We start from the raw sequence: 56,621 nt of genomic DNA, 5'->3' as shown, positions 1-56,621 counted from the left end.
ATGTTCATGAGCACCTCGTGGATGACCCGGTCATTGTGGACCCTGGAGTCTGGTCAAGGGTCAAGCCTTGCTGGAACCCAACTGAAGATTCATCGCGCGTGAAATTTGCAATTAGTTGCATGGTCGTCCTCGCGGGACGCCCGTAGCCTCAGGCCATCTTATGTACAGACCTGTTCTGCCCGGCCCCGTGTCGGCAGGCATTGTTCAAGGAGAATGGCCATGGACGCACCCCGCAACACGCTGCAGCCGGACCGCCGGCCGGACGCGCCGACCCTGATGGAAGTGGCGGTCGTTGAATTCCCCGGCAGTCTGCGCGCCGCCGCACCGGTGCTGTCCGAACTTGCCCAGCGCTGCAACCGCACAGTGGCCGCGGGGCGCCGCACCGGCGCACGGATGCTGGTGACGCGATGGACGATGTCCAGCCGGGGCATGCAGCGCGTTGCTGGCGCCGAACTGTTCGGTGATGCACTGCCGGCGATCATCGTCATCCCCGGCAGCGAATCGAGCTGGTCCATGGCACCGCCGGACGAACGCCTGCTGGCGTGGCTGCGCGAATGCCACGATGGCTGCAGCCTGCTCGCGGCCTGCGACGAGGGTGGCCTGCTGCTGGCCGCGGCGGGCATCCTGGCCGGCCGCCCGGTCAGCGTGCCCGATCCGGCCCGTTGCCAGGCGCTGCGCACGATGGTGCCCAGCTGGCAGCCGTGTGAACGGACCCTGGTCGACGATGGCGATCTGCTGACCGCCGCCGGACCGGACGCATGGAAGTATCTGAGCCTGCGCCTGATCGCACGGGTCTATGGGCAGAGTGTGATGAATACCGTCATCCAGCAGTTGCAGCTGATGATTCCACGCACGGAACTGGATGATCTGGAACGCTTCAGCCCCAACTTCGCCCACGGCGATCGCAGCATCCTCAAAGCACAGCGCTGGCTGCATGGCATCGCTGCCCGGGGTGTGGGGCTCGACGACATCTGCGTGCAGGCCGGGCTGGAACCGCGCACGCTGCAGCGTCGGTTCCTGAAAGCCACCGGGATGCGCCCGATCGAGTATTGCCAGCGCCTGCGCATCGCCAAGGCGCAGCTGCTGCTGCAGGCCGGCGGCGTCGTGGACCAGGTTGCATGGGCAGTGGGGTACTCGGACCAGAGCGCGTTCCGCCGGCTGTTCCTGCGTATTGTCGGGCTGACTCCGGCACGTTATCGCCGCCAGCTCGCTGCCCAGCAGCGTGAGCGGGCGCACTCACGCCCGGTCGCCCGGGTGCTTGAATCGATTCGTCCGGCTGCCTGAATCGCACGACTGTCGCGTGCTTGATCCCCTGTCGGCTTGCTGGGACCATGCCGGCGGGCCCGATGCAACAGCCGTCGCCACGTGGCAGATCACGGGCGGCGGCGGAGAAAAGCAATGATCAGCAGTGTAGGCCCGGTACCGCTTGCGGTCGTGTGGGTGTTGGTGGGTCTGGCCATCGCGATGCTGGTGGCCAGTGTGGTGCGTGCTCCAACAATCGAAGGCGTGCCGCGTCCGCGGTCGCTGGTGGTGGACATGCTGCTGCTGGGGCTGCTGGCCGGACGTGCGGCGTTCGTGATCTGGCACCTGGGCGACTATGCGCAGGATCCCTGGGGCGTGCTGCGCATTGGCGATGGCGGCTTCCTGGTGTGGCCGGCGATGGCGGCGGGGCTGGGATGGGGCGCCTGGCGCCTGCGCCGCTGGCCGTCGCTCCGGCGGCCGGTCGTGGCCGCCGCCCTGGCCGGCGTGCTGAGCTGGGCGGTACTGTCGGCGGGTGCTGGCTGGCTGCAGCAATCGCGGGTAACGCTGCCGGCGATCAGCCTGACTTCGCTGCAGGGTGAGCCGATCGCATTGGCCGACACGCAGGGCACCCCGGTGGTGGTCAATCTCTGGGCGAGCTGGTGTGGCCCCTGCCGGCGCGAGATGCCGGTGCTGGCTCGCGCGCAGCAGCGCCACCCGGACATCCGCTTCCTGTTTGTCAACCAGGGTGAAACCCGCGAAGAGGTCGAGGGTTTCATCGCCGCCGAGCAGCTGACGCTGGACAACGTGCTGCTTGACGAGGCTGCGCTCACCGCCGAGCGGCTGCAGGTGCATGCCTATCCGACTACCCTGTTCTTCGACGGCCAGGGCCGGCTGCAGCAGATTCATCTGGGCGAACTCAGTGCCGCCGGCCTGCAATCCAAGCTCGACAGCCTGTAAGGGTGGTCGCGTTGTCATGTTCCTTGAATCCAGGAGTCACCATGAAGTTGAAGTCCTCGCGCCCATTGGGCACCGTGCTGGCGGTCTCGCTGTTGATGGCCCTGGCCGGGTGCAGCCAGGCGCAGACGCCCAGCGCCGCTGATGCCGCGCCGGCCAAGGGCGGTGCCGATCGCCCGGCGGTGCTGAAAGGCATCGAGAAGCACGGCTTCGAGGTGATCGGCGAGTTCGACGCGCCCGGTGGCCTGCGCGGCTTTGCCGGCGTGGTCGGTGGGCAGCAGGCCGCGGCGGCCTACGTCACCGCGGACGGAAAGCACGTCGTGGTCGGCAGCCTGTTCGATGCCAACGGCGAGGATGTGGGGGCGGCACCATTGGAAAAGCTGGTGGCCAAGCCGATGTCCGAGCGCAGCTGGAAGAAGCTGGATGAAAGCGCGTGGGTCCGTGATGGCCGCGCCGATGCGCCGCGCGTGGTCTACACCTTCAGCGATGCGAACTGCCCGTATTGCCATCGTTTCTGGGAAGCGGCGCGGCCGTGGGTGGACGCCGGCAAGGTGCAGTTGCGCCACGTGATGGTCGGCGTGATCCGTGAGGACAGCCCGGCCAAGGCGGCCGCGATCCTCACCGCGCCCAACCCCAGCGCCGCGTTGCTGGAGAACGAACGGCTGTTCGATCGCGGCGGAATCAAGCCGGCGGCTTCGCTGACCGCGGAGGTCGCCAACAAGCTCGATGCCAATCAGGTACTGATGATCGAACTGGGCTTCCAGGGTACGCCGGGTATTCTGTTCGAGGATGCCCAAGGCATGGTGCAGCGCCGTTCCGGCATGCCCCAGGGCGATGACATGACCGTGGTGCTCGGCCCGCGCTGAGCCGAACCGGGTATCACTGCACACCGCGCCGGGCTCTGCCCGGCGCGCTTGGTTTGGGCGTCGTGCGGCCTGGCCCGGATGCGTTGACGCATTCGGCTTGATTTGGATCAAGGCTGAAAACGGGGCGGTCGCTAAGCTGCCCCGATGCGCTATTTCATGGATTGCCCCACACGCACCGGACGCGCGACTGCCCAGTCAGAAAACTGCCTGACAACATTCACGGCATTCTCACTTTGCGATTGTTACTCAGGGCGCTGGCTGACACGCACATGCGTGGCTGTCATCAGGGATGAGGGGATCCCGTGCGAGCGTACCCACGCACGCGATGCGTCCGCCGGCTTGACCGCCACCGGACCACGCGCATGCGGAGGTCGCGCGCATTGCAGTGCCGGGCCGCGTGCCGGTTGCCTGCGGCGTCATGGACGCCTGCCGGAATCGACACGTGGAACTGTGTACGGTTCAAGGAGGACGTGATGCGTTTGTCTGTATTGACGGTCGCATGCGCGGCAGCACTGGCTGCGGCGCCCGTGTACGCGCAGGATTCGGCCGCCGCGTTGCGGCAGGATATCCAGACGCTGCGGCAGACGCTGGAGCAGATGGAGAAACGACTGCAGGCGATCGAGTCCGGGCAGCCTCCACCTGCCTCGCCGGCCATCACGGCGGCGACTGCGTCCGGTACGGGCGTCACGCCCGCCCCCTTGCCAGCGCCCCTGACGGCCCAGGCCCAGGTGCCGGGCATGGGTCAGGCGATTCTGCCGCAACGCGATTCCGTCGCCGATCCCTCCAGCGCCGCCTCCCGCCCGGACAGCGCCGCCGGCCCGACCGATCCCGAGCTGAAAGGCTTCTTCGCGATCCCCAATACCGATACGCTGATCCGCATCGGCGGCTACGCCAAGCTCGATGCGATCGCCGATTCGCGCGCAGCCGGTGACCAGGAACAGTTCGTCACCTCGTCGATTCCGGTCGGCAGTGCGCACCGGGATGTCTCCAGCTTCACGCTGCATGCCAAGCAGACCCGCTTCAGCTTCGAAGCGCGGCGCCCGACCACGCATGGCAACCTGCGCTTCTATCTGGAAAACGATTTTTTCGGCAGCAGCGACAGTTATCAGTTCCGCCTGCGCCACGCCTACGGGCAACTGGGCAATACCTACGCCGGTTATGGCTATTCCACGTTCATGGATGCCGACAGCCTGCCCGACACCCTGGATTTCGCCGGGCCGGGTGGGGCGGGGTACCTGCTCGTGGCCGGCATCCACCACAGCTTCGCAATGGGCAAGGGGAACACCCTGACCGTGGCGGCCGAGGATCCGGATACCCAGTTGAGCAACCCCGCCGAGGGGATCATGCCGGTGGACCAGCTGCCGGACGTCACCGTAACCGCGCGCATGGAGCGTGACTGGGGCCATCTGCAGCTGGGTGCGGTCGCACGCAGCCTGGGGTACGACGGCGATGCCGGCGATGGCCGGCGCTTTGCGGGTGGCCTGCAGCTCAGCGGCTCGGCCGCGGTGGGCGAACAGGACCTGCTGTTGTTCGGCGCGCTCGGCGGCAAGGGCCTGGCCCGTTATACGGCCGACCTGACCGGTTCGGGCATGGACGCGGTGGTGAGCGCAGACGGGCGGCTGCAGGCGTTGTCGCTGTATGGCGGCTTCGTTGGTTACACCCATTACTGGTCGCCGCTGTGGCGCTCGAACCTGATCTACGGCCAGCTCACCAGTGGACGCAACGATGCGCTGGCCGCCGATGCGTTCCGCCAGAGCCGCTACGGCGTCTTCAACCTGCTCTGGAGCCCGGCCCCGTCCTGGACGATGGGCATGGAGCTGCTCTACGGGCAGCTGGAACAGCAGAGTGGACAACGCGGCGACACGATGCGGCTGCAGGGCAGCCTGCAATACAACTTCATCAAGTAACTCCCAACGCCCGGCATGACCGGGTCCCTGCCTGGCAAAGGAGCAAGCGTCATGGCAAAAGCGAAGAAAATCGGGGTGGTCGGTGCCACCTTCCTGGTGGCCGGCAACATGATGGGGTCGGGGGTGTTCCTGTTGCCCTCCAGCCTGGCCAAGATCGGCACGGCCTCGATCTGGGGTTGGCTGATCACCACCGCCGGCGCGCTGCTGCTGGCCTTCGTGTTTGCCAAGCTCGGCAAGCTGGCGCCCAAGGCCGGTGGTCCCTATGCCTACGCCAGGGACTGGTTCGGCCCTTACATGGGTTTCCAGACCAACACCATCTACTGGTTCGCCAACTGGATCGGCAACGTTGCCATCCCGATCGCGGCAGTCGGCTACTTCAGCTACTTCTTCCCGATCCTGTCCGAGCCGTTGCCGCGCTGCATCGCGGTGCTGGCGCTGGTCTGGGCGTTGAGCTTCGCCAACGTGGTCGGCCCCTCGTTCGTGAGCAAGCTGCAGACGGTGACCACCAGCTTTGCGCTGGTGCCGATCCTGGGCATCGCGATCTTCGGCTGGTTCTTCTTCGACCCGACCATCTTCAAGGGGGCCTACAACGTCTCCGGCGAGTCCAACTTCGGCGCGATCTCCAGTGCCGCGGCGTTGACCCTGTGGGCCTTCATCGGCGTGGAATCGGCCTCGGTGACTGCCGGCGTGGTCGAGAACCCGGAGAAGAACGTGGCCCGCGCGACGCTGGGTGGCGTGTTCCTGGCTGCGATCGCCTACATCGCCAGCTCCTCGGTGATCATGGGCATGGTGCCCAATGGCGACCTGCAGGTCTCCGATGCGCCGTTCGCGCTGGCCGCGGCCAATGCGGTCGGTGGCTGGGGCGGGGCGCTGGTGAGCCTGTGCGCCTTCGTGGGCGCGGCCGGCTCGCTCGGTGGCTGGATCCTGCTGACCGCGCAGAGTGCCAAGGCGGCCTCCGATGACGGCCTGTTCCCGAGCATCTTCAGCAAGACCAACAAGGACGACGTGCCGGTCAAGGGCGTGCTGATCGTGGCGGTGCTGATGACCCTGGCGGTGCTGGTCACCTCCACCTCCAAGACCGCCTCGGCCCAGTTCGATGTGATCACCTCGGCGGCGGTGGTGCTGACCCTGCTGCCGTACATCTACTCCTGCGTGGCCTGCTACTTCGTGGTCGAGCGCTCGCACACGCTGGTGCACACTGGCGCGTTCTGGCTGCTGACCAGCGTCACCGTCGTGTACTGCCTGTGGGCGATCTTCGGGTCGGCCGGCAACATCGTGCAGTACGCCTTCCTGTTTGTGCTCTTCATCACGGTGTTCTACCCGTTCTTCAGCGAGGAGCGCCGCCGCCAGCGCGGCCAGCTGCCCGCGCTCGACGCCGCCGTCCGCACGACGCTTTCGTGATATTGCCCCAGGAGAATCCCTGTGTACTTCAAGTCCCTTGATTACCCGATCATCGTCATCGACGACGACTACGAATCCCCGCGCATCGGCGGCATCCTGATCCGTGCGCTGGTGGACGAGCTGCGCAAGAATGACCAGCGCGTGCTGTGCGGCCTGACCCTGGCCGATGCCCAGGCCGGCGCGCGCACCTATGTGGCGGCCTCGGCGGTGCTGATCTCCATCGACGGCACCGAGGAGAACCCGGAGCAGTTCCAGCGCCTGCTGGGCTTCCTGCGCGAGCAGACCGCACGCCGCGCCAACCTGCCGGTGTTCCTGTACGGCGAGCGCCGCACCATCGAGAAGGTGCCGAGCAAGCTGCTCAAGTTCGTGCACGGCTACATCTTCCTGTTCGAAGACACCAAGAGCTTCATCTCGCGGCAGGTGATGCGGGCGGCCGAAGACTACATGGCCAATCTGCTGCCACCGTTCTTCAAGGCCCTGATCCACCACACCGCCGAGTCCAATTACTCCTGGCACACGCCTGGCCATGCCGGCGGCGTGGCGTTTACCAAATCACCGGTCGGCCGTGCGTTCCACCAGTTCTACGGCGAGAACACGCTGCGCAGCGACCTGTCGATCTCGGTGCCGGAGCTGGGCTCGCTGCTCGACCACACCGGCCCGATCAAGGATGCCGAGAACGAGGCGGCGCGCAACTTCGGCGCCGACCACACCTTCTTCGTCACCAATGGCACCTCGACCGCCAACAAGATCGTCTGGCACGGGACCGTGGGGCGGGGCGACGTGGTCTTTGTTGACCGCAACTGCCACAAGTCGCTGCTGCACGCGCTGATCATGACCGGCGGCGTCCCGGTGTACTTTACCCCCAGCCGCAACGCGCACGGCATCATCGGCCCGATCAGCCTGGACCAGTTCACGCCCGAGTCACTGCAGCAGGCCATCGCCGCCAACCCGCTGGCCAGCAAGGCCTACAAGGCCGGCTCCAAGCCGCGCATCGCGGTGGTCACCAATTCGACCTATGACGGGCTGTGCTACAACGCCGAAAAGATCGCCGAGGAAATCGGCAGCGCGGTCGATTTCCTGCATTTCGACGAAGCCTGGTATGCCTATGCCGCGTTCCATCCGTTCTATGAGAACCATTACGGCATGGCCAAGGGCAAGCCGCGCGAGCAGGATGCGATCATCTTCACCACGCACTCCACGCACAAGCTGCTGGCCGCGTTCTCGCAGGCCTCGATGATCCACGTGCGCAACGCCGCGACCCAGGCGCTGGATGCCGAACGCTTCAACGAAGCCTTCATGATGCACACCACCACCAGCCCGCATTACGGCGTGATCGCCGCGTGCGATGTGGCCTCCAAGATGATGGAAGGCGCCGCGGGCGAGTCGCTGGTGCAGGAGATGCACGACGAGGCGATTGCCTTCCGCCGCGCGATGCTGCACGTACGCGAGGATCTGGGGCGCGACGACTGGTGGTTCAGCGTGTGGCAGCCGGACAAGCTGGAACGTTCGCTGGCCAAGGGCGACGCACCGGCCCCGATGGTGGCCAAGCGCAGCGAGTGGTACCTGCAGCCGGATGCGCAATGGCACGGCTTCGATGGCCTGGTCGACGACTACGTGCTGATCGATCCGATCAAGGTGACCCTGCTCACGCCGGGACTCTCGATGGACGGCGAGATGGGCCAGCGCGGCATTCCGGCCGCAGTGCTGAGCAAGTTCCTGTGGACCCGCGGCATCACGGTGGAGAAGACCAACCTGTACTCGGTGCTGTTCCTGTTCTCGATGGGCATCACCAAGGGCAAGTGGAGCACCCTGGTCACCGAGCTGATGGCCTTCAAGGAGCTCTACGACAGCAATGCGCCGCTGACCCGCGCACTGCCGCAGCTGGCGGCCGAGTTCCCGATCGCCTACGCCGGGTGGGGCCTGCGTGACCTCTGCGATGCGCTGCACGCCTTCAACGGCGAGTTCGGCGTGGCCGAAGTGATGCGCGCCATGTACGTGGATCTGCCCGAGCCGGTGATGACGCCCGCCGAAGCCTATGACCATCTGGTCCGCGGCCAGATCGAACGGGTCGACATCGAACAGATCAGCGGCCGCATCGCCGGCACCATGCTGGTGCCTTACCCGCCGGGCATCCCGACCATCATGCCGGGCGAGCGATTCGGCGCCAGCGATGAGCCGATCATCCAGTCGTTGCGGATCGCCCGTGAGCAGAACGCGCGCTTCCCGGGCTTCGAGTCGGATGTGCACGGGCTTATCATCGACACCGACGGCGATGCGCCGAGCTACAAGGTGGAGGTGCTGAAGGTCTGACGCCTGCGCGCAGGACCCTCGGCCAGCGATGGATACAGCACGCGAGCAGCGGGTCCTCAAATTCTCCATCGGGGTGACGATGGCGGTCAGCGCCATCGGCTTCATCGGTGGCCTGCTGGTGGGATCGCAGGCCATCCTGTTCGATGGCGTCTACAGCCTGGTGGACGTGGCGCTGACCCTGGTGGCGCTGTCGGTACTGCGGCTGGTGGCGCGGGAAGAAAGCCCGCGCTTCCAGTATGGCTACTGGCACCTGGAGCCGATGGTGGAGGCGCTTGGCGGGGCGATCCTGTCGCTGGCCTGCATCTATGCGCTGGCCAACTCGGTGATCGGGCTGACCACGGGCGGGCATGAGGTCAAGGCCGGGCCTGCGCTGCTGTGGGCGGCCCTGCTGTGCGTGAGCAACCTGGCGATGGCGGCCTTCGTGCGCACCCGCGCGATGCAGCTGCACTCGGCGCTGCTGTGGCTGGACGTGCGGGCCTGGCTGCTCAGCGGCATGATGAGCCTGGCGGTGGTGCTGGCGTTTGCGATCGCGCTGTTGCTGCGCGATGGCGAGCATGCGCACTGGATACCCTATCTGGATCCGCTGGTGCTGGCCGCGATCAGCGTGGCGGTACTACCCGTACCGTTGCGCAGTGCATGGAAGGCCATGCGCGAAGTGCTGCAGGTGGCGCCGGATACGCTGGATGCGCGCGTGCAGGCGGTGATGAAGGACTTCGTCGCCGAACACGGCTATCTGGATTTCACCAGCCACGTGGCCAAGATGGGCCGTATGCGGTTCGTGGAGATCCACATCCTCACCCACCCGGAGACGGTGATCGGCAACATCGGCAATGTGGACCGGCTGCGTGATGAGATCGCCGAGCGCCTGGATGCGCGCGGCAGTGAGTTCTGGTTGACCATCGATTTCACTGCCGATCCGGCCTGGACCTGATCGATCCCTGACCGCGCGATCACGACCGCCCAGCACCGCAGTGGCGCGAAGACGGCCGGTGACGACCCTTGGGCGGGCCTGCACAGCGCTATACGAAACGTATATGATGTGTATATACCTTATGAGAGGGGTTGCCCATGGGCATCGTGAACATCGACGACGAACTGCACGACAACCTGCGCCGCGCCAGCGGCGTCTCGGGCCGCTCGATCAATGCCCAGGCCGGTTTCTGGATCAAGATCGGCATGCTGTGCGAAATGAATCCCGGCTCGACCTACCAGGAGATCGTCAACCGTGAACTGCGTGCTGCAGGGGTTGAACCCGGCGCACTGCGGGTGGCCGAAGCATGATCAAGACCGCTGAAGAACAGGCGCTGATGCGGGTATCGGGGCGCCTGCTGGCCCAGGTGTTCGAAGCGCTGGACACGCTGCCGCTGGAAGGCATGAGCACGCTGCAGGTGAACGACTGGGTCGAGCGCTTCATCGTCGATGAGCTGCAGGCGCGCCCGGCGAGCAAGGGCCAGTATGGCTTCGGCTACGTGCTCAATTCGTCCATCGACAACGTGGTCTGCCATGGAGTGCCGTCGGCCGATGACATCCTGCGCAGCGGCAGCATCGTCAATCTCGACATCACGCTGGAGAAGGGAGGTTACATCGCCGACTCCAGCAAGACCTATCTGATCGGCGAGGTCGATTACGCGGCCAAGCGGCTGGTGCGGGTGACCCGCGAGGCGATGTGGAAGGGGATCGGGGTGGTGCGCCCGGGCGCGACGCTGGGCGACATCGGTTTTGCGATCCAGCAGCATGCCAAGGCCCACGGCTACAGCGTGGTCCGCGAATTCTGCGGCCATGGCATCGGGCAGCAGATGCACGAAGAGCCGCAGGTGCTGCACTACGGCCGTCGCGGCGATGGGCTGGAACTGGAGCAGGGCATGACCTTCACCATCGAGCCGATGATCAACCAGGGCCGTGCCGCCATCGACATGAGCGACGACGGCTGGACCGTGACCACCCGTGACGGCAAGCTCTCGGCGCAGGCCGAGCACACCGTGCTGGTGACCGCCGACGGGGTGGAGGTGCTGACCCTGCGCACGGGCGAGCGGATGCCCGACTGAGGCGGGCATCCGTGGCTGCATCGTGCATCAGCCCGGCGGCGGTCGCACCACGGGTGCATGATCGGCCACGATGCCACCGACCCAATCGATGAAGGCACGCAGCGTGGCGCTGACGTGGCGGTTGGGTGGGAAGGCCAGATGCAGTGGCATCGGCGGCAGCTGCCAATCAGCGAACAGGCGCACCAGCTCGCCTTCGGCCACGTGGGCGGCCGCCATGTACTCGGGCAGCCACAGCACCCCCAGGCCGGCCACGCCGGCGGCGAGGTAGGCGTTGCCGTCGTCCACCGCCAACAGGTACTGGCCGTGGACGGTCAGGGACACATCGCAGCGCTGCAGGGTATAGGGCAGCACGCCACCGCCGCGCGCACGGCGGTAGCCGACGATGTGGTGCGCGCTGTTTTCAAGATCGGCCGGATGGGCAGGATGTCCCATCCGGGCCAGGTAGCCGGGCGCTGCATAGAGGCCGGCCTGCAGATCGCCGATATGGCGGGCGATCAGCGACTGATCGGCGATCTGCCCGCCGCGGATCACGCAGTCCACGCTCTCGTCTATCAGGTCCACGTTCCGGTCGCTCACACCCAGATCCAGCTGGATATCCGGGTAGCGCGCCTGAAACCCGGGCAGGGCAGGCACCAGGATCAGACGGGCGAACGGTGCAGGAACGTCGATGCGCAGGCGCCCGCGAGGCGCCGCCGCCGCGGTCGACAGGCTGGTTTCAGCGTCGTCGATGTCGGCCAGCAGGCGGATCACCCGCGCGTAATAGGCCGCGCCGTCGGCGGTGACCTTCACCTGCCGGGTGGTGCGGTTCAGCAGGCGCACCCGCAGCCGCGCTTCCAGTTGCTGCACCAGTTGCGTGACCGTGGTGCGGCTCATGTGCAGTGTCTCGGCCGCCTTGGTGAAGCTGCCCGTTTCCACGACCCGGGCAAAGGCCTGCATCGCATCGAACCGGTCCATCTGCTTTCCACGGAGAGGATGATTGTTTGGATTCTACAAACAATGTTGGGCAGCAGGCCGCGTTTATCCGGTGCCCCCTGCCGGTCTACCGTGGCCTTTCATTCTTGATGGGCCGGTATCGGCCCAAGGCAGAGGTGGTTCATGGCAACACGTGACGTCGTTTTCCCGCCGGGCCGCCAAGCGCTGTACGAGCGCAACCGCTATTCGCCGGCCGTACGCTCCAATGGCTTCCTGTTCGTGTCCGGCCAGGTCGGCAGCCGCGAGGATGGCTCGCCCGAACCCGACCTCGAGGCCCAGGTGCGGCGCGCGTTCGAGAACCTCAACGCCGTGCTCGGCGCCGCAGGCTGCACGTTCGAGGACGTGGTCGACGTCACCGTGTTCCTGGTCAATCCCGAAAAGATCTTCGAACGGGTCTGGGCGATCGTGCCCGATTACTGGGGCGAGGCCCCGTACCCGACGCTGACCGGCATCGGGGTGACCTGGCTGTACGGATTCGACGTGGAGATCAAGGTGATCGCGAAGCTGCCGTAGCACGCCTTCACGCGGTGACGGCTGCGCGTTGCCGATAGTGGGCCGTCATCCTGCTTCCTGTCGCGGATCCACATGCCCCTGATTCCCGAGCGCGTCCAGCGCTGGCCCCGGCCGTGGCGCGTGGCGCTGCTCTCGCTGCTGGCGCTGTATGCGCTGTACCTGCTGGCGGGCAACGTATTCCTCAATACGCCGCTGTTCGATGCGGTGACCAACCGCAAACCTGAAAAATTCACGATGCAGACCGGCCCGGCGGTGACCTTGATGCCGGGGCAGGCCGTGGTCTGGAACATCCGCATGCGCGGCCAGGCCAATCGTACCCAGTACGTGTTCCGTGCCGATCGGGCCAGTGCGTGGATCGACCTGCCGGCGCTGTTGCGCAAGGAAGTGCGTATTCCGCGGATCGACGCGACGGGCGTGGAAGCGGAGGTCGAACGGGTCGAGAACGCCATTCCGCCGCCGCCGCGCGGCGACCGTGGCTGGACGCTGCGTTTCGATGCGATCCACAGCGACACGATCCGCAGTGGGCGCTTCGGCAAGCTCCTGATCGTCGGCCAGGGGCACGGGAATGTCGGGTTCCTCAAGCAGCTCAAAGGTGGGCCTTCGGAGCTGTTCGACTCCACTGCCGGCTTCGATGACGCCCAGGTCAGCTTCGATGGCGTGAACGTGCTGGACGATGCCCATATCGCCGCACGGTTCCACTTCCCGCGGCATTACCGTGACGACGCGCCGGGCCTGCAGAAGCTCGGGATCACCTGGGCGCAGCTGCAGATCGACGCGCGCAGCCAGGGGCTGCGCATCGACACCGGCGGCCCGCACGTGAAGGTCGGCAGCGCGGTCTCCAATGCGCGCCTCACTGCCGATGTGACGTTGGAGCAGGGCGCGCTGCGTCCCGGCAGCCGTCTGGTCTGGCGGCTGCCACTGCACGCCGGCGTACACGCAGATGACCGCGGCCTGCTGTCGCTGCAGCTGGACGTGGCGCAGGACATGCGGGTGCAGGCGCGGCTGCCGCGTGACCCGGAGACGGGCAGTGAGCTCAACGCCGATCTCCGCGTGACCGGCCGGAAGATTCCGTTCCAGGCGCCGGCCGAGCTGCTGCCGCGGTTGTCCGGCAAGGTCCAGGGCGCATGGCAGTTCCAGTCGCTGAACTGGATCAGCGATCTGTTCGTGAAAAAGCCGTGGTTCCATCTCGACGGTGGCGGTCTGCTCAAGGCTGACATCATTCTTGCCGACGGCGAGCTCGCACCGGGCAGCACAGTGGATATTCCGCAGGTGGCGGCGGTGGCCGAAGTCGCCGGCGTCCGCATGCGGGGCGATGCCCAGGCGCAGGGCCGGATTGTCGAGGGCACGCCTGCGCAGGCCGAACTGAAGGTACAGATCCCGCGCTTCCAGGCCGCGCCGACCAATGCACCCAAGGCGCTGTTGTTCGATGGGCGGCAGCTTGCGCTGAACCTGCGCGGTGATGCGCGCCTGAAGCAGCTGAGCGACGGCATGCGGGCCCAGCTCCGCTTCACCGATGCACGGGTACCGGACCTGACCGCCTACAACCGTTACCTGGGCAATGACAACGTGCGCCTGCTCGGCGGGACCGGCCTGCTCAGTGGGGATGTCTCACTGGATGCCTCCGGGCGGGTCGGCAAGGGCAGTGCCGATCTGCGGGGCACCGGTGCCCGGCTGAGCGTCGCCGGTATTGCGATGCGCGGCGATGCGCAACTCCAGGCGCGTCTGCAGCGTGCGGATTTCGACAGCCGCCAGTTCGATCTCGGTGGCACCACCGTGGAGCTGCGCAACATCCATGTAGGCGATGAAAAGAGTGACGGCCGCTGGTGGGGCAAGGTCGCGATCCGCAGCGGCCACATCGATGCCGCCGCGCCGTTCCAGGTGGATGGGCTGGCCGACCTGCGCCTGCGCGATGCCGGGCCGTTGCTGGGCGTGTTCGCACAGCGCAGTGAGTACCCGCGCTGGGTACTCGGCATGCTGGATTCCGGCGAAGTGCAGGCCAGTGGCCAGCTGCGCTGGCGCAGTGGCGAACTGATCGTGGAGGACCTGCAGGCCGAGAATGAGCGGCTGTCCCTGCAGGCGCGGCTGGATCTGAGTCATGGCAAACGCCGGGGCGACCTGTACCTGCGCTGGGGTGTGCTGGGCGCCGGCATCGAGCTGCAGGGCGAGCAGCGAAAGTGGCACCTCGCCGGTGCGCGTGACTGGTATGCCGAGCAGCCTCGTCTGCTGCCGGCCACGCCGGCCGCAGCAAAGGCGAGCGACAGCAAGCGCTGAGGGCAGGCATCTGCTTCCCCCTTGCCGGGCCCGGCTTGCTATCCTCGCCGCGCCCACTGTCTGGTGACAGCGCGCACTTTGCCCGTCATCGACCCGTCATTCCATGAGCAACAGCACCCACCGCGTCCAAGGCCTCAACAACGATGAGGTGGCCGCCGACTGGCCCGCCATCACCGAACGCGAGGTCAGCTGGCTGCGCGAGCGCTTCGCATCGCTGGCCGGCGCTGGCCGGTTGCAGTGGCACAGCCCGCGGCCAATGTCCGCCGCCGCCATCGTCGAGACCGACGGGGAGCGGGTGTTCGTCAAGCGCCACCATGGCAGCGTCCGCACGGCAGCCAGCCTCGCCGAGGAGCATCGCTTCATCCAGCATCTGGCCGATCACGGCGTTCCGGTGGTCGAGGTGTTGCGTGACCGCGATGGCGCCACGGCAGTGGAGCACGAGGGTTGGACCTACGAGCTGCATCGCGTGGGCCAGGGCCAGGATCTGTACCGCGATGCACCTTCCTGGACGCCGCTGACCGATACCGCGCAGGCGCGCGAAGCCGGGCGGATGCTGGCCAAGCTGCACAGCGCGTCGGCCTGCTATCACGCGCCCCAGCGCAGCACCCATCTGCTGGTCGCACGGGATGATCTGATCCGTGCCGCCGACCCCATCGCCGCCATCCAGGCCGATCTTCCGGGTCGTCCCGGGTTGGCCGCCTATCTCGCGCGGCAGGACTGGCAGGGTGATCTGCGGCGGGCCGTTGCGCCGTGGCACGCCGGCCTGGTCGCGCGGCTGCAGGCCGAGCCGCGCCTGTGGGCACACAACGACTGGCATGTTTCCAATCTGCTCTGGCGCCAGCAAGGAGATGCCACCGTGGTCGATACCGTGCTTGATCTGGGTCTTGCCTCACCGACCAGTGCCTTGTTCGACCTTGCGACCGCCATCGAACGCAACGCCATTGCCTGGCTGGCGCTGGAAGGCGGCGAGGCGGCCGTGCGCGTGGATATCGCGCTGGCGCTGCTGGCCGGCTACCGCGAGATCGTGCCGCTGTCGGCCAAGCGCGTGCATCTGCTGGCTGATCTGCTGCCCATCGTGCAGCTCGATTTCGCGCTGTCGGAAGTGGAGTACTTCCAGGGCGTGACGCACTCGCCTGCCAATGCCGACGTGGCCTACCACACCTTCCTGCTGGGCCACGCTGACTGGTTCAGCAGCGCGGCCGGGCAGGGCCTGTTGAAGGCGCTGCACGCAGCCGCCTGAAGGGCGGGCTCGCAAATCCGTACCATTTGTAGTGAAATAGTCACAGAAGCGGGGGTGCCTGGCGAAACCAGGCTGAGAGAGTCCCTTGGAACCTGATCCGGTTTGCACCGGCGTAGGGAGCTTTGAGCAGCAGGCATACCGCCGTGATGGGTCGGTGCGCGTGCGCGCCTTCGCTTCGTCTCCTCCAGCTGATGACGAATCGAATGAACCGCTGCTTCCGCCCTACGTTGTTGTCCGCCGCCCTCTGCGCCGCGCTGCCCCTTCATGCCAATGAACTCGCCGAGGCGCCCGAGCGCTCGCCGACGGAACTGGCCGCCGTGCGCGTGCAGGCGCATCAGCCGGCAGCCACCGCCATGCAGACCGGCAGCTTCGGCGCCGGCGACTGGAAAAGCACGCCGGCCTCGGTGAACGTGCTCGATCGCGACCTGCTGGACAGCCGCCAGGTCCGGACGCTGTCCGAGCTGGCCAGCAATGATGCGTCGCTGGGCGACAGCTACGCGCCGGTTGGTTACTACCAGAACATCGCGATCCGCGGCTTCCCGCTGGATACCGGCACCGGCTACCGCTTCAACGGGCTGGCCATCACCGGTGAGCAGCGGCTGGCGCTGGAGAACATCCAGGCGGTGGAAATCCTCAAGGGCGAGGCCGGCCTCGCCGCCGGTGTGATGGCCCCGGGCGGCATCATCAACTACGTGGGCAAGCGCCCGGCCGAGGTCCGCACTGTCACCCTCGGCACCGACTCGGAAGGCTCGCGCTACACCGCCGTGGATCTGGGCCACTGGCTCTCGCCCCGTTTCGGCGTGCGCTTCAATGCCGCCTGGGAAGACAGCGATTCCTACATCGATCATGCCGACGGTCGCCGCAACTTCTATTCGCTGGCCACCGACTGGCTGATCGGCGAGCGCGGCAAACTGGAAGTGGATGCCAACTACCAGACCAGCGCGCAGCGCTCGGCCTCGGGCTATCAGCTGCTGGGGGCCACCGAGCTGCCGCGCGGCGTGGACCGCAAGCACCTGCTGGGGTATCAGGCCTGGCAGCGGCCGGTCGGCATCGACAGCACCAACCTGACCGCGCTGCATACCTTCGATTTCAGTCCGAACTGGCAGTCGCGCGTTTCCGCCAGCTATAGCCGCTCGGTGATCGACGACAATGTCGCCTTCGCCTACGGCTGTTACTACGCCGCCGGCTGTGCGGATGGCAGTGTGCCGGGCAACTACTTTGCGCCCAACGGCGATTACGACATCTACGATTACCGCAGCCCGGACGACACCCGCCGCAACCTGGAATTCCGTGGCGAGCTGCGTGGCAGTTTCGCCACCGGTGAGATCCGGCACGAGCTGAGTGTTGGCGCGGATCGGTTCGAGCGCACCGTGGACAAGCGCCGCAACGTCAACGAGTACGTCGGCACGGCCAACATCCATGATGCACAGGTGCCGCAGTTCGACCCGTCGCCGCTGATGCCGGGCCCGTCCGCGCGGCGCCTGGACAGCGCACAGACGGCGGTGTTCGCGCTGGACCGGATGAGCTTCGGCGATTGGCAGTGGTTGGCCGGTGGCCGCTTCGTGCGCCTGGACGAGCGTGCCTACGACAAGCGCGGCAATCCCGAGCGGCACAGCCGCCTGTCGCGCTTCCTGCCGCAGACCGCGCTGGTCTGGAAGGCGACCGATGAGATCAACGCCTATGTCAGTTACGTGCGCGGCATCTCGCTCGGTCAGGAAGCGCCGTTCTGGACCTCCAACGAAGGCACGTTCTTGCCTGCGGTGCTGTCGCGACAGACCGAAGTGGGCGTCAAGTACGTGCCCAGCGATACCCTGACGCTGGGGGCGGCGCTGTTCCGCACCTCCCAGCCGTTCCAGTACGCCAAGCCGGACGGCAGCGATGCGGGCTACACCTTCGTCCAGGAGGGGCAGCAGACCCATACCGGGCTGGAACTCACCGCACAGGGGCAGCTGACCGCGCGCCTGTCGCTGGCCGCCAGTGCGAGCGTCCTGCGGGCCCGCGCGCGCGATGCGGGCACGGCGGATTACGAGGGGCACCAGCTGATCAACGTGCCGAAGACGCGCGCGAGCGTGCATGCGGAGTACCAGCTGCCGTTCGTGACCGGCTTGGGGCTGACCGGCGGCTGGCGCTATGCCTCCTCCAACGTGGCCACCGCCGACGGCCGCGTCAGCGCACCGGCCTACAGCGTGTTCGACGCCGGGCTGCGCTTCAAACACCGCGTGGGTGAGCATCCGGTGACCTGGAACCTCTCGGTGGACAACCTGTTCAACCGTTTCTACTGGCGTGACACCGGCAGCAGCTCGGGCGACTACTACCTGTTCCCGGGCGCGCCCCGTCAGGCTCGGCTGTCGGTCACCTTCGCGCTATGAACCCGGCCATCCTGGAATGGTCGGCCGCCATCGTCAGCATGCTGGGCGTGTGGCTGATGACGCGCCGGGTCCCCCTTGCCTGGCCGGTGGGGCTGATCTCGGTCGCGCTGTATGCACTGGTCTTTGTCGAGGCCAGGCTGTACTCGGACACGCTGCTGCAGATCGTGTTCGGTGGTTTCCTGGTGTACGGCTGGGTGCGCTGGCGTGGCCAGGTCGAGGACGATGGGCGGGTCGCGATCGTGCCGTTGGCGCGGGTCGCCCTGTGGCGTGATCTGTCCATCGGCGTGGTGTTCGGCCTCGCCCTCGGCGCGGCGATGCATGTCTACACCAACGCTGCGCTGCCGTGGCTGGATGCGATGCTGGCCGCGCTGAGCCTGGTCGCCCAGTGGTGGCAGGCACGGCGGCATACGGCCGCGTGGTGGCTGTGGATCCTGGTCGACGTCGTCTACGTTGGCATGTACATGGTCAAGTCACTGCACGTGACGGCCGTGCTGTATCTGGTGTTCGTCGGCCTGGCCGTGATGGGGTTGCGAGCATGGACGGTGGCGCGCAACGATGCGCTGCTCCACAACGCAGAAGGGCGGCGCGGTTAAGTCCGCGCCGCCCTTCGTTGCTTCAGGTCTGCGCTCGACCCGGCGCGGTCAGAACCGCGCCGTGGCCCCCACGAAGAACGTACGTGCGCCGCCATCGTAGTTGTTGCCTTCCTCGATGGTGGAGACATCGCCGAGGTTGAGCACGCCCGCGCGCACGGTCAGGTGCTCGTTGACGTCGTAGCCGGTGACCAGATCCCAGGTGGTGTACGCCTTGGCGAAGGTGGCGCTGGTGGAGGACACCAGCTGTTCGCCGATGTGCTGCGCGCTCAGGTTGAGCGACCAGGCATCGGTGACCTGCCAGTCCAGCGAGGTGTTGGCGGTCAGCTTGGGCACCACCAGCAGGCTCGCACCGGTGGTGCGGTTCTTCGACTCCAGCATGCGCGTGGCATTGGTGATCCAGTTCAGTCGCTCATGCAGGGGCACGGTGACGCTGGCTTCGACGCCGCGGGTGCGGGCCTTCTGGATGTTCTGCGCGACCGTCCACCAGAACCCGTTGACGAAGCTGGTGGTCTGGCCCGGAATCTCGCGCAGCGGAACCTGCTGGATCTTGTCATCGAAATCGGTCAGGAAGTAGGTGGCCGAGGCAGACCAGCCGTTCTTGTCGAAGCCCACGCCCAGCTCGTAGTTGGTGCTGGTTTCCGGTTCCAGGTTCGGATTGCCGGCCATGTAGCAGCCGGTGGTGCCATCGGCGCTGACCGAGCGATTGGTCCAGCCTTCGGCGGTCAGGGCAGTGCAGCCGTTGCCACCGGACTGCGTCGCCGCGCCGGCCGTGCCCTGCTTCAGCGTCGGTGCACGGAAGCCCTGCGAGACACCGCCACGCACGGTCCAGTCATCGGACGGGTGCCAGACGCCGTAAACGCGTGGGCTGAGGTTGTCGTCGTAGTTGTCGGTGTTGTCCCAGCGCAGGCCCACGGTCAAGATGAAACGCTCGTGCAGCGTGATGTGGTCTTCAGCGAACAGCGCCCAGGAATCGGCTTCACTGACCGGGCTGATCCGGCCCGTGCCGGTCCAGGTCACCGGCACCGTCCCGATGGTATCGCCGTTCTTGAGCTCCTCGCGCTTCCACTGGCCGCCCACGTTCAAGCTCTGCTCGAACCCCCAATGGAAGCTGCGGGTGAACGCGGTATCGAACACCGTCTCCTTGGAGTGGTTGCCGACAGCGCTGCCCTTGTCTTCGTAATCGTTCTGCACCAGCGTCGTCTTGGACGTGGCGGCATCGCCGTAGCGACCATCGTGCATGACCACATAGCCGGTCTGCACCAGCTTGGACAGGCCCCAGGCGCCGACGTCACCAGCGCCGCTGTTTCGCTGCTCGCCGCGCGAGGCTTCGAAGCCCACGGTGTGGTCATCGTTGATGCGCCAGTTGAGCAGGGCATTGGCGTTCTCGGCCTTGTTGCCCGGCGTCTGCCGCCGCCCGGTGTCCGATTCCCGATTGGTCACGTTGGCACCGACGCGCAGGCCCAGATTCTCGGTCAGCGGGCCACTGAACAGCGCGCCCATCTGGGTGGTGTCACCGCGGGTCGGGGAATCCGGCTTGCTGTAGTTGTAGGTGACCGAGCCACCCCATTCGTTGGCGATCTTGCGGGTGATGATGTTGATCACGCCGCCCATCGCGTCCGAGCCGTACAGCGAGGACATCGGCCCGCGGACCACCTCGATGCGCTCGATCATGTCCGGCGAGAGCCAGTTCAGATCCTGCGGACCCAGGTCATCGCGGTAGTTCACGCCGGAGGAATTGCCCTGGCGGCGGCCATCGATGAGGATCAACGTGTACTGCTCGGGCAGGCCGCGCAGGCGGATCTTGGACTGCGCGCCGGACAGCGCATAGCCACCGGTCACGCCGGGAACGGTGCTCAGCAGCTGGCCGATGCTGCTGACCGGCTTGCGTTCGATCTCCTCGCGGGTGATCACGCTGATGCTGGCCGGGGCGTCCTTGATCCACTGCTGGGCGCCGGTGGCGGTGACCACGACCGTATCCATCTGGCGGGGCGAGGAGGCGGCGTCCGCCGAAGCATCGGCATGCGCCTGGGCGGTCAGCACCAGGCCAATGGCAACGGCCAGCGTGGCGGCGGGACGACGGGGAGAGGGGGAGGGGTGCGACATCGCGAAAATACTCCGTGGCTATGGGAGCCCGCTGGCGATGGCTGGGGACGTCCGTGTGGGGGTTTCAAGAAATCTTAACAATCGTATCACGAACCATTCGCATTTGAAATGTAGTGATACATCTCCACGGCATCGGATGTCGTTAGCGTTGCGCGCTGTCTATCACAGGAAAACCATCCCGGCCGAGCGAATCACTCCACCAGGGTCAATTGCCGGGAAAAGCTCGGCCGCAATGCCAGCTTGTGGGTAACGCTGGTGATCGTGCGGCGCGGATCGGTCGGATGCGGCCGGGAGGCGGTGCTGCTCCTGCCTTGGCGCCACAACCCGAACATCACGATCTCCGCCCCTACCGGGAAGGACTTCAGCCACGTGGCATCGGGGTGCCCGACGCTGACTTCGTAGAAATCCCGGCGGTCGGTCACGCCGGTGTGCTGATACTTCGGGGCACAATTGAGGAAGGTGACGCCATGGGGGTCACCGGGCTGCGGCGTACGATGTGACCGCACGGTTCCGAGCAGTGCCATCGGCAGCTCGCTCGAGGCGGCGCCAAGCCGCTCCCATGCCGCGTCGTAGCGCTCCTGCCGGTAGAGGAAATTCGTCCAGTCCACCCGCTTCTTGCCCAGGCGCAGGGTCAGCTGCGGGGCCAGCAGCGTGTCGTCCTCGCACATCGCCTGCAGCGTGAGCAGGTCGGAGAGGGTGCGCAGGTAACCGTCCAGCGGTGCGTCTGCCGGCAGCAGCGCCGGGCCCGAACTGCCGCGTTTCAGGGCGTGTTGGAGGATGAGCAGGCGAAGCTCGTGCGTCCCATCATCCAGGGTCGTCAGAAACTCGGGATCGGCTCCGGCGGCAAGCAGGGCCTGCAGATGGGCGGGCGCGTTGTAGCGACACCCGGGCAGATGCCCGGTGCCTTTGTTCAAGGCGAGGTAGGCGGGCAAATGGAGGGGCGGGGCGCGGTCCACGCCGGGCCTCCTGTGCTCGGGAACGAATCTCACCGGCACGTTGCACCCATCGCACAGCAGCGTTGGCAGGGTCTGTTGCGCGTCATGACGCTTCTGCAGGTCGCCCACCCGGTGCAGGGTGCCGTGCGTGCCCACTGCCTTGCGCATCTTGATTCCGCGACTCATCTGCAACCACTGCTTCGTTCAATGGCGAGCATCATAGTCGCTTCGATCAGTGACCCTGCGTGGCGAAGCGCAGCCGGTTGTGGTCCGGGTCGATCACCATCATTTCGCGCCCGCCCCATGGCACATCTGCCGGCGGTCGGAAGACCGGCGCGCCGGCCGCAACGAACGCGGCATGCAATGCGTCCACGTCAGGCACATGAAAATACACGGCGCCCCCCGGCTCGCAATCGCCGGTGTGTTCGCTGAGGAACATCTGCTGGCCCTCACGGCTGATCTGCACGAACAGCGGCATGTCCGGTGCGAAGCGATGTTCCCAGTCGATCACGAACCCGAGCCGCTGGTAGAACGGCACGCTGATCGCGGCATCGGTCATGCGCAGTTGCGGAATGACGGTCTGGGGCATGCGTGCGGCCTCAGCCAGGATAGGACGGGAAGCGCTGATCGGGGTGGGTCTTCTTCCATTCGGTATGCGCGACCGTGCCTTCCCAGGACAGGAAAGCATTTGGCACGCGCCCGCGGCCCGACCAGGTGGCGCCGCTATGCGGCAACCAGAAACGGGGCGGCAGATCTTCCTTCGGGGCCTTGGCGACCTTGGGGGCCTTCTCGCGCCTGGCCGCAGGCGCGGTGTCCAACAGCGCCCGGATCCGGCGCTGCTGCTCGGGGCTGAAATCGGCATAGCTGGTGGTCAGCAGCACAGTGACCCGCTCATAGGCCTCTTTGGTCGCCGCCTTGAGCAGCGCCTGCTCGTCCAGTCCCGACCGCGCGACCGCCGCTGCCAGGCGGGTATTCATCGTTGCTGCGGAGGGGGCGGTGGAAGGCGTACGGGGCATGGGATTCCAGGGAGGAGGGGCTGACGGAGGGCACCATAACAAATGCGTACGTGAAGCGGCCGATGGCGTAACACGCCCTGCCCACGAAACCTGAACAGGGGGTTGGTTCATCCGTGGGTACGCAATGTTCCGGCAACCTTCGGCGACCAGATTCGATTAAACACCGTTCCCCAGGAGCAACCCACCATGATCACCTCGACCTTTTCAGCTTCCGCGGCCTGGCCCTGGCAGTGGCGTTGACCGCTGGCGTGACCGCGGCAGGCAATGCGGATGCAATGTCGCGCAAGGACAAGAACACGCTGGTCGGCGCCGTCGTGGGCGGCGTAGCCGGGCACGTGCTGTCCAACGGTGATCCGCTGATGACCGCCGGCGGAGCAGTGGCCGGTGGTGCCATCGGCAACGTGACCACCAAGGACCGTCGCGACAACCGCAATGATCGCTACGACCGTGATCGTCGCTATGACCGTGGCCACCGGTACGAGCGCACCAGCCATCACGATCGCCGCCATGACCAGCGTCGCTGGAACCAGGACCGCCGCAACCACAATCGCGGCTGGCGCTGATCCCCAGGGTATCGCCCGGGCCCGGCGCGCCAAGCCTGCGTATCCAGCGCCTGGGCGCCCGCTGGGTGGCCGCGCAGCGCGCGCCATGAGATAGCGCGCCAGCGGCACGTCATGACATCGCGGGCTGGCGTGGGTTACCGTCCGGATCTGACGCAGCGCGGGTGCTGTCAGGGAGAGGCCGGAGATGAGGGCAGGGAAGTCCACAGCAGAACGAGCGGGGCAGCAGCGGCACCTTCCTCGGCGACACAGCGTTGCTGCCGCCGTTGCAGCCAGCGTCGCCGGTCTCTGGCTGATGCCATGCATGGCTGCAGCCCAGCGTCCGCCGGTGGGCGTGGAGGAGGCGCTGACCCGCATCGCCACCGTGGCGGACGCACCCGCCTCCACGCAGGCCGCACAGGCGCTGTGGCGCATGCCGCTGGACGCGCCGGTTATCGTGCATGACCGCGCCTCCGGGAGCAGTTGGCGCAGAGACTCCGCCACAGGGCCCGCGCTGCCTGTCGTACTGCGGAATGACCAGCCGCCCGCCAACACCTGCATCACGATCGATGGCGCCCCTGCCGTCCTGCTGCTTCTGCCGCTTCCCGGCGACCGGGACGGATTGGCGACGCTGTTCTGGCACGAGCAGTGGCACTGCGTGCAGGCGGCCCTCGGTCTGCCTGCCACCGAGGGCGACACCGCACACCTGGATGGGGAAGCCGGTCGCACGGCGTTGCGGCTGGAGATGCGCGCGCTGGCGCAGGCACTTTCCACGCGCGACGAGCACCAAGCGCGCCAGCATGCGGTAGCAGCGCTGGGCTACAGGGCTCTGCGTGCGGTTGCCGCGGCACCGCCGACGCGCGCGCTGGAGGAAGAAGCCAAGGTAGAGCGCAATGAAGGCCTGGCCGAGTACTCGGGACGCGCGATCGCTGCGGCCACCCACGGTGGCGATGCGACAGCTGCCGCCGTAGATGCACTCGCCAAGGCGGATGCGTCGCAGAGTTTCGTGCGTTCGGCGGCGTACGTGACCGGGCCCGCGTACGGACTGCTGCTCGACCGTTGGTCGCCAGCGTGGCGCCGCGGGTTGTCTGCCGGCACGACGTTGCCTGCGCTGCTGGCGGATGCGCTGGGCGTCACATGGCGTGGGGCCGGCATCGCACAGAACGGTGCCGGCTATGGCGCCGATGAGGTGCGTACAGAGGAACGCGAGCGAGCAAAAGAGCGGGAGCGACGCAGTGCCGGCTATCGCGAGCGTTTCCTCGGCAACGATGCGATTCGTCTGCCCCTGCGCAACCCGTCGATCTCCTTCGATCCCCGCTCGCTGTTCCCGCTCGATGATGCCGGGACGGTCTATACGCCGCTGACGGTGCGGGATGAGTGGGGCGAGTTGACGGCAGTATCCGGGGGGCTTCTGTCCAGGGATTGGGCGTTGCTCAGCGTGAGCGGCGGCGTAGTGGACGGCGCGGGTTCCAGATGGACGGGACCAGGCTGGACGATCGTACTCCGCGAAGGATGGCGCCTGGAGCGGGGCGGCGACGGGTGGGGTTTGACGAAGGGGTGGGGATCGGGCGTGGGCGATCCGGGCGACGCGGGTGAGTGACGTTGCCTGACAGCCGATCGCGAACGTCCCCGCGGCGAGGCAGGCCGTGCGCGTGCCGTTGGCAACGCCGGATTGCGTGACAGTCACGACGACCACGCGGTGTTGGCGGCTCTGCTGGAAAAGCCGGCAGGGGATGCGTGCGGAGCAGCGGCGTGGCCTTGCCTTTGCCATGTTGTCGCACCTGAAACGCGTTGCGATGGACGCGCAGGTCAACGGCGAACCCTGATCGGAAGCGTTCAGTTTCTTCACGTTCCGTCTACGTCTTTCGGCTTCAACTGAACCCCGGTCATGGCTCTGGCGATGAGGCCGCTATCGTCCGAACACCCCATACGAAGGAGGCAGTGCAATGTTCCTGACAAAACAGCAACTGACAACGGCACGTACGCTGACAGTGGCGTTGATCGCGACTGTGGGCCTGAGTGCCTGCGCTACGTATAAAGACGAGTTCGCCACCATCAACTCCCGCCTGGATCAACTCGACACGAAGGTGCAGGGCGCCGCCCAGAGTGCCGAGTCGGCCAACCAGTCGGCGCAGCAGGCCAACCAGCGTCTGGATCAGATCGAAGGTCGCGTCCAGCAGCTCGAACAGGCGCCCCGCCGCAAGCCGCGCGGTTGATCGCTGCTGCACCGTTTGTGTGCAACGTCTGAATCGGCGACCGGTGGCCTGTGCAGGCCACTGGTCTCCGTTGGTCGTGCAATGTCCTTTGCAAGGAAGTGTCCCATCCGTACGCACTCATCTCCTGCCGTCCTGGCCCTTCGCGGGGCGCTGACCCTGGCGCTGGCGTTCGCGAGCATTGGCGTGGCCAATGCCGACGAGGCTGTCGCGAAACCGACCGCCGCCGTCGATGAACTTCCGCCGGGCCAGGAAGTCTCCAACACCGTGATTGACCTGGCCGGCTGGGTTGTCGCCACCAAGGACAGTCAGGGCTATCCGTTCGCCATCATGGACAAGGCCGCTGCGCAGATCCTGGTCTTCGACGGCGAAGGCAAACTTCGCGGCGCCGCCCCGGGGCTGTTCGGCTCGGCCACCGGCGACCATATCGCGCCCGGCATCGCCGGACTCGCCCTTCGCGAAATTCCAGGCCGGGATCGCACGACGCCCGCCGGGCGCTTCGTGGGGGGCTTTGGGCCGTCCATCGACGCGGGCCGCGTCCTGTGGGTCGACTACGATTCCGCCGTCTCCATCCACCCCACAGCGACAGGTGTCCCGAAAGAGCGACGGGCCGAGCGCCTGGCATCGGCGTCACCGGACGACAATCGCGTCACCCATGGCTGCATCAATGTCTCGCCGGCGTTCTACGCGCAGATCATTGAATCCACGTTCCAGCGGGGCGGGGTGTTTTACGTGCTGCCCGACAAGGCATCGATAGCCGAGACCTTCCCGGAGTTCGCGAAGAGTCGCGAGGCGACCCAGGGCGATGAGGGAGCCCGCGCGGGTCCCGCCGGCAAGTAATGCGTCGTCACGGCGCATGGCGTTCAAAATGCGCCAGCAGCGCCGCCAGGTGCGGCGTGTCGACGACAGCGGCGACGTAGCCGTCGGGCCGGATCAGCAGCCAGTCGCCCGGTTGCACGCCATAGGCTTCGACGAAGTGCCCCTCCGCATCGCGCAGGTCGCCAGCCGGGCCGATGACGTGGACGCGCAACCCCGCACGGGAGGGGGCGTTGGACCGATCACAGGCGTAGCCCAGCAACGTCCAATGCGTTCCGCGCAGCACCTCGAACAGGCGCACGCGCTGTCCACCCGCGCCCTGCAGCGGCGCATCCGGCGCCCGGTTGCCCGGCGCAATGCGTCCGCTGCGGGCCTCGGCAGGCAGCGTGAGTGACGATTCAGCATAGGCGAGATCGAGCTGCTGGACGTCGCGCCCACGGCGGTTGTCGCCGCGCTGGGCTTGGGCGAGCAGCGTCGTGGCAAGCCCGAGCATCGAGGCTGCAATGGGGCGGCGCTCTTGCTCGTAGGTATCCAGCAGGGCCTGCGGCGCACCCTTCAACACCGCCGCCAGTTTCCAACCGAGGTTGTAGGCGTCCTGCGCGCTGGTGTTCAGGCCCTGGCCGCCCGTGGGCGGATGCGTGTGGGCGGCGTCGCCGATGAGGAACACGCGGCCGTTGCGGTACCGGTCGGCCAATCGCGCGTTCATCCGGTACGCCGAGGCCCAACAGACATCGAGCACCGCGAGATCATTGCGGCCGGTACGCACGCGCACCATGTCCGCCAGCCCGTCGACGGAAAGGTCCACGTCACCGTCGAGCGGTACGGGGGCCTGCAGCTGGAACAGCGCCGTTCCCATCAGCGGGCACAGCGAGATCCGCCGCTGCGGGTCGTCTTCGTTGAAGTTGTGCCAGGCATCGCGCGGCAGACCGTGCAGCACGATGTCGGCCACCACCGCTCGCACGCCCAGTGTTTTGCCCGGGAAGCCGATGTCCAGTGCCTGGCGTACGAAACTCCGACCGCCGTCCGCGCCGACCAGGTAGCGCGTGCGCACGGTCTGCTCGCCCGTTGGCGTGGCAAGGCGGACGCTTACGCCGTTGGCGTCCTGTTCCAACCCGATCACTGCGTGCCCGAACTCGACCCGGTGGCCCAGCTCGGCGAGGCGATCGCGCATCACGGCCTCGGTCAGGAACTGCGGCACCATCAGCGGCCGCCGATAGGGTTCGGCCGGTGTTGCCGGGGCGGCCTCGATGACCGCGGCGTCCGTGCAGGTGCCATCGGCATGGTGCGACCGCGAGACTGGATAGAGGCCGCCGGCGGCGAACAGTCTGTCGACGATGCCCATGTCCTCGAAAATTTCCTGGCTGCGCGGCTGGATGCCCTTGCCACGTGAGCCATGGAAGGGCTGTTCCCGCTGCTCCACCAGGCGGAATGCCACGCCGCGGCGGGCCAGTTCGATGGCCAGGGTGAGGCCGGCGGCGCCGGCACCGCAGATCACTACATCAAGGGTGTCGCCCATCATTCCGCTCCAGGTGTGTGTAATATGCACTTACTAGGAGGGATGCTATGCCGGTGAAAAAGAAGGTGCAAGATACACATAATTCGGCCGAGCTAAGGTCGCTTCACCTCTCCATGGTCAGCCTCGCCAGCGTGATGAATCGGCCGCGCAACGATGAGCGGCTCATCCAGGAGGCCGGGGTGACGCTGGACCAGGCCCTGTTCCGCCTGCTGGTGGTGATCGAGCGGGTTGGGCCGATCGGGGTGGTTGAGCTGGCCGATCGGCTGGGCCGCGACTACACCACCATCAGCCGGCAGGTCGCGAAGCTGGCGGCGATGGAGCTGGTTACGCGTCGTGGCAACCCGCAGGACCGCCGTATCCGGGAGGCGACCATCGCGCCGAAGGGCAAGGAGATGACCGATCGGCTGGACGCCGCACGCGAGCGGATCGGCCGTGAGATCTTCGCCGCGTGGCCCGCGCAGGAGGTATCGGAGCTGGTCCGTTTGATGGCACAGTTCGCCAGCGCGCTGGAAGCCCGTGAGCGGGAGCCGTAACGACGCAGCGCAGACTTCAGGCCACCGCCCGTCGCTTGGACGCCCCTGTCAGATCCTCAAGGCATCACACGTGAAAGGATTCCTGCTTCTCGCCCTGCTCACGGTCGCGTCCTCGACCGCCCACGCCATCGTCATCCGCCACGACGTGGACGATGCGCGGTACCGCGTTCCCGCCACCGAGTTTCCCGCCCTCGTGGATATGCCCGGCGAAGGCCACGGTGCGCTGATCGCACCGCAGTGGGTGCTCACCGCCGCGCACACGCTGCCGATGCATGCCGACCTCAAGCAGGTGGTGATCAACGGAAGTGCCCGGGACGTCGAGCGCGTCGTCACCCATCCCGGCTATCGCACGCTGCCGCAGACGTTGATCGACCAGGCCATGGCCAGTGGCGAGGCGATGCTGATCGTGGTGTTTCTGGCCTCGGGCGATGATGTTGCCCTGATCAAGTTGAAGACGCCCGTCACCGACGTCGCGCCTGTTGTGCTTTACAGCGGCAGCGACGAGGCCGGCCAGATCGCGAAAATCCTGGGGAAGGGCGCGACGGGTACCGGTGCTACCGGGCACTCTCCCAATGGCCCCAACCGCACCGACCTTCGCCGCGCATTCAACCGGATCACCAGTGCCTACGACCGCTGGCTCTGCTATGTCTTCGATGCACCACCAGAATCGCTGCCGCTCGAGGGTGCGCTGGGCAACGGTGACAGCGGTGGCCCCGTGCTCGTCGAGCACGATGGCCAGTGGCTGCTGGCAGGGCAGGGGTCGTGGAAAGTCGTCCAGGGCAATGTGCTGACGGCCCGGCCCGGGCGCTATGGGCAGGTGACCTGCAATGTGCGCGTGAGTCACTATCGGGACTGGATTCAACGTGTGATGGCCGGGCAGCCTTAGATGGCGTTGGAAGAGGGTACCTGGCCGACCAGGTATCACCGCGTGGCGCAAGGTCAGCGGCGATGCCAGGGCTATGATCCAAGGAAGGACATCAGCAAAGGAGCACCACGCACATGGACGTTGTAGAACCGCTGGAGGTGCTTCGCACGTCCGTACGCCGCCTCACTCTGTTGACTACCGCCCTTGGACTGCTTGTTGCAGCCCTGGCGGTGGCAGTCATCGCATTGTCGATGGCGCCGCGCGGAACACTCACCGTTGATGAACTCCGTGCCCATCGCATCGTTGTGCTGGATGACCAAGGCGTAATGCGTGTTGAGGTGGGCCAGGATGCAGTTGATGCCGGAAGGCGATCGCGCACGGCCGGTGTGTGGCTGTACGACGCCAAAGGCGATGAACGCGGTGGGATGGCAACCCACGAAGATGGCCTGGTAGCTCTTGCCTTCGATGCCCCGGTGGGGAAGGGCGAGGATCACCTGCGTGATCGCCTGAGCCTGCGCGTGAATGCCGACGGTGCTTCCCAGGTACTGCTCACGGACAACCTGACCCGCGGCATTGTCGGTCTTCTGTCCGACGGTACAGGCAACGGCGGGGTGGAGACGTATCGCTGGGACATGGATGCCAAGCTCATCCACCGCCGTTACATCACGTTCGATCAGGACGAGCGGCAGCAGCGCCCGTTGGGTGAGCCGCTGGCGCAATAGGCCGTCATCGCTCATGCCCACGCAGCGCCGCGTGCTCGACCGGGATCGAGAGCTGCTGGCTCACCTCGGATCGAGCAGGCGCCGGGCGTCCCCCGGCGCCTGCGTCATGCTTTGCGGTCAGCCCGCCTGACCCAACCGTACCTTCAGCTGATCGATCTCCGCCTTGCTGACGCCGATGGATTTCAAGTAGCCTTCGGCACCGCCGTACTGCTGATGCAGGTCACCAGGAACAGCTCCATGTTCTCCGGTGTGGTGCCCGACATGCCGGCCATCTTCCTGCCGATCTACGGGCGGAGCCCCTGCTCTGTACTGTGGAGTGATCCCAGCGGTTTAACGCCACGGTACGGCCAGGTGCGCACACTGGTCCGGTCTGCACTGTCCCTCATGCACCGCAACCGGAGATCCCATGACCTTCAACGCCCTCCTTGCCACCAAGACCGGCGATGCCATCAGCGCCGGTGTCGTCCAGCTGACCGAGCAGGACCTGATGCCCGGCGACGTCACCGTGGCCGTGGAGTACTCCACGGTGAACTACAAGGATGCCCTCGCGCTGAGCGGTCGCTCACCGGTGATCCGTACCTTCCCGTTGATCCCCGGTATCGATCTGGCCGGTGTGGTCGAGACCTCCAGCCATCCCGGTTACACCGCTGGTGACCGTGTGCTGGTCAACGGTTGGGGGTTGAGCCAGACCCACCACGGCGGCTATGCGCAGAAGGCATGCGTGCCCGGCGAGTGGCTGGTGAAGATCCCCGAGGCGTTCACCAGCCGCGATGCGATGGCAATCGGTACGGCCGGCTACACCGCGATGCTGTCGGTGCTGGCGCTGGAGCATGGCGGTGTATCACCGGACCAGGGGGACATCCTGGTGACCGGTGCCAACGGCGGTGCCGGCTCCATCGCCATCGCGCTGCTGTCCACGCTTGGCTATCGAGTGGTGGCATCGACCGGCCGGCTGGAGGAGTCCGCCTACCTCAAGGGACTGGGCGCCGCCGAGATTCTTGACCGCGCGACGCTGTCCGAGCCGGGCGCGCCGATCGCCAAGGAACGCTGGGCCGGTGCTATCGACGCGGTGGGCAGCCATACGCTGGCCAACGTGCTGGCGCAGACCCGCTATCGCGGCGTGGTCGCCGCCTTCGGATTGGCCCAGGGGGCCGATCTGCCGGGTTCCGTGCTGCCCTTCATTCTGCGCAATGTGACCCTGGCCGGTATCGATTCGGTGAACGCGCCGTATTCCGCACGCGAACAGGCGTGGACGCGCCTGGCGGCGAATCTGGATCTGGGCAAGCTCGCCCGCACCACGCAGATGATCAGTCTTGCCGAGGTGCCGGCGCTGGCCGGCCAGGTGCTGCAGGGGCGGGTGCAGGGCCGCACCGTGGTCGACGTCAACGCCTGAGGCGTGAATGCCCACGGTGGCCACCGCAGGTGACCGGCATAACGGCGAAAGTGCGGCGGCGTCAGGGTGCTTTCTTGCCAGGGATCCGGTGGAGGACATCTTCGTAAGGCACCAGGTCGAGGAAGGCCTGTACCTCGACCGCTGTGTCATCGCGCATGCGGAAAATCCAGACGTAGTCGTTGTGATACGGCTTGCCGTCCAGGGCTACCGCGTTGCCGGTCCAGTGGATGATCACATGCTCGCCGTCCGCCCAGATCTGTCGGGAGGTCGGGCGGACGGGCGTGCGTAGCCGGCTGACGAAGGGACGCACCGCGCGGGCGATGAAGTCCTCCCGCCCGCGGTAGGTGCCTGAGCTCGGGCTGGAGCCGGCGATCGTCCACACGACCTCGGGTGCGAGCACTTCGTCGAAGAACGCCGTACCACCGGCCGCCCAGCGATCGAAGGCGTCGGTCACCACCTGCTTGTTGTGCGTCGTGTGCGGCAGGGTGGCTTCAGCCGCCGCGGCGACCGGGATGACTGGCCCAACGGCGAGCGTGGCCACCGTGATGGCCATGGCGAGCATCCCGCCAAGGGGAGAGGATGCCATGGCTTACCTCCGCCCGCTGAGCGTGGCGGTGCCGAAGATCAACTGCTGGGCCATCGGCCGGCCGATGAAGCGGGCGGGGAAGATCGGTGCCGGTGCACTGGCCTCATCCAACCGGGCCAGATGCGCCTCGCTGAGGACGATCTCCAGCGCGCCGAGGTTGTCTTGGGCCTGCGCGACGGTACGGGCGCCGATGATCGGCGAGACCACGGCCGGATTGACCAGCGTCCAGGCAATGGCCACCTGCGAGCGCGTCACGCCCAGCTCCTCGGCCACCTCGCCCACTACCGTGGCAATCGCCAGCGAGCGTTCGTTGAGATGGCCGATCGACGCGATCACGCCCTTGCGACTGCTCGCCACGTCCGCACCGTTTTCGTCGGAGAGATCGGCGTGGCTGTACTTGCCGGTCAGGATGCCACCGCCGAGCGGGGACCAGGGCAGCACGCCCAGCCCCATGGCCTGGGCCATCGGCAGCAGTTCGTGCTCCACGGTGCGCTCGACCAGGCTGTACTCGATCTGCAGCGCGACCAACGGCGACCAGCCGCGCAGATCGGCCAGCGTCTGCAGTTCGGCCACGCGCCAGGCCGGGGTGTTGCAGATGCCCAGGTACTGCACCTTGCCCGCGCGGACGAGATCATCCAGCGCGCGCATCACTTCCTCCGGACCGGTGGTGAAGTCCCAGGCGTGCACGTACAGCAGGTCGATGCGGTCGGTATCAAGCTGGCGCAGGCTGGCTTCCACCGAGCGCACCAGGTTGTAGCGGTGGTTGCCCCCGGAATTGATGTTGGTGGCATCGCGCGCCATCGTGAACTTGGTGGCCAGCACCAGGCGGTCGCGCTGGGCCTTGGCGAAGCGGCCGAGGATGCGTTCGGATGCGCCATTGGTGTAGTTCACCGAGGTGTCGATGAAATTGCCGCCGCGGTCGACATAGGCATCGAAGATGCGCCGGGCTTCGGCGTCGTCCGCGCCCCAGCCCCAGTCGGCACCGAAGGTCATCGTGCCCAGCGACAGGGGCGAGACGCGCAGGCCGGAACGGCCGAGCAGGCGGTAGTGATCAAGTGAGGTGGGGGAGGTCATGCGGTTGTTCTCCGGGGTGGGCAGCGATTGCCTGCGTGGACGCCCAGTGTTCCGCCGCAGTGCCCGGAGCCGGTAGCACCGTCCTCCGGGAAACTTGCACGATCGTCCGAAGGCAAGGGAAGATGAGCGCCCGCGCAGGCGCGCGTCGGAGACCACGGCATGCCCTCGCTTGACCTGTTCCGTGATGCCATCGCCCGGCATGCCCCGCACGACGGCACCTTCGAGTGCCGGTTGCCCGGCGTGAAGCTGATCCGATGCAGCACGCCGACGCTGCCGATGCCGGTCATCTACGAGCCGACCGTCTGCTTCGTGGCCCAGGGCCGCAAGCGTGCGATGCTCGGCACCAGCATCTATTACTACGATCCCACCTGCTACCTGATGGCCTCGGTGGGGCTGCCGGTCATGGGCTCGGTGATCGAGGCAACGGCAGCGCAGCCGTATCTGAGCCTGCAGCTCGATCTGGACGCGGCGGTGCTGGGCGAGCTTGCGCTGCAGTACCCGCGGCCCGCTGCGGAGCACCGGGCAGCCGCGGGTCTGTCGCTCGGCGCGATGACGCCCGGGCTGCTGGATGCCACCACGCGCCTGGTCTGCTTGCTGGATTCACCGGAAGACGCCGGAGCACTGGGCCCGCTCGCATCGCGCGAGATCCTTTACCGGCTGCTGCGTGGCCCCGATGGCGGCGTGCTGCAGGCGATGACCCTCAACGACAGCCGGCAAGGACAGATTGCCCGCGCGATCCTGTGGATCCGCACGCACTTCCGGGAGGCCTGCCGGATCGAAGAGATCGCCGGGATCGCGGGCATGAGCCGTTCCAGTTTCCATGCGCACTTCAAGGCGGTCACGGCGATGAGTCCGCTGGATTTCAGGACGCAGCTGCGGATGCAGGAGGCGCGGCGACTAATGGTCAGTGATGGCCTGGATGCGGCCGAGGCCGGCTTCAACGTGGGCTATGAAAGCCCTTCTCAGTTCAGCCGGGACTACTCACGGCTGTTCGGCTTGCCCCCGGCGACCGATGCCCAGCGGCTGCGGTTCGCGGAGGGGAGGAGCTGCGGGACACCGTAGTGTGGCCGCACTCCCATGATGCCCGCGCCACTGCGGGCGGCCGCCGTCAGACCGGTGCGAAACCGCGGGTGGTCTTCTTTTCATTCTTTTCCGCCTTCTTTTCCTTGGCGGTCTTGGCAGGTTTCTTTTTCTGCTCTTTCTGTTGGTTCAGGCCTTTGGCCATGATGACGCTCTCCAGGTGGGTTGCAACGGGGCGAGCATGGCACATCCGGTGTCGGCCGGCGCATCGGCGTGCGATGGGCGCCCTGGAGTGAACCCGGGCTGCGGCCGTTCAGGGCGCAGGCATGTCCCGGTACACCGGCTCGCTGCTGAGCACCTTCAGTCCGTCCGGCCCACTGTGCAGCAGCCGTTGCTCCCCGATCGCCTGTTGCCACTGCAGACGGAAACCGTCCGCATCGGGGAGTCGGGCGGCCAGCGCGATGAGGTGCTCGCGGGCCTGCGGGCCCTCGCTGTCGAACTGGCCCCAGCGTTGATCGTGGCAATGGATGATCAAGCGATAGTGGCTCATGCCGGGCTCGGCCAGTAGAGGCTGTCCGGGGTGGAGCGCGCACCGAAGATGGCCTGGCCGACGCGCACGACGGTAGCCCCTTCTTCGATGGCGATCTCGACGTCGCCTGACATGCCCATGGAGAGTTCCTCCAGGCTGATGCCCGCCGGCAGCGTGGGGCGCAGCCGCTCGCGCAGGTCGCGCAGTCTCGCGAAGCACGGCCGTACCTGTTCCGGATCGGGCGAGAACACTGCCAGCGTCATCAACCCGCGTACGCGCAGGTTGGAGAAGGCCGGCAGCTGTTGCACGAAATCGGCGACCTCGATCGGGTCCAGGCCGTACTTGCTGTCCTCGCCGGAGGTGTTGACCTGCACGAACACGTCCAGCGTGCGCTGCTCCAGTTCCAGCCGCTGATCCAGTGCCTGTGCCACGCGCAGGCTGTCCAGCGCCTGGAACTCACTGGCGAAGCGCGCCACGTCGCGCGCCTTGTTGGTCTGCAGGTGGCCGATCACCGACCAGCGCAGGCCGGGCAGGTCGGCCATGGCCGCGGCCTTGCGCTGGGCTTCCTGTACCTTGTTCTCGCCGAGCTCATGGCAGCCGGCGTCCCACGCCATGCGCAGGCGGGCTTCATCGACGGTCTTGCTGACCGGCAGCAGCCGCACGCTGGCCGGATCGCGACCGGCCAGCGCGCAGGCGCGGGCGATGCGCTCGCGGACCGCCTGCAGGTTGTGGCGGATCTCGTCGACAGTGGTGGCCTGGGGCCAGGTGGGGGCAGCGATGGGCATGGGGAGCTCCGGAAGCGGGGACGGCTGCAAGGTGGCAGCGCACGTGCAACACTGTCCCGTGACGATGAACATATTGGCATAGGACAAAATGAAAATCACCGGCCAGACCGCCAGTGCGGTGTTCGAGAGCATCCGCCAGCAGATCCTCAGTGGCGCGCTGGTGCCCGGGCAGCTGCTGCCCCCGGTTCGCGATCTGGCGCTCGCACTGGGGATCAACCGCAACACGGTCGCATCGGCCTACAAGCGACTGGACGCGGCCGGTCTGGCCCAGACCCAGGGCCGGCGCGGCACCGTGGTCAGTGCACGGCCCAGCCCTGGGGCGCAGGAGGGCACGCAGGCGGGCTCGGCACTGCACGATCTGGCCAGTGGCAATCCGGATCCGCGCTGCCTGCCGGACCTGCGTGCGTTGTTGCCGGCGCGGCCGCCACGCCTGTACGGCGCAGCGACGATCGATCCGGTGCTGGCTGAACTGGCGCATCAGCAGCTGGCTTCGGATTGTCCGGCCGGCTATGCGCTGGAGCTGGCGCACGGTGCGGTCGATGCGATCGAACGTGTGCTGGCCTGCTGGTTGCTGTGCGGTGATCCCGTGGCGGTCGAGAACCCGTGTTTCCTCGGCAGCCTCAATACGATGCGTGCGGCCGGCTACGACGCTGTGGCGGTGGCGATCGACGACGAGGGCATGCAGGTCCAGGCGCTGGAACAGGCGCTGGCCGCCGGCGCGCGGGCGGTACTGCTGACCCCGCGTGCGCACAATCCCACCGGCGCCAGCCTCAGCCGGCGACGTGCGCGCGCGCTGCGCCAAGTGCTGGAGCGCTACCCGCAGGTGCTGGTGCTGGTCGATGACCATTTCGCATTGTTGTCCCGGCAGCCGTATCACGCGGTGATTCCGCCAACGACCCGGCGTTGGGCGTTGCTGCGCTCGCTGTCCAAGTCATTGGGGCCGGACCTGCGCCTGGCGTTGGTTGGCTGTGATGCCGAAACCGCAGCCCGGTTACGCCTGCGGATGGCACCGGGTACCGGTTGGGTCAGCCATCTGCTGCAGGACGCGGCGGCCGCGGCGCTGGGGTCTGGCCGGGTGGCAGCGCGGATGAAACGGGCCGGGGATGATTACGTGGCGCGCCGGGAGGTGTTGCGGCAGGCGCTGCGGGCCGAAGGCATCGCGGTGGGCGCGCAGATGGATGGGTTGAACCTGTGGCTGCCGCTGCAGCGTGACAGCCAGCCGCTGGTGATGGCCCTGGCCCAGCGCGGCTGGCAGGTACGCGGCGGCGAAGTGTTTTCGGTCCACACGCCGGTGCACGGGGTGCGGATCACCACCGCCACGCTGACCGCGACCGACGCAAGGCGCTTCGCCCGGGATCTGCGCGAGGCGCTGGCCGCTCGGGTTCAGGGGGCAGCGGCAGCGTTGGGGCTGACGTAGTGCGACTGTTCGTCCTCGTTGAGGAAGATCAGTTCCGGCTTGCCCTGCCAGGAGGTCAGCATAGCGCCGGTGCTGTTCTGGTGTTTGACCACCAGGGTCGCGCCCCGGTCCGGATTGGCGGTGACCTTGAACACTTCGGTGGTGCCGCTGGCATCGTCCAGGGTAAGGATGGCCTCGTCACCGACATCGGCGGTACCGTAGCCGCCGCGCTCGGAACCATCGGCGCCCAGCAGGATCAGGCCCGACAGCGGTGAGGCGCGCGGCCCCTGGGTGACCCCTTTGGTGAGTGGATCGGGCACCGGTGCGCCGAGGATCACCCGCGCCTGGCCGCTGGCATCGCGGATCACCAGGCCGCGTGCGGTGATGACACGCTCATCGGACTGGCTCTGGTGCAGGCGCAGCGCGGTCCAGCCGGAGACGGCCAGGGCAAGGCTGGAGACGACCAGCGTGGTAAGCGTCAGGGCGCGCGACATGGGTTCTCCGGATCCTTGGAAGGTTGCGACCATACCGGATAGGCCATTGACGGCACCAGTCGGAAAATTCTGGAATTACCACCAGACCGTGAACCCGGTCACGGGATGGCTCAGCGGAAATCGCGGCTGTGGGTACGCACCCCGTCGATCAGCGTATCGATGTTGTGCATCTGGCGGACGATCAGGTGCTGCACGCCGTCCACGCGTTCCAGGCGGCCATCGATCTGCATCATCCGGGCTTCGACCAGCACGCGGTGCTGCCGGTCGGCGATCTTGCGCCAGACCACCGCGTTGACCATGCCGCATTCGTCTTCCAGGGTGAGGAAGGTGACCCCGCTGGCGGTCTGCGGGCGCTGGCGCATGCGCACCAGCCCGGCAAAGCGCACGCTGCGCCCGTGTGGCAGCGCGGCCAGTTCATCGGAACGGTGGCAACGGCGCTGACGCAGCTGGCTGCGGATGAAGGAGACCATGTGCCGGCCCAGCGTGGTGCCGGTGGTGTTGTAGTCGGCCTGCATGTCCTGGAAGGCGCTGGGCAGCGGCAGTGGCACGGCGGCTTCGGTGGTGGCACGGGCGGTCTCGAACAGCGGCAGCGGCTTCTCCACGCCGGAGACTTCCCAGCGCGCGCGATGGCGATGGCCGCTCAAGCCCTTGAGTGCGCCGGCATCGGCCAGCAGGCCTTGATGGCGGCGGTCCAGCCGGGCGCGCTGGCTCAGGTCGGCGACGCTGTCGAAGGGGGCGCGGGTGCGTGCCTGCACCACGCCGGTGGCGACATCTTCGCTGAAGCCATCGATCAGGCGCAGCCCCAGCCGGATGCCGAACGGCCGGCCCGGCGAGGCGGGAGGCACCAGCGTGCAGTCCCATGTGCTGTAGCGCACATCCACCGGCAGCACCGGCACGCCATGGCGGCGCGCGTCCTGCAGGATCTGGTCCGGGGTGTAGAAGCCCAAGGGCTGGCTGTTGATCAGGCTGGCGGCAAACGCGGAAGGGTGGTGGCACTTGAGCCAGCAGCTGACATAGGTGATCAGCGCGAAGCTGGCCGCGTGGCTTTCCGGAAAGCCATAACTGCCGAAGCCCTTGATCTGGTCGAACAGGCGCTCGCCATAGTCGCGGCTGTAGCCGTTGGCGGCCATGCCGGCAAGCAGCTTGTCGCGGTGGGGTTCCAGCCCACCGTGGCGTTTCCACGCCGCCATCGAGCGGCGCAGTGCGTCGGCCTGCCCGGGGCTGAAGCCGGCGGCGGCGACGGCCAGCTGCATCACCTGTTCCTGGAACAGCGGCACGCCGAGGGTGCGCTTGAATACCTTCTCCAGGGCGGGCGGGTAGTCGATCTCTTCGATGCCTTCTTCCTTCAGCCGCTTCCGTCGATTCAGATACGGGTGAACCATGTCGCCCTGGATCGGGCCCGGGCGCACGATCGCCACTTCGATCACCAGATCGTAGAAACAGCGTGGCTGCATGCGCGGCAGCATCGCCATCTGCGCGCGCGACTCGATCTGGAACACGCCCAGGGTATCGGCGCGGCAGATCATGTCGTAGGTGGGCGCATCGCCCTGCGGAATCTTCGCCATGGTCATCCGCGGTCCGCCATGCGCTTCCAGCATCGCCAGGCATTTGCGTACCGCGGTGAGCATGCCCAGCGCCAGGCAGTCGACCTTCATCAGGCCGGTGACGTCCAGGTCGTCCTTGTCCCACTGGATCACGGTGCGGTTGTCCATGGCCGCGTTTTCCACCGGTACCATCGTGGACAAGGGGTGTTCGGAAATCACGAAACCGCCCGGGTGCTGGGACAGGTGGCGCGGGAAGTCGACCAGTTCACTGGTCAGCGCCACCACGCGTCGCATCAACGGGGTCTCCGGATCGAAGCCGCGTTCGCGCAATGCCTCGGGCAACGGCTCGTGGCTGCTCCAGCGGTCCAGGCAGGCGGCCAGTTCGTTGACCTGGTCCGGCGGCAGGCCCAGCACCCGCGCCACATCGCGCACCGCGCTGCGGCCACGGTAGCTGATCGCCACGGCGGTCAGTGCCGCACGCTCGCGGCCGTAGCGGTTGAACACGTACTGCAGCACTTCCTCGCGGCGTTCGTGTTCGAAATCGATGTCGATGTCCGGTGGCTCGTCGCGCTCGGCGGAGATGAACCGTTCGAACAGCAGCTCCATCTCACTGGGATCGATCTCGGTCACGCCCAGCACGTAGCACACCGAGGAATTGGCGGCCGAGCCGCGGCCCTGGCACAGGATCTGCTGGCCGCGCGCGAAGCGCACGATGTCGTGCACGGTCAGGAAATAGGACTCGTACTGCTTGGTATGGATCAGCGCCAGCTCGTGTTCGATCTGGTGGCGCTGCCGGGGCGTCTCGCCCGCTGGCCATCGCCATCGCATGCCTTCTTCCACCAGCACCCGCAGCCAGCTGGCCGGGTCGTGGCCGGCCGGCACCAGTTCGCGTGGGTAGGTGTACTGCAGTTGCTTGAGATCGAAGTGGCAGCGCTCGGCGATGCGCACGGTTTCGGCCAGCAGCTCGGGCGGGTAGAGCGTGGCCAGGGCCTGGCGGGTACGCAGGTGGCGCTCACCGTTGGGGAACAGGCGCCAGCCGGCTTCGCCGAGTGTGCAGTGGTGGCGGACCGCAGTGAGGGTGTCCTGCAGCGCGCGGCGGCGGCGCACATGCATGTGCACATCGCCGCTGGCCACCAGTGGAATGCCCAGGTCGCGACCGAAACGACGCAGCCGCTGCAGGCGCGCGCGGTCGTCGGCCTCGCGGTGCAGTTCAACCGCCAGCCACAGCCGCTGCGGGAAACAGGCCTGCAGCCACTGTGCATCCTCGATCCCGGGGCTGGGAACGACCCACAGGCACAACAGGCCCGCGTGCAGCTGTTCCATGTCGCTGCGCAGGCAGCGGTACTCGCCCTTGGGTGCACGCCTGCGGCAGGTGGTGATCAGCTGGCACAGCGCGGCGTAGCTGCCCTGATCGGTGCACAGCAGCACCAGTTTCGGGCCGTCTTCCAGTTGGAATTCAGCGCCGGTGATCAGGGGCAGTGCGTGCTTCTGCGCGGCCTGCCAGGCGCGCACGATGCCGGCCAGCGAGCACTCATCGGTGATCGCCAGCGCGCGGTAGCCCTGGCCCTTGGCACGCGCGAACAACTCCTCGGCGATGGACGCGCCACGCTGGAAACTGAAGGCCGACAGGCAATGCAGCTCGGCGTAGTCGGGCAGGGGCGCGCTCATGCGAACCAGCCGTGCAGCATGAACGGCCCGCTGCGTGCATCGGCGGCGGTATACGCCCACCCGCGTTGGCCCTGCGTGGTTTCCACCACGTAATAGTCGCGGCGGATGTCCCCGGCATCCCACCACCCCGATTCGATCCGTTCCGGTCCGGACAGGATGCGCAGGTGGGGATCCTGCAGCGCCTGCGGCTGGGCCAGCAACCAGCCCGGGCGCATCGGCAGCGGCGGCGGCGGTGCTTTGGGGGCGCCCTTGGCATCGCCGGTCGCGCGTTCGGGCCGATGGTCGGCGCGCAGCCCCAGCCCCTGCACGGCGTCATCGCCGAGCCGGGCACGCAGGCGTTCGCGCAACTGCTCCCACGGCATCGCCTGCTGCGGGCGCGGGTCGAACAGATCGCGTGCGGCCGGCACGAATGGCGGCAGCTGCTCGGCCTGCAGGCGCAGGCCACGGCTGCCGGCGGGCAACTGCAGATGATCGACGCGGTTGCGGGCCAGTTCGAACAGCATTGCCGGTTCGCGTTCGGGGGCGAGCAGGCCGATCGAGAGCCGTGTGTCGGGGTGGTTTTCGTGTTCGAACCACAGATCGAACTGCAGCACGCCGCCATCGCGCGAGCACAGGAACGCGGCCAGGTCGGCGGTCAGGCGCCGCAGCGGGAACAGCATCGCCTGGGTGGACTCGACCTCGTACTCGAACTCGATGCGCGCATCGAAGCGGTCCGGTGGCTGGAAATAGCGCAGCGGTGGCGTGCTGATACCGCGCAGTGCATCCAGATGCGCCAATACCTGCGGCGGGAAGCGCCGGGCCAGGCTCTCGCGCGGCAGGCCGAACGTGGCGCCCAGCGTGCGCAGGCCCGAGCGCGCGAGCACCGTGACCGCCTCGGCCGGCAACCCGCTGCGTTCGATCGGCACCTGGGCCAGGGCCGCGTCCAGCTGGGGTGCAGCCACGCCGAGCCGCCCATGCACGCGGGCCAGCACGCTGGCGGCATGCGGATTCGGTGCGGCCACCAGCCGATGCCGGAAACCCAGTTCGGTCAGGCCACGGGTGAGCCGCTGCTCGACCTTCGGCCAATCACCGAACAGCGCGCGGCTGGCCCGGATTTCCAGCGCCATCGCATGCGGGAAATCCAGGCTGACCTGTGAGCTGATGCCGTACAGCCAGCTGGCCAGCAGGTGGCGGGTGGCCTGCTCGGCGCGTGGGTCGTACTCCACGGTGAGCACGTCGCGGGTCAGCACCTGGGCGGCCGAGAGCAGCATGCCGCGGCGCAGCCCGCGCTGCCGGGCCGAGGGGCTGACCGCGTGCAGCACGCGCCGCTGCGCCGGGCCGGTGACCAGCACCAGCGGCGCGTCCGGATCGGGTTGCTGGCGCAGGGCGGCATCCAGCGCCAGGTGCGGCAGCAGCAGGCAGGCCCAATCCACGGCGGCGGCTCAATGGGCCACGGCCAGCGGCAGCGGCTGTACCGGTGCCAGCCCGCCACGGCACTTGAGCACCCGCACCTGGCCATCGTCGAGCTGCAGGCGCAGCGCGGCCGGGGAGGGATTGCGCGCATGCCGGGCATCGCGGAAGGAAAAGCCCAGGCACTGGCCGGTTTCAGCGGCCACCTGCAGCCGGCGCAGCGCGCGGTCATCGGCCTGCTGCGGCCAGCACAGCACTGCCGCGCAGGCAGCCGAGCGCAGGCATTGTTCGGCCGCCCACAACGCATCGCGCGGGCTGGCCTGGACCACCTGCACCTGGCTCAGTGCCAGCCCGGCGCGTGCCCAGGCCGGGGCATGCGGCAGGTGCGGCGGGGCGATCAGCACCACGGTCTGCTGTTGCTGGCTCAACCGCGCCAGGGTCGGCCAGACCAGCGCCAGCTCACCGACCCCGGGCGAGGCCAGCAGCACTTCCGACAGGGCCGAGGGCGGCCAGCCACCACCGGGCAGGCGGGCATCCAGTGCCGGGTGGCCGGTCGGGTGCGGCGCTACCTCGGGGAACGCCGTACGTGGCTGCCCCCGCCAGACCCGGCGGGTTTCCAGCAGCCGGTCCAGGGCCAGCACGGCGCCCATCAGCGGGCCTCCCGGCAGGGCTGGAGCAGGCGGAAACGGGCGGGAAACAAGGGCATGGCGGCGAGTATCGGCAGCACGCGTGTCAAAGGCTGAGACCGACAATCCTACCCGCAATTAGTAAAAATGCTAACGAATTCGACGGCCGGATTCCGAAGCGGTTGAGGGTGATGAATGCTTCAGCGAGAGCCTCCGCGCATGGCGTGGATCTACACGGGTTGGGGGCTGGGCGCCCTCTCGATGCACACCGAGCGGGGTGTTAGCGCCCCTGCGGATCAGGCCGGTGGTGCACGTACTCGACCACGGTGCCGTCCGGATGCACGGCGTTGAAGGCTGCGCCGGTCGGCACGACCTGCAGCGGGAAGATGATCTCCGCCCCGGCCGCCACCAGCCGCTCGTAGTACGGCTGCACGTCATCCACCAGCAGCGTGCCGGTGGTGGAAGTGAACGGGGCCAGCTTGTCCGGCGCGCCTTCGATCAGCAGGAACGCCCCGACCATCGCCAGGCGCAGGCCGGCCTCGGGGAACGGAAAGCCCGCATCGGCCACCACCCCCTGCAACTGCTCGTAGAACGCCACCCGCGCTTCCAGTTCGCCTGGGCCGACGAACACCCGGATCAGCACCCGCGGGCTGCGTTGCCGGGAGGTGTCGTTGCGGTCGCGCCAGAGTTGATCGAAGTGGCGGTGTGGGGGCATGCGGTCGCTCCGGGACGTGAGCGGTCATTATCGATCCGCGATCCACCGGGAACCGGGCTGGGCTCATGACCACCGGTGATGGTGTGATAACCCCGCATCGCCCACCACGCCAGCAGTGCCAGCAGCGAGACGGCAGCGCCGGCCATGCACACCCCGGGCCAGCCGAAGGCGGCATACAGCGCACTGCCGGCCAACGCGCCCAGCCCGCTGCCTGCCGCGTAGAACAGCATGTAAGCGGCGATCACCTGTGCCTGCGCGTGCGGTGCGGCGGCCAGGATCCGGCTCTGATTGGTGACGTGCAGCGCCTGCACGGCCAGATCGAGCAGCAGCACGCCCAGCACCAGCCAGCCCAGGTGATGGGACATCGCCGCGATCGGCGCCCAGCTCAGCAGCATCAGCCACAGGGCCCCGGTGGTGACCCGCCCGGCATGGCCCCGGTCACTCCAGTGCCCGCTGCGGGCCGCGGCCAACGCACCGAGCACGCCGACCAGCGCGAAAGCGCCGATGGCGGTGTGGCTGAGGGCATAGGGTGGCGCGCTGAGTGGCAGGCTCATGCTGCTCCAGAACACCCCGAACACGGTGAACAGCAGCAGGCCCAGCACGCCGCGCTGGCGCAGCACCGGCTGCTGCCGCAGCAGCGCGAACAAGCCGGTCCGCGCGTCGTGTGCGGCCGACACAGGCAATCGCGGCAGCCGTGCCCACAACAGGGTGCCGGTCACGATCATCAGCACTGCCGAGAGCAGGTACACCGCGCGCCAACCGCCCAGATCGGCCACCGCCCCGGCCACCACCCGTGCCAGCAGCAACCCGACCACCACGCCTGCCTGTGCGGCGCCGACCACCCGGCCACGCTCGTGCTCGCCCGCCGCGGCGGCGGCGTAGGCAATCAGCCCCTGGGTCATCGCGGTGCCGAGCAGGCCCACCGCCAGCATCCCCAGCAGCAGGCTCCAGGCCTGCGTGGCCAGCGCGACGGCCAGCAGCGCCAGCACCAGGCCGCCGGTCTGGACCGCCATCAGGCGGCGGCGGTCCATGCGGTCGCCCAGCGGTACGATCCATAACAAGGCGGCGACCGAACCGAGTTGGGTCGCCGCGATCACCGTGCCGATGCGGCCGGTGCTGATCTGCAGGTCGGCAGCCAGAGCGTCCAGCAGGGGCTGGGCGTAATAGACATTGGCCACGCTCAGGCCGGCCGCGCAGGCGAACAGCATCAGCAGGGACGAGGGGAGCGGGGAGGGGGAAGTGCCGGATGCGCTGGTCGCCATCATTAGGTCTCAAAATAGAACCAGTTGATTCTGCAGGATGTGGTTCTAAAATGAAACTATGAGCGGAGAATCCTGATGGCCACCGAGTCGATGACACCCTGCCCGGTCGGGCGCGCGCTGGACCTGGTCGGCGACCGCTGGTCGCTGCTGATCGTGCGCGAGGCGTTCGATGGAGTAGGGCGCTTCAGTGATTTCCAGCGCCGCCTCGGGATGTCGCGCAGCATGCTCAGCCAGCGCCTGCAGGCCTTGCTGGAGGCCGATGTGCTGACGCAGCAGCCGCTGGAGGAGGGGCGCAGTTACCAGCAATACGTGCTCACCGAACGCGGCCGCGCGCTATTCCCGCTGGTGGTGGCGCTGCGGCAGTGGGGCGAGGCCTTCCTGTTCGCGCCGGGCGAGCCGCGCTCGGTGCTGCAGGCCGACAGCGATGGCCTGCCCTTGGCGCTGATGCAGCCGCGTGACCAGCATGGGCAGGTGGTGGCGGCTGCCGACACCCAGCTGATCAAGCCGCCGTCGCCCTGATTCGGGCCGGGTTTCGCTGTCTCAAATGTAAGCATCCTGTTGACAGGCATGAACACGCTCGGACACTCTTCCGGGGTGAGGTGCCGGCAAGGGCCTCCCGGGTGGTGCGGCTGTCACGACGGGCGGAGGGGCCTGGACGTAGCCGTCATCGCCTTGCGTTGTAAACGGTTCCGCGCCCCTGCGCGTGGTTCCCGCCGATATGGCGCTGCACCCTTCTGCGGCAAGACTCCCTGGATTTATTGCGCAAGCAAAGGTGTTTCGTCCGCTCATGAAAACGATTTCAAAGCCCCTGGCCCTGACGGCCGCCATCGCGCTCTCGCTGAGCGCTTCTGCCTGGGCCGCTGCCCCGGCCGCCACCACCGACGCGTTCACCGTATTGACCCTGGAACAGACCCCGGGTGAGCTGGATGCGGCCGTGGTCGCCGCACAGCTGGAACAGCTGCAGGTCGATGCCGTGACGGTGCGCAACGTGGAGCGCCGCGCCGACCGCGTGGATCCGCTGCAGGGTCTGGCCGATGCGCTGGGCTATCACTATCGTTTCGTGACCGCCGATCCGGCCGCCGCGCAGCAGACCGGCAGCGTCGTGCTGACCCGCCTGCCGATCGAGGCCGAGTCGGGCACCGAACAGCCGTCGCTGAATTACCTGCGCCTCAACGATGGCCGCCATGTGGTCGCGCTGTACACCAGTGCCGCCGATGCCGCCGCGCTGCCGCCGCTGGTCACCGGCTCGCGCCTGGGCGCACCGGCCGTGCTGCTGGGCGCGGTGAGTGCCGATGCGGCCACCACCGCCGGCTTCGATCCGTCGCGTGTCGCGCTGGAAGCCAACGAAAGCTACTTCAGCGATGGCTTCCAGTCGGCTACCTCGGCCGCCATCAAGCTGCGCACCCATGACGGAAAGAAGGGCACCACCGCGGCTACGCTGCTGACCCTGGGCTACACCGCGCCGGTCGGTGGCGATACGCCATGGATGGACACCGGCCTGAACGCCGATGCCCGTGCCAAGGCACTGGTCGCGCAGATGACCGTGGACGAGAAGTTCCAGATGCTGCACAGCTACTTCGGGCTGGGCAAGGACGGCGGCCCGCTGCCCGAAGGTGCGGTTGGTTCGGCCGGCTTCGTGCCGGGCGTGCCGCGCCTGGGCATTCCGGCGCAGCAGTCGGCCGATGCCGGCGTCGGCGTGACCAACCCGGGTGGCCTGCGCAAGGGTGACCATGCCACGGCGATGCCGTCGGGCCCGTCCACCGCATCGAGCTGGAACCCGGACATCGCCTTCGCCGGCGGTGCCACCATGGGTCGCGAAGCCTGGCAGCAGCGCTTCAATATCCTGCTGGCCGGCAGCGTCAACCTGCAGCGCGACCCGCGCAACGGCCGCAACTTCGAATACGCCGGTGAAGATCCGCTGCTGGCCGGCGTGCTGGTCGGCGAGTCGATCCGCGGCGTGCAGAGCCAGCACGTGATCTCCACGATGAAGCACTTCGCGCTGAACGACATGGAGACCTCGCGCAATTTCCACAGCGCCGAGATCGGCGAGCAGGCGATGCGCGAATCGGACCTGCTGGCGTTTGAAATCGCCATGGACATCGGCAAGCCGGGTTCGGCGATGTGCTCGTACAACCGCATCAACGGCACCTACGGCTGCGAACACGATTACCTCATGAACGAGGTGCTCAAGCAGGAATGGAAGTTCCCCGGTTTCGTGATGTCCGACTGGGGCGGCGTGCACAGCGGCTCCAAGGCGGCGCTGGCCGGCCTGGACCAGCAGTCGGCCGGTGAAGTGTTCGACAAGGCGGTCTACTTCGATGAGCCGCTGCGCCTGGCCGTGGCCGGTGGCGTCGTGCCGCAGGCGCGCCTGGACGACATGGTCGGCCGCATCCTGCGCACCATGTTCGCGCACGGCAACTTCGACCTGCCGCCGGTGCACGAGCCGATCGATGACGAGGCCGGCTTCCTGGCCGCGCAGCGCACCGTCGAAGAAGGCAGCGTGCTGCTGCGCAATGCCGATGACCTGCTGCCGCTGGGCAAGGACGTGCAGCGCATCGTCATCATCGGTGGGCATGCCGACAAGGGCGTGATCGGCGGTGGTGGTTCCTCGATGGTGGGCTGGACCGCCCGCGGCACCAATGCGGTGCCGGGCGTGATGCCGACCACCTGGCCGGGCCCGGTGATCTTCCACCCGTCCTCGCCGCTGGAAGCGCTGCGCGCCGAGCGTCCGGATGCCCGCATCGATTACGTGGATGGCCGCGATGTCGCGGCCGCCGCGCGCGCTGCCGCTGCGGCCGATGTCGCCATCGTGTTCGCCACCCAGTGGTCGGCCGAGTCGGTCGATCTGCCGCACATGCAGTTGCCGGACAACCAGGACGCGCTGATCGCCGGGGTGGCCAAGGCCAACCCGAAGACGGTGGTGGTGCTGGAAACCAATGGCCCGGTCGAGCTGCCGTGGCTGCAGCAGGTGCCGGCCATCCTGCAGGCCTGGTATCCGGGTATCCGCGGTGGTGAAGGCATCGCCGCGCTGCTGACCGGCAAGGTCAATCCGTCCGGCCGCCTCCCGGTGACCTGGCCGGTGGATGTCAGTCAGCTGCCGCGCCCGCACGTCAACGGCCTGGGCTTCAACCCGAAGAACAAGCCGGATGACACCATCGACTACGACATCGAAGGCGCCAACGTCGGCTACAAGTGGTTTGCCGCCAAGGGCCTGACCCCGCAGTACGCGTTCGGCCATGGCCTGTCCTACACCAGCTTCGGCTACGACAACCTGACGGTGGTGGTGGAAGGCCAGCGCGTGGTCGCCAGCGTGGATGTGCGCAACACCGGCAAGGTCGCCGGTGCGGATGTGCCGCAGCTGTACCTGCAGCTGCCGCAGGGCAGCACCACCCCGATCCGCCTGATCGGCTTCCAGAAGGTGACGCTGCAGCCGGGCGAAAGCCGCCGGATCCGCATCGAAGCCGAGCCGAAGACGCTGGCCAGCTTCGACACCGCCGACAAGCAGTGGAAGATCGCCGGTGGGCAGTACGAAGTGCAGCTCTCGCGCGCGGCCAATGCACCGGTGCAGCGCGTGCCGCTGGAGCTGGCCGGGCAGGTGGTCCGCTGAACTGACGGGCAGGGCACGACCGTGGGTCGTGCCTCCGGTCACCCCGGCAGGTGCTCGCGCAGGTGCGCCAGCAGCAGCCGGACCCGGCGCGAGGGCTGGGCGGTGTTGGGAAACACCGCATACACTCCCTGGCGCGGGAAGCAATGACGGCGCAGGATCGGCAGCAGCCGGCCCTGCGCCAGATCGTCATCGATCAACCACTGCGGCAACACGGTCGCGCCGGCCCCGGCCAGCGCGAACGCCCGCAGGGTGGAGGCGTTATCAACCGTGACCACCGCATGGGCGGGGTTGCAGGCAAACAGCTGGTCGCTGCCATCGGGCGCCACCAGTGGGAGATCCGCCAGGCGCGGATAGCCCAGCCTTGGCAGCGTGCGGACCCAGTCCGGATCATCGCGCGCGGCCTCATCGGGCAGCGTGGCCAACAACGACGGTGAGGCGACCGCGCATAGCGCGTGTTCGTCCAGCAGGGTCGCGCGCAATTGCGAGTCCTGCAGGCGGCCCAGGCGGATCGCGAGATCGAACCGCTCGGGAATCAGGTCCGCCGGTGCCGGGGAGGTCGAAAGATGCAGGCGCAGCTCGGGATGCAGGGCACGGAACGACTCCAGCACCGGCACGACCCGGGCGATCGCATATTCCGGTGTGGTGGTCAGGCGCAGCGTGCCGCGCAGCTGCAGCTGTTCGCTGCGTGCTTCCTCGATGGCGAGCTCGGCGGTGGCCAGCAGCGCCGTGCAGTGCTGGTAGAAACGCTCGCCGGCTTCGGTCAACGCCAGGCTGCGGGTATTGCGCACCAGCAGGGTTACACCGAGTTCCTGTTCCAGCCGCTTGAGGTTGAAGCTCACCACCGCGCGGCTCTGGCCCAGGCGTTGCGCGGCAGCGGTCAGGCTGCCGGCATCGACAATCGTCTTGAAGGTCTCGAAGCGGTCCAGACTGACCATGGCGGCACGCTGACTGTCAAAAATGGTTTGACAGTCTTGCATCCGCTTGCCCGTATATCCAGCCGGCCGCAACGCGCATGCTGCCGCCTCGCAATCGGAGCGCGTCATGACATACCGGGCCAGGGTGGAAACGCTGTACCTGCTGGGATTCTCGCTGGACCTGGTGAACATGTTCATCGGGACCGTCGCGTATCCGGCCATCGCCAACGACCTGCACGCGTCCGTGCCGCAGCTGGCGTGGATCGGCAATGCCTACATGCTCGGGCTGTCCCTGGTCATTCCGCTGGGCAGCTGGTTGGCGGCGCGCCTGGGCGAACGCCGGGTGCTGTGCCTCTCGCTGGCCCTGTTTACCGTGGGCGCCGTGCTGGCAGGCACCGCGCCGAGCATCGAGTGGCTGATCGCGTGGCGCCTGCTGCAGGGGCTGGGCGGTGGGCTGTTGATTCCGGTGGGGCAGGCGATGGCCTACCGCGAATGCCCGCCGGCCGACCGCGCGCGTCTGACCGCCCGCATCATGGCGGTGGCACTGCTGGTGCCGGCGCTGTCACCCACACTGGGCGGCCTGCTGGTGGAGTGGGGCTCATGGCGCGGCGTGTTGCTGGTCAGTGTGCCGCTGGCCATGGTGGCCTTGGCGCTGGCGGCGTGGTGGGTGCGTCCGCGTGAGCCGGTGGTCGTACCTGCGCTGGACGGTCGCGGGCTGCTGTTGGGCTCACTGGGCCTGAGCGTGTTGCTGGTTACGCTGAGCCTGTTGGCAGAGCCGGGGCAGCGGATGCTCGGCGCGGGCCTGCTCGTGGTCGCCATCCTGGTGCTGGCGTTGTATGCCCGCAGTGCGCGCCGTACCGATCACCCGGTCCTGCAATGGTCGCTGCTGCGGCATGCATCGCTGCGGCTGGCGATGCTGATCTATCTGCTGGTACCCGGGACCTTCATCGGCACCCAGCTGGTGGCCACGCTGCTGCTGTATCGCCAGGGCTACGGCGCCGCGGCCATCGGTGGCTTCATGCTGCCGTGGGCGATCGCCTCGGCCTGCGCCATCGCCACCACACAGCACTGGCTGCCCCGCATCGGGGCGCGCCCACTGTTGAGCGCCGGCATGGGATGCCAGGCGCTCGGGATCGTGCTGCTGATCGGCGTGCAGGCCACTCACCCATGGCTGCCGGTACTGGCCTTCGCGCTGATGGGGCTGGGCGGGAGCCTGTGCAGCAGCAGCGCGCAGACGCTCGCGTTCCAGAGGCTGGCGGACGAAGAGCTGCTGCCGGGTAGTGCGCTGTGGAATCTCAACCGCCAACTCAGCTTCTGTCTGGCCGCCGCGCTGTTGGCCTGTGTGCTGGCGGTGCTGTCCTCCGTGCTGCCAGCGCATGCGTTCCCGCTCACCCTGATGCTGGCGGCGGGCATGAGCCTGCTGCCGATGCTTCTGCTATGGCGCCTGCCGGCGTCTTCCCTTGCCTTGAGAGCCTCCCCATGAATGACACGCTTGCCTTCAACGAGATCCATGACCTGCATGTGCTGATCGAAGACTGGTTCACCGGCCGCTCGCCTGTGGCTGCGCTGGGCACACTGCTGGCCCGCTTCAGCGAGGACTTCAGCATGGTCGGGATCCGTGGCGTCCGCCTGGACAAGCCCGCGCTCGCCGACCTCTTCGCCTCCGCCCATGGCAGCCGGCCCGGGCTCCAGATCACGGTCGATGCAATGCAGTACCTGCCGCTCGCGCCCGCCGCCTGCGCGGTGCGCTATCGCGAGGATCAGATCGGCGCGGATGGCACCGGCCATCGACGTGAGGCCTTGGTGGTTCTCGTGAGCCGCCCGGACGGCACGCTGCGCTGGCAGGCTTTGCATGAAACGGTGGTTGGCAGCTGAATGCGGGCAAAGACACGGCGCCGGGCCGTTCGGCATCTACCGGGGCGCGCCGGGCAGCGCTAGGCTGCGGAGGTTGCCATCACTGCCGGGAGAGAGCCCATGCGTGTGCGTGTATTGCCAGTTGCGCTGTTGAGTCTGATGGTTGCGGCCAGTGTGTCGGCGCAGACCTCGCCGATGACCCCGGACATTCCAGCCAAGGGCTTCGTGACGCCCACGGCGCAGGACAACTACGACAAGCGTGTGGTGATGGTGCCGATGCGTGATGGCACGAAGCTCTATACGGTGATCGTGGTACCCAAGGGCGCCAGGAATGCGCCGATCCTGCTGACCCGCACGCCCTACGATGCGGCCAATCGTGCCAAGCGCATGGATTCGCCGAACATGCGTGACATCCTGCCGCAGGGCGATGAAGTGTTCGTGGATGGCGGCTACATCCGCGTGTTCCAGGACATCCGCGGCAAGTACGGCTCCGAGGGCGATTACGTGATGACCCGGCCGCTGCGCGGGCCGCTCAACAACACCAAGGTCGACCACGCAACCGATGCCTGGGACACCATCGATTGGCTGGTCAGGCACGTGCCAGAAAGCAACGGCAAGGTGGGCATGCTGGGCTCGTCCTACGAGGGCTTCACCGTGGTGATGGCACTGACCAACCCGCACCCGGCGTTGAAGGTGGCCGCGCCGCAGAGCCCGATGATCGATGGTTGGATGGGCGACGACTGGCTCAACTACGGCGCGTTCCGGCAGGTCAATTTCGGCTACTTCACCGGCTAGTTGGCCAAGCGCGGCAAGGGCCCGGCGATTCCCAGCGTGGGCTACGACGATTACACCACCTTCCTGCGCGCCGGCTCGGCCGGTGACTACGCCAGGGCCAACGGGCTGGACCAGTTGCCGTGGTGGCACAAGCTGATCGAGCACCCCAGCTACGATGCGTTCTGGCAGGAACAGGCGCTGGACGCGCGCATGGCCAGGACCGAACTGAAGGTCCCCACGATGTGGCTGCAGGGCCTGTGGGACCAGGAAGACATGTGGGGCGCGGTGCACAGCTATGCGGCGATGGAGCCGCGTGACACCGGCAACACGCTGAACTATCTGGTGATGGGGCCTTGGCGGCACAGCCAGGTCAACTATGACGGCAGCAGCCTGGGCGCATTGAAGTTCGAGGGCGACACCGCGCTGCAGTTCCGCCGCGATGTACTCAAGCCGTTCTTCGATCAGTACCTGGTCGATGGCGCGCCCAACGCGCAGACACCGCCGGTGTTGATCTACAACACCGGGGAGAACCATTGGGACAAGCTGCAGCAGTGGCCGCGCAGCGCGGCGCAGTCCCGGCCGCTGTACCTGCGCGCGGGCGGCAGGCTGTCCTTTGAAGCACCACAGGCGGGGGAGGCCACGTTCGAGGCATATGTATCCGATCCGGCCAAGCCGGTGCCGTTCGTACCGCGCCCGGTGCGGTTTGCTGACCGCGACATGTGGACGAGTTGGCTGGTGAAGGACCAGCGCTTCGTGGATGGTCGCCCGGACGTGCTGACCTTCGTCAGCGAGCCGTTGACCGAGCCGCTGCGGATCGGTGGCGCGCCGCAGGTCAATCTGCAGGCGGCCACGAGTGGCAGCGACAGCGACTGGGTGGTGAAACTGATCGATGTGTATCCGGACCAGACCCCGTCGACGCCGGAGATGGGCGGCTACGAGCTGTCGGTCTCGATGGCGATCTTCCGTGGCCGGTATCGCGAAAGCTTCAGCGACCCGAAGGCGATCGCGAGCAACCAGGTGCTGGATTACAAATTCGGTCTGCCGACCGCGAACCATGTGTTCCAGCCGGGCCACCGGGTGATGGTGCAGGTGCAGTCGAGTCTGTTCCCGCTGTACGACCGCAACCCGCAGACGTTCGTGCCGAACATCTACCTCGCCAAGCCGGGCGATTACCAGAAGGCAACGCAGCAGGTCTGGCATTCGCCGCAGCAGGCCAGCTTCATTTCGTTGCCGGTGTACTGAACCCTTGAAGGAAGTGCCGGCCACCGGCCGCCACTTCCAGGATGCAGCGCATCTCGCCCTGGTGGGCCGGAACGTGCATCCGGCCCACCAGGATCAACACTCAACCGTCGATGGTCGGGTAGTCGGTGTAGCCGTGCGCGCCACCGCCGTACAGCGTGTCCTTGTCCAGCTCGGACAGCGCCACGCCCAGACGGAAGCGCTCGACCAGATCGGGATTGGCGATGAAGGGACGACCGAAGGCGACCATGTCGGCATAGCCGGAGGCGACCGCCGCTTCGGCACGCGCCTGGTCGTATCCGTTGTTGGCGATCCATGCGCCCTTGAACTTGGCGCGCAGCGCGGCGTAGTCGAAGGCGATGTTGTCGCGCGGGCCGCCGGTCGCGCCTTCGATCACGTGGATGAAAGCGAGCGGGCCGATGGCATCCAGACGCTCCACGGCGCGTTCGAACAACGGCTGCGGGTTGGAGTCGGCAGCGTCGTTGGCGGGCGTCACCGGCGAGAGACGTACGCCGGTGCGTTCTGCACCGATTTCCGAAACGATCGCGCTGACCACTTCATCCAGCAGGCGGGTGCGGTTCTCGATGTTGCCACCGTATTCGTCGGTGCGCTGGTTGCTGCCATCACGCAGGAACTGGTCGATCAGATAGCCGTTGGCGGCATGCACTTCCACACCGTCGAAGCCGGCCGTGATGGCGTTGCGTGCGGCCTGGCGATAGTCCTGGATCAGGCCGGGAATCTCGTCCAGGCGCAGGGCGCGCGGCTCGGAGACATCTTCAAAGCCCTTGGCGGTGAACGTCTTCGCATCGGCGCGCAGGGCACTCGGCGCCACCGGTACCTCGCCCTCGGGCAGCAGGCTGGTGTGCGAGATGCGGCCGACGTGCCAAAGCTGCAGCACGATCTTGCCACCGCGCGCGTGCACGGCGTCGGTGACCTTTTTCCAGGCATCGATCTGGTCCTGGCTGTAGATGCCGGGCGTATCCAGATAGCCCTGGCCCAACGGACTGATCTGGGTGGCTTCGGCGATGATCAGCCCGGCGCTGGCGCGCTGCTCGTAGTACTGGATGGCCAGAGGATTGGGAATGCGGTCCTTGATGGCGCGGTTGCGGGTCAGCGGTGCCATCGCGACGCGGTTGGCGACGTCGATGGCCCCCAGACGGGTGGGGGAGAACAGTTGGCCGTCAGTGGAATCTGTCATGGGCTTACCTTGGGGGAGGGCGACCGCCAGCGGCGGATGAAAGAAAGGATGTGGGCGTACGACCCCGAGCATAGGGGCAGGTGCGTTGCAGCGATGGGAAGGATTGTTGCGGAGCACGCTGTGCACGTTCTGTAACGTTTTCGCGGCGTATGGTCGAGGCATGGGCAGGCCGTGCCCGCAGCCTTATTCCAACCCGAGGAACAACGCGATGATTGATTATCAGCTCAAGGGAAAGGTCGCCATCGTCACCGGCGGCGTCTCCGGCATCGGCCTGGCCGTGGCCGAACTGCTGGCCGATTCCGGCGCGGCGGTGGCGGTGTGGGATCTCAAGGCCGACGCCGTCGAGAAGACCGCCGAGGCGCTGCGCAGCAAAGGGGTGAAATCGATCGGCATCGCCTTGAACGTCACCGACGAGCACGCGGTGGAAGCAGCCGTGAAGCAGACCGTGCAGGAACTCGGTGGGCTGGACATCGCAGTGAACAACGCGGGTATCGGCGGGCCGTCGGCGGCCAGTGGCGATTACCCCGTGGATGGCTGGAGGAACGTCATCGACGTCAATCTCAACAGCGTATTCGTGTGCCAGCGGGCGCAGATCCAGGCGATGCGCAGCACGGGCAAGGGCGGCAGCATCATCAACATGGCCTCCATCCTGGGCCAGGTCGGTTTCAACAATTCGGCGGCCTATGTCGCGGCCAAGCATGGCGTGGTCGGTCTGACCCAGACGGCGGCGTGGGAACACGCGGCGGACAAGATCCGCATCAATGCGGTGGGCCCGGGCTTCATCGCCACCCCGTTGCTGGACAAGATGGACCCGAAGGTGAAGCAGGCGCTGGAAAGCAAGCACGCGCTGGGACGCCTCGGCAAGCCGGAAGAAGTCGCCGCACTGGTGGCCTGGCTGGCCAGCGCGGATGCGGGTTTTGCAACCGGCACTTACTACGCGATCGATGGCGGATATCTGGCCCAGTAAGACACGTGGTGGCAGGCTCAGCCGGGCCTGCCACTGGTTTCACGGTCCCCAGACGCCCCTGTCTGCGACGCTCCGTCCATTGCCGGATGAGAGACGCAGATGGGACTGGAACAAGATCTATCGATCCTGCTGCGGATTGCCGTAGCCATGCTGCTGGGCGCCACGCTCGGCATCGAACGCGAGATGGGCAAGCACGCCGCCGGACTGCGCACGCACATGCTGATCGCCGGTGCAGCCGCACTGATTGTCGGCTTGGGCGACAGCATTGCCGAACACTTCCAGGAGGAACGCTACCGTGACCTGCTGCAGGTCGATCCGGTGCGTCTGATCGAGGCGGTGGTGGCCTGTGTCGGCTTCGTTGCCGCCGGCACGATCCTGCGGGGCTCGCGCGATGACCAGGTCAGCGGCCTTACCACTGCCAGTTCACTGATCATGTCCGCCGCGATCGGTATCGCGGTTGGCATCGGCGAGTATGTGATCGCTGTCGGCGTGAGTGTGTTGTGCCTGATCGTGCTGGTGGTATTCAGCCGTATCGCCAGAAAACTGGAGTCGTCATGAGCAGCGAACGTCCCTTCGAGATCCAGCGCATCGACCACGTGGTGCTGCGCGTGCAGGATCTGCCCCGCGCCGTGCGCTTCTACTGTGACGTTCTGGGCTGCACGGTCGCCCGCGAACGGCCGTCGCTGGGCATGGTGCATCTGCATGCCGGTGAGTCGCTGATCGATCTGATCAGCGTGGACGGTCCGCTGGGAATCAAGGGCGGGGCGGCGCCCGGGCGGGAAGGGCGCAATGTCGAGCATGTCTGCCTGCGCGTGGAACCGTTCGATGCCGAGCAGGTGCGCGTGCATCTGCAGGGACTGCAGGTAGAGCTCAGTGGGCCGGCCGAGCGCAATTACGGTGCCGAGGGCGATGGCCTCTCGCTGCGCCTGCGCGATCCGGACGGCAACTCGGTGGAACTCAAAGGTCGTTCGAACGACTGCGGCTGCTGAGTGGTAGGACCAATATTCGGACGTAGACCTATGGTCTAATAGGCTCGTCTCGCGTTTGGCGTTTCAATGCGGGCTGTTCCAACAGGCATGTTGGTTATTGGTAATACCAATAACCACTGTTGGACGTTCTCGGCTCGCGCGGTGCTGACCGCGCGGACCCCTGTCCGTCTTGATGAGATCCGCCGATGCAGGCCTGGCAACAACTGTATGACCCCGCTGGCAACCTCTGGCTGTCCAGCCTGATCGCGCTGCTGCCGATCGCTTTCTTCTTTGTCGCCCTGGCCGTGTTGCGCATGAAGGGCTGGCTGGCCGGCACGATCACCGTGGTGATCGCGTTGGCGGTGGCCCTGCTGTTCTATCGGATGCCCCTGTCGCAGGCGCTGGCAGCAGCCGGTTATGGCTTCGTCTACGGCTTGTGGCCGATCGCCTGGATCATTCTGGGCGCGGTGTTCCTGTACAAGGTCTCGGTCAAGACCGGACAGTTCGACATCATCCGGGCGTCGATCCTGTCGGTCACCGAAGACCAGCGCCTGCAGATGCTGATGGTCGGCTTTGCGTTTGGCGCGTTCCTGGAAGGGGCGGCCGGCTTCGGAGCGCCGGTGGCGATCACCGCTGCGCTGCTGGTCGGGCTGGGCTTCAAGCCGCTGTATGCCGCCG

51 protein-coding genes, 1 pseudogene and 1 riboswitch (2 of these 53 running past the window's edge) are annotated in these 56,621 nt (G+C 67.1%); of the genes and pseudogenes, 33 read left to right on the top strand and 19 right to left on the bottom strand.

The window, feature by feature from the left end; translation table 11 throughout:
- Positions 1-8: the 5' end (the start) of a heavy metal-responsive transcriptional regulator gene (locus tag NJD74_RS17410; protein WP_070470841.1), read on the bottom strand. It extends 391 nt beyond the left edge of the window; only the first 8 of its 399 coding nucleotides appear in the window; it begins with the start codon at positions 6-8; its stop codon lies beyond the left edge, outside the window.
- Positions 9-219: 211 nt separating this feature from the next.
- On the opposite strand from NJD74_RS17410, the gene NJD74_RS17405 reads away from it, so the two are divergent.
- The 9 genes from NJD74_RS17405 (at position 220) to map (ending at position 10,725) form a co-directional block, all read left to right on the top strand.
- A complete protein-coding gene (locus NJD74_RS17405; RefSeq protein ID WP_083279761.1) occupies positions 220-1,284 on the top strand; it encodes a helix-turn-helix domain-containing protein in 1,065 nt (354 codons plus the stop codon).
- Between the two features lie 114 nt (positions 1,285-1,398).
- Complete coding sequence (locus NJD74_RS17400) at positions 1,399-2,199, top strand: TlpA disulfide reductase family protein (RefSeq protein WP_319624675.1); 801 nt, start codon at positions 1,399-1,401, stop codon at positions 2,197-2,199.
- A gap of 41 nt (positions 2,200-2,240) precedes the next feature.
- A complete protein-coding gene (gene dsbG / locus NJD74_RS17395; RefSeq protein WP_319624674.1) occupies positions 2,241-3,062 on the top strand; it encodes a thiol:disulfide interchange protein DsbG in 822 nt (273 codons plus the stop codon).
- Positions 3,063-3,535: 473 nt separating this feature from the next.
- Entirely contained in the window at positions 3,536-4,969 is a 1,434-nt protein-coding gene (locus tag NJD74_RS17390; RefSeq protein WP_102789584.1) for a DcaP family trimeric outer membrane transporter, read from the top strand.
- Between the two features lie 51 nt (positions 4,970-5,020).
- The gene (gene adiC, locus NJD74_RS17385) at positions 5,021-6,370 is read left to right on the top strand and encodes an arginine/agmatine antiporter (protein ID WP_102789585.1); all 1,350 of its coding nucleotides are present in this window, start codon (positions 5,021-5,023) and stop codon (positions 6,368-6,370) included.
- A 21-nt stretch (positions 6,371-6,391) separates the two neighbouring features.
- The gene (locus NJD74_RS17380; RefSeq protein WP_319624673.1) at positions 6,392-8,680 is read left to right on the top strand and encodes an Orn/Lys/Arg decarboxylase N-terminal domain-containing protein; all 2,289 of its coding nucleotides are present in this window, start codon (positions 6,392-6,394) and stop codon (positions 8,678-8,680) included.
- Between the two features lie 28 nt (positions 8,681-8,708).
- On the top strand, positions 8,709-9,611 hold the full coding sequence (locus NJD74_RS17375) for a cation diffusion facilitator family transporter (protein ID WP_019185030.1): 903 nt from the start codon (positions 8,709-8,711) through the stop codon (positions 9,609-9,611).
- 137 nt (positions 9,612-9,748) lie between these two features.
- Positions 9,749-9,961, top strand: a complete 213-nt coding sequence (locus NJD74_RS17370) for a ParD-like family protein (RefSeq protein ID WP_019185031.1) — start codon at positions 9,749-9,751, stop codon at positions 9,959-9,961.
- The gene (gene map / locus NJD74_RS17365) at positions 9,958-10,725 is read left to right on the top strand and encodes a type I methionyl aminopeptidase (RefSeq protein WP_102789587.1); all 768 of its coding nucleotides are present in this window, start codon (positions 9,958-9,960) and stop codon (positions 10,723-10,725) included. Before NJD74_RS17370 ends, map begins: the two co-directional genes overlap by 4 nt.
- A 27-nt stretch (positions 10,726-10,752) precedes the next feature.
- Here the strand turns inward: map and NJD74_RS17360 are convergent, their stop codons facing one another.
- Complete coding sequence (locus tag NJD74_RS17360; RefSeq protein ID WP_319624672.1) at positions 10,753-11,679, bottom strand: LysR family transcriptional regulator; 927 nt, start codon at positions 11,677-11,679, stop codon at positions 10,753-10,755.
- Between the two features lie 141 nt (positions 11,680-11,820).
- Between NJD74_RS17360 and NJD74_RS17355 the strand changes: the two genes are divergently transcribed.
- The 5 genes from NJD74_RS17355 (at position 11,821) to pnuC (ending at position 18,683) form a co-directional block, all read left to right on the top strand.
- Positions 11,821-12,210 (top strand): RidA family protein, encoded by a 390-nt coding sequence (locus NJD74_RS17355; RefSeq protein ID WP_019185037.1) that lies wholly within the window; start codon positions 11,821-11,823, stop codon positions 12,208-12,210.
- 72 nt (positions 12,211-12,282) lie between these two features.
- Positions 12,283-14,481, top strand: a complete 2,199-nt coding sequence (locus NJD74_RS17350; protein WP_046272553.1) for a hypothetical protein — start codon at positions 12,283-12,285, stop codon at positions 14,479-14,481.
- Positions 14,482-14,584: 103 nt separating this feature from the next.
- Positions 14,585-15,721: a phosphotransferase gene (locus NJD74_RS17345; RefSeq protein WP_319624671.1), complete on the top strand. Its 1,137-nt coding sequence runs from the start codon at positions 14,585-14,587 to the stop codon at positions 15,719-15,721.
- Between the two features lie 40 nt (positions 15,722-15,761).
- Positions 15,762-15,857, top strand: a riboswitch (TPP riboswitch).
- A gap of 67 nt (positions 15,858-15,924) precedes the next feature.
- Positions 15,925-18,090 (top strand): TonB-dependent siderophore receptor, encoded by a 2,166-nt coding sequence (locus tag NJD74_RS17340; RefSeq protein ID WP_319624670.1) that lies wholly within the window; start codon positions 15,925-15,927, stop codon positions 18,088-18,090.
- Positions 18,087-18,683: a nicotinamide riboside transporter PnuC gene (gene pnuC / locus NJD74_RS17335; protein ID WP_102789593.1), complete on the top strand. Its 597-nt coding sequence runs from the start codon at positions 18,087-18,089 to the stop codon at positions 18,681-18,683. Before NJD74_RS17340 ends, pnuC begins: the two co-directional genes overlap by 4 nt.
- Before the next feature lie 48 nt (positions 18,684-18,731).
- On the opposite strand, the gene NJD74_RS17330 is transcribed toward pnuC, so the two are convergent.
- From NJD74_RS17330 to NJD74_RS17315, 4 genes are all read right to left on the bottom strand, one after another.
- Complete coding sequence (locus NJD74_RS17330) at positions 18,732-20,786, bottom strand: TonB-dependent receptor (protein ID WP_083298710.1); 2,055 nt, start codon at positions 20,784-20,786, stop codon at positions 18,732-18,734.
- 191 nt (positions 20,787-20,977) lie between these two features.
- Complete coding sequence (locus NJD74_RS17325; RefSeq protein WP_319624669.1) at positions 20,978-21,907, bottom strand: hypothetical protein; 930 nt, start codon at positions 21,905-21,907, stop codon at positions 20,978-20,980.
- A 46-nt stretch (positions 21,908-21,953) separates the two neighbouring features.
- Positions 21,954-22,310, bottom strand: coding sequence for a VOC family protein (locus NJD74_RS17320; RefSeq protein WP_070470823.1), 357 nt, complete (start codon positions 22,308-22,310; stop codon positions 21,954-21,956).
- A 10-nt stretch (positions 22,311-22,320) separates the two neighbouring features.
- The gene (locus NJD74_RS17315) at positions 22,321-22,698 is read right to left on the bottom strand and encodes an H-NS family nucleoid-associated regulatory protein (protein ID WP_046272557.1); all 378 of its coding nucleotides are present in this window, start codon (positions 22,696-22,698) and stop codon (positions 22,321-22,323) included.
- Positions 22,699-22,967: 269 nt separating this feature from the next.
- Between NJD74_RS17315 and NJD74_RS17310 the strand changes: the two genes are divergently transcribed.
- The 4 genes from NJD74_RS17310 to NJD74_RS17295 all read left to right on the top strand — a co-directional run bounded on the left by NJD74_RS17310 (position 22,968) and on the right by NJD74_RS17295 (position 26,329).
- On the top strand, positions 22,968-23,300 hold the full coding sequence (locus NJD74_RS17310; protein ID WP_235318858.1) for a glycine zipper 2TM domain-containing protein: 333 nt from the start codon (positions 22,968-22,970) through the stop codon (positions 23,298-23,300).
- Between the two features lie 301 nt (positions 23,301-23,601).
- On the top strand, positions 23,602-24,876 hold the full coding sequence (locus tag NJD74_RS17305; RefSeq protein ID WP_319624668.1) for a hypothetical protein: 1,275 nt from the start codon (positions 23,602-23,604) through the stop codon (positions 24,874-24,876).
- A 346-nt stretch (positions 24,877-25,222) separates the two neighbouring features.
- A complete protein-coding gene (locus NJD74_RS17300) occupies positions 25,223-25,492 on the top strand; it encodes a membrane protein (protein WP_019185050.1) in 270 nt (89 codons plus the stop codon).
- Positions 25,493-25,648: 156 nt separating this feature from the next.
- Positions 25,649-26,329: a L,D-transpeptidase gene (locus tag NJD74_RS17295; RefSeq protein ID WP_102789618.1), complete on the top strand. Its 681-nt coding sequence runs from the start codon at positions 25,649-25,651 to the stop codon at positions 26,327-26,329.
- A 7-nt stretch (positions 26,330-26,336) separates the two neighbouring features.
- On the opposite strand, the gene NJD74_RS17290 is transcribed toward NJD74_RS17295, so the two are convergent.
- On the bottom strand, positions 26,337-27,821 hold the full coding sequence (locus NJD74_RS17290) for an FAD-dependent oxidoreductase (RefSeq protein ID WP_102789596.1): 1,485 nt from the start codon (positions 27,819-27,821) through the stop codon (positions 26,337-26,339).
- A 47-nt stretch (positions 27,822-27,868) separates the two neighbouring features.
- Between NJD74_RS17290 and NJD74_RS17285 the strand changes: the two genes are divergently transcribed.
- From NJD74_RS17285 to NJD74_RS17270, 4 genes are all read left to right on the top strand, one after another.
- Positions 27,869-28,354 carry a MarR family winged helix-turn-helix transcriptional regulator gene (locus NJD74_RS17285; protein WP_070470819.1) on the top strand — a complete coding sequence of 162 codons (486 nt, stop codon included), beginning with the start codon at positions 27,869-27,871 and terminating at the stop codon, positions 28,352-28,354.
- A 70-nt stretch (positions 28,355-28,424) separates the two neighbouring features.
- Positions 28,425-29,240: a trypsin-like serine protease gene (locus NJD74_RS17280; RefSeq protein ID WP_319624667.1), complete on the top strand. Its 816-nt coding sequence runs from the start codon at positions 28,425-28,427 to the stop codon at positions 29,238-29,240.
- 113 nt (positions 29,241-29,353) lie between these two features.
- Positions 29,354-29,941, top strand: coding sequence for a hypothetical protein (locus NJD74_RS17275; protein ID WP_319624666.1), 588 nt, complete (start codon positions 29,354-29,356; stop codon positions 29,939-29,941).
- Positions 29,942-30,347: 406 nt separating this feature from the next.
- Entirely contained in the window at positions 30,348-31,334 is a 987-nt protein-coding gene (locus NJD74_RS17270) for an MDR family oxidoreductase (protein ID WP_319624665.1), read from the top strand.
- Between the two features lie 61 nt (positions 31,335-31,395).
- On the opposite strand, the gene NJD74_RS17265 is transcribed toward NJD74_RS17270, so the two are convergent.
- A complete protein-coding gene (locus NJD74_RS17265) occupies positions 31,396-31,920 on the bottom strand; it encodes a nuclear transport factor 2 family protein (RefSeq protein ID WP_319624664.1) in 525 nt (174 codons plus the stop codon).
- 3 nt (positions 31,921-31,923) lie between these two features.
- On the bottom strand, positions 31,924-32,994 hold the full coding sequence (locus NJD74_RS17260) for an aldo/keto reductase (protein WP_319624663.1): 1,071 nt from the start codon (positions 32,992-32,994) through the stop codon (positions 31,924-31,926).
- A gap of 159 nt (positions 32,995-33,153) precedes the next feature.
- On the opposite strand from NJD74_RS17260, the gene NJD74_RS17255 reads away from it, so the two are divergent.
- Entirely contained in the window at positions 33,154-34,056 is a 903-nt protein-coding gene (locus tag NJD74_RS17255) for an AraC family transcriptional regulator (RefSeq protein WP_319624662.1), read from the top strand.
- Between the two features lie 271 nt (positions 34,057-34,327).
- Here the strand turns inward: NJD74_RS17255 and NJD74_RS17250 are convergent, their stop codons facing one another.
- A complete protein-coding gene (locus NJD74_RS17250; RefSeq protein WP_019185061.1) occupies positions 34,328-34,564 on the bottom strand; it encodes a hypothetical protein in 237 nt (78 codons plus the stop codon).
- Positions 34,561-35,328 (bottom strand): YggS family pyridoxal phosphate-dependent enzyme, encoded by a 768-nt coding sequence (locus tag NJD74_RS17245; RefSeq protein ID WP_266084441.1) that lies wholly within the window; start codon positions 35,326-35,328, stop codon positions 34,561-34,563. Before NJD74_RS17245 ends, NJD74_RS17250 begins: the two co-directional genes overlap by 4 nt.
- Before the next feature lie 88 nt (positions 35,329-35,416).
- Between NJD74_RS17245 and ptsJ the strand changes: the two genes are divergently transcribed.
- Positions 35,417-36,745, top strand: a complete 1,329-nt coding sequence (gene ptsJ / locus NJD74_RS17240) for a transcriptional regulator PtsJ (protein WP_319624661.1) — start codon at positions 35,417-35,419, stop codon at positions 36,743-36,745.
- On the opposite strand, the gene NJD74_RS17235 is transcribed toward ptsJ, so the two are convergent.
- The 6 genes from NJD74_RS17235 to NJD74_RS17210 all read right to left on the bottom strand — a co-directional run bounded on the left by NJD74_RS17235 (position 36,712) and on the right by NJD74_RS17210 (position 44,422).
- On the bottom strand, positions 36,712-37,218 hold the full coding sequence (locus tag NJD74_RS17235) for a hypothetical protein (RefSeq protein ID WP_019185064.1): 507 nt from the start codon (positions 37,216-37,218) through the stop codon (positions 36,712-36,714). The two genes, ptsJ and NJD74_RS17235, sit on opposite strands and share 34 nt — an antisense overlap.
- Positions 37,219-37,328: 110 nt before the next feature.
- Complete coding sequence (locus NJD74_RS17230) at positions 37,329-40,430, bottom strand: error-prone DNA polymerase (protein WP_319624660.1); 3,102 nt, start codon at positions 40,428-40,430, stop codon at positions 37,329-37,331.
- Positions 40,427-41,842 carry a DNA polymerase Y family protein gene (locus NJD74_RS17225; protein ID WP_102789599.1) on the bottom strand — a complete coding sequence of 472 codons (1,416 nt, stop codon included), beginning with the start codon at positions 41,840-41,842 and terminating at the stop codon, positions 40,427-40,429. The genes NJD74_RS17230 and NJD74_RS17225 overlap by 4 nt, the downstream gene beginning before the upstream one ends.
- Positions 41,843-41,851: 9 nt before the next feature.
- Positions 41,852-42,469, bottom strand: a complete 618-nt coding sequence (gene imuA / locus NJD74_RS17220) for a translesion DNA synthesis-associated protein ImuA (protein ID WP_070470800.1) — start codon at positions 42,467-42,469, stop codon at positions 41,852-41,854.
- 256 nt (positions 42,470-42,725) lie between these two features.
- Complete coding sequence (locus NJD74_RS17215) at positions 42,726-43,160, bottom strand: glyoxalase (protein ID WP_102789600.1); 435 nt, start codon at positions 43,158-43,160, stop codon at positions 42,726-42,728.
- Positions 43,082-44,422 carry an MFS transporter gene (locus NJD74_RS17210; protein ID WP_319624659.1) on the bottom strand — a complete coding sequence of 447 codons (1,341 nt, stop codon included), beginning with the start codon at positions 44,420-44,422 and terminating at the stop codon, positions 43,082-43,084. The genes NJD74_RS17215 and NJD74_RS17210 overlap by 79 nt, the downstream gene beginning before the upstream one ends.
- A gap of 75 nt (positions 44,423-44,497) precedes the next feature.
- Between NJD74_RS17210 and NJD74_RS17205 the strand changes: the two genes are divergently transcribed.
- On the top strand, positions 44,498-44,941 hold the full coding sequence (locus NJD74_RS17205; RefSeq protein ID WP_019185070.1) for a helix-turn-helix domain-containing protein: 444 nt from the start codon (positions 44,498-44,500) through the stop codon (positions 44,939-44,941).
- A 268-nt stretch (positions 44,942-45,209) separates the two neighbouring features.
- Complete coding sequence (locus tag NJD74_RS17200; RefSeq protein WP_019185071.1) at positions 45,210-48,029, top strand: glycoside hydrolase family 3 C-terminal domain-containing protein; 2,820 nt, start codon at positions 45,210-45,212, stop codon at positions 48,027-48,029.
- Positions 48,030-48,067: 38 nt separating this feature from the next.
- Here NJD74_RS17200 and NJD74_RS17195 read toward each other — a convergent pair whose 3' ends face one another.
- The gene (locus NJD74_RS17195) at positions 48,068-48,964 is read right to left on the bottom strand and encodes a LysR family transcriptional regulator (protein WP_070470794.1); all 897 of its coding nucleotides are present in this window, start codon (positions 48,962-48,964) and stop codon (positions 48,068-48,070) included.
- 106 nt (positions 48,965-49,070) lie between these two features.
- Here NJD74_RS17195 and NJD74_RS17190 point away from each other — a divergent pair, with 106 nt between their 5' ends.
- From NJD74_RS17190 to NJD74_RS17180, 3 genes and pseudogenes are all read left to right on the top strand, one after another.
- Positions 49,071-50,426 carry an MFS transporter gene (locus NJD74_RS17190; protein WP_319624658.1) on the top strand — a complete coding sequence of 452 codons (1,356 nt, stop codon included), beginning with the start codon at positions 49,071-49,073 and terminating at the stop codon, positions 50,424-50,426.
- Positions 50,423-50,818, top strand: a complete 396-nt coding sequence (locus NJD74_RS17185) for a hypothetical protein (protein WP_070470790.1) — start codon at positions 50,423-50,425, stop codon at positions 50,816-50,818. The genes NJD74_RS17190 and NJD74_RS17185 overlap by 4 nt, the downstream gene beginning before the upstream one ends.
- A gap of 99 nt (positions 50,819-50,917) precedes the next feature.
- A pseudogene (locus tag NJD74_RS17180) lies at positions 50,918-52,813 on the top strand (CocE/NonD family hydrolase).
- A 100-nt stretch (positions 52,814-52,913) separates the two neighbouring features.
- Here NJD74_RS17180 and NJD74_RS17175 read toward each other — a convergent pair.
- Entirely contained in the window at positions 52,914-54,008 is a 1,095-nt protein-coding gene (locus tag NJD74_RS17175; protein ID WP_319624657.1) for an alkene reductase, read from the bottom strand.
- Positions 54,009-54,216: 208 nt separating this feature from the next.
- Here NJD74_RS17175 and NJD74_RS17170 point away from each other — a divergent pair, with 208 nt between their 5' ends.
- The 4 genes from NJD74_RS17170 to lldP form a co-directional block, all read left to right on the top strand.
- Complete coding sequence (locus NJD74_RS17170) at positions 54,217-54,975, top strand: SDR family NAD(P)-dependent oxidoreductase (RefSeq protein WP_070470785.1); 759 nt, start codon at positions 54,217-54,219, stop codon at positions 54,973-54,975.
- Between the two features lie 99 nt (positions 54,976-55,074).
- Positions 55,075-55,533: an MgtC/SapB family protein gene (locus NJD74_RS17165; protein WP_019185078.1), complete on the top strand. Its 459-nt coding sequence runs from the start codon at positions 55,075-55,077 to the stop codon at positions 55,531-55,533.
- A complete protein-coding gene (locus NJD74_RS17160) occupies positions 55,530-55,964 on the top strand; it encodes a VOC family protein (protein ID WP_019185079.1) in 435 nt (144 codons plus the stop codon). The genes NJD74_RS17165 and NJD74_RS17160 overlap by 4 nt, the downstream gene beginning before the upstream one ends.
- 185 nt (positions 55,965-56,149) lie before the next feature.
- A protein-coding gene (gene lldP, locus NJD74_RS17155; RefSeq protein ID WP_102789608.1) for an L-lactate permease crosses the window boundary here: on the top strand, positions 56,150-56,621 show its 5' end (the start). It continues 1,187 nt past the right edge of the window; the window shows 472 of its 1,659 coding nt (coding positions 1-472); the start codon lies at positions 56,150-56,152; its stop codon lies off the right edge, out of view.

The organism is Stenotrophomonas sp. RG-453 (assembly GCF_033843685.1).
Classification (GTDB): domain Bacteria; phylum Pseudomonadota; class Gammaproteobacteria; order Xanthomonadales; family Xanthomonadaceae; genus Stenotrophomonas; species Stenotrophomonas bentonitica_A.
The sequence above is the reverse complement of the archived record's forward strand: the minus strand, read 5'-3'. Positions and strand labels throughout refer to the sequence as shown.

Excerpts from the sequence above, each read along its gene's own strand:
- NJD74_RS17405 (WP_083279761.1), top strand. The coding sequence starts at position 220 with ATGGACGCACCCCGCAACACGCTGCAGCCGGACCGCCGGCCGGACGCG.
- NJD74_RS17400 (WP_319624675.1), top strand. The coding sequence starts at position 1,399 with ATGATCAGCAGTGTAGGCCCGGTACCGCTTGCGGTCGTGTGGGTGTTG.
- dsbG (WP_319624674.1), top strand. The coding sequence starts at position 2,241 with ATGAAGTTGAAGTCCTCGCGCCCATTGGGCACCGTGCTGGCGGTCTCG.
- NJD74_RS17390 (WP_102789584.1), top strand. The coding sequence starts at position 3,536 with ATGCGTTTGTCTGTATTGACGGTCGCATGCGCGGCAGCACTGGCTGCG.
- adiC (WP_102789585.1), top strand. The coding sequence starts at position 5,021 with ATGGCAAAAGCGAAGAAAATCGGGGTGGTCGGTGCCACCTTCCTGGTG.
- NJD74_RS17375 (WP_019185030.1), top strand. The coding sequence starts at position 8,709 with ATGGATACAGCACGCGAGCAGCGGGTCCTCAAATTCTCCATCGGGGTG.
- NJD74_RS17370 (WP_019185031.1), top strand. The coding sequence starts at position 9,749 with ATGGGCATCGTGAACATCGACGACGAACTGCACGACAACCTGCGCCGC.
- map (WP_102789587.1), top strand. The coding sequence starts at position 9,958 with ATGATCAAGACCGCTGAAGAACAGGCGCTGATGCGGGTATCGGGGCGC.
- NJD74_RS17360 (WP_319624672.1), bottom strand. The coding sequence starts at position 11,679 with ATGGACCGGTTCGATGCGATGCAGGCCTTTGCCCGGGTCGTGGAAACG.
- NJD74_RS17355 (WP_019185037.1), top strand. The coding sequence starts at position 11,821 with ATGGCAACACGTGACGTCGTTTTCCCGCCGGGCCGCCAAGCGCTGTAC.
- NJD74_RS17350 (WP_046272553.1), top strand. The coding sequence starts at position 12,283 with ATGCCCCTGATTCCCGAGCGCGTCCAGCGCTGGCCCCGGCCGTGGCGC.
- NJD74_RS17345 (WP_319624671.1), top strand. The coding sequence starts at position 14,585 with ATGAGCAACAGCACCCACCGCGTCCAAGGCCTCAACAACGATGAGGTG.
- NJD74_RS17340 (WP_319624670.1), top strand. The coding sequence starts at position 15,925 with ATGAACCGCTGCTTCCGCCCTACGTTGTTGTCCGCCGCCCTCTGCGCC.
- pnuC (WP_102789593.1), top strand. The coding sequence starts at position 18,087 with ATGAACCCGGCCATCCTGGAATGGTCGGCCGCCATCGTCAGCATGCTG.
- NJD74_RS17330 (WP_083298710.1), bottom strand. The coding sequence starts at position 20,786 with ATGTCGCACCCCTCCCCCTCTCCCCGTCGTCCCGCCGCCACGCTGGCC.
- NJD74_RS17325 (WP_319624669.1), bottom strand. The coding sequence starts at position 21,907 with ATGAGTCGCGGAATCAAGATGCGCAAGGCAGTGGGCACGCACGGCACC.
- NJD74_RS17320 (WP_070470823.1), bottom strand. The coding sequence starts at position 22,310 with ATGCCCCAGACCGTCATTCCGCAACTGCGCATGACCGATGCCGCGATC.
- NJD74_RS17315 (WP_046272557.1), bottom strand. The coding sequence starts at position 22,698 with ATGAATACCCGCCTGGCAGCGGCGGTCGCGCGGTCGGGACTGGACGAG.
- NJD74_RS17305 (WP_319624668.1), top strand. The coding sequence starts at position 23,602 with ATGGCTGCAGCCCAGCGTCCGCCGGTGGGCGTGGAGGAGGCGCTGACC.
- NJD74_RS17300 (WP_019185050.1), top strand. The coding sequence starts at position 25,223 with ATGTTCCTGACAAAACAGCAACTGACAACGGCACGTACGCTGACAGTG.
- NJD74_RS17290 (WP_102789596.1), bottom strand. The coding sequence starts at position 27,821 with ATGGGCGACACCCTTGATGTAGTGATCTGCGGTGCCGGCGCCGCCGGC.
- NJD74_RS17285 (WP_070470819.1), top strand. The coding sequence starts at position 27,869 with ATGCCGGTGAAAAAGAAGGTGCAAGATACACATAATTCGGCCGAGCTA.
- NJD74_RS17275 (WP_319624666.1), top strand. The coding sequence starts at position 29,354 with ATGGACGTTGTAGAACCGCTGGAGGTGCTTCGCACGTCCGTACGCCGC.
- NJD74_RS17270 (WP_319624665.1), top strand. The coding sequence starts at position 30,348 with ATGACCTTCAACGCCCTCCTTGCCACCAAGACCGGCGATGCCATCAGC.
- NJD74_RS17265 (WP_319624664.1), bottom strand. The coding sequence starts at position 31,920 with ATGGCATCCTCTCCCCTTGGCGGGATGCTCGCCATGGCCATCACGGTG.
- NJD74_RS17260 (WP_319624663.1), bottom strand. The coding sequence starts at position 32,994 with ATGACCTCCCCCACCTCACTTGATCACTACCGCCTGCTCGGCCGTTCC.
- NJD74_RS17255 (WP_319624662.1), top strand. The coding sequence starts at position 33,154 with ATGCCCTCGCTTGACCTGTTCCGTGATGCCATCGCCCGGCATGCCCCG.
- NJD74_RS17250 (WP_019185061.1), bottom strand. The coding sequence starts at position 34,564 with ATGAGCCACTATCGCTTGATCATCCATTGCCACGATCAACGCTGGGGC.
- NJD74_RS17245 (WP_266084441.1), bottom strand. The coding sequence starts at position 35,328 with ATGCCCATCGCTGCCCCCACCTGGCCCCAGGCCACCACTGTCGACGAG.
- ptsJ (WP_319624661.1), top strand. The coding sequence starts at position 35,417 with ATGAAAATCACCGGCCAGACCGCCAGTGCGGTGTTCGAGAGCATCCGC.
- NJD74_RS17235 (WP_019185064.1), bottom strand. The coding sequence starts at position 37,218 with ATGTCGCGCGCCCTGACGCTTACCACGCTGGTCGTCTCCAGCCTTGCC.
- NJD74_RS17230 (WP_319624660.1), bottom strand. The coding sequence starts at position 40,430 with ATGAGCGCGCCCCTGCCCGACTACGCCGAGCTGCATTGCCTGTCGGCC.
- imuA (WP_070470800.1), bottom strand. The coding sequence starts at position 42,469 with ATGGGCGCCGTGCTGGCCCTGGACCGGCTGCTGGAAACCCGCCGGGTC.
- NJD74_RS17215 (WP_102789600.1), bottom strand. The coding sequence starts at position 43,160 with ATGCCCCCACACCGCCACTTCGATCAACTCTGGCGCGACCGCAACGAC.
- NJD74_RS17210 (WP_319624659.1), bottom strand. The coding sequence starts at position 44,422 with ATGGCGACCAGCGCATCCGGCACTTCCCCCTCCCCGCTCCCCTCGTCC.
- NJD74_RS17205 (WP_019185070.1), top strand. The coding sequence starts at position 44,498 with ATGGCCACCGAGTCGATGACACCCTGCCCGGTCGGGCGCGCGCTGGAC.
- NJD74_RS17200 (WP_019185071.1), top strand. The coding sequence starts at position 45,210 with ATGAAAACGATTTCAAAGCCCCTGGCCCTGACGGCCGCCATCGCGCTC.
- NJD74_RS17195 (WP_070470794.1), bottom strand. The coding sequence starts at position 48,964 with ATGGTCAGTCTGGACCGCTTCGAGACCTTCAAGACGATTGTCGATGCC.
- NJD74_RS17190 (WP_319624658.1), top strand. The coding sequence starts at position 49,071 with ATGACATACCGGGCCAGGGTGGAAACGCTGTACCTGCTGGGATTCTCG.
- NJD74_RS17185 (WP_070470790.1), top strand. The coding sequence starts at position 50,423 with ATGAATGACACGCTTGCCTTCAACGAGATCCATGACCTGCATGTGCTG.
- NJD74_RS17175 (WP_319624657.1), bottom strand. The coding sequence starts at position 54,008 with ATGACAGATTCCACTGACGGCCAACTGTTCTCCCCCACCCGTCTGGGG.
- NJD74_RS17170 (WP_070470785.1), top strand. The coding sequence starts at position 54,217 with ATGATTGATTATCAGCTCAAGGGAAAGGTCGCCATCGTCACCGGCGGC.
- NJD74_RS17165 (WP_019185078.1), top strand. The coding sequence starts at position 55,075 with ATGGGACTGGAACAAGATCTATCGATCCTGCTGCGGATTGCCGTAGCC.
- NJD74_RS17160 (WP_019185079.1), top strand. The coding sequence starts at position 55,530 with ATGAGCAGCGAACGTCCCTTCGAGATCCAGCGCATCGACCACGTGGTG.